The sequence below is a fragment of the Rhodococcus sp. SJ-2 genome (assembly GCF_053750035.1).
Genome location: NZ_CM132340.1, coordinates 2,404,507 through 2,462,177 on the forward strand (window position 1 = coordinate 2,404,507; position 57,671 = coordinate 2,462,177).

Annotated in this window: 44 protein-coding genes (2 of these 44 only partly in view); 24 read left to right on the forward strand and 20 right to left on the reverse strand. The window is 66.1% G+C overall.

All coding sequences use genetic code 11. The features are described from left to right. A protein-coding gene (locus tag ACSYG9_RS11265) for a septum formation family protein (RefSeq protein WP_440127230.1) crosses the window boundary here: on the reverse strand, nt 1-361 show its 5' end (the start). Its footprint begins 689 nt before the window's first position; the window shows 361 of its 1,050 coding nt (coding positions 1-361); the start codon lies at nt 359-361; its stop codon lies beyond the left edge, outside the window. A gap of 47 nt (nt 362-408) precedes the next feature. Here ACSYG9_RS11265 and ACSYG9_RS11270 point away from each other — a divergent pair, with 47 nt between their 5' ends. Together ACSYG9_RS11270 and serS are read left to right on the forward strand one after the other, a co-directional pair. Further along, entirely contained in the window at nt 409-801 is a 393-nt protein-coding gene (locus ACSYG9_RS11270; protein ID WP_440127231.1) for an ankyrin repeat domain-containing protein, read from the forward strand. An 11-nt stretch (nt 802-812) separates the two neighbouring features. Further along, nucleotides 813-2,075: a serine--tRNA ligase gene (serS, locus tag ACSYG9_RS11275; RefSeq protein ID WP_440127232.1), complete on the forward strand. Its 1,263-nt coding sequence runs from the start codon at nt 813-815 to the stop codon at nt 2,073-2,075. A gap of 4 nt (nt 2,076-2,079) precedes the next feature. Here the strand turns inward: serS and ACSYG9_RS11280 are convergent, their stop codons facing one another. Continuing rightward, nucleotides 2,080-2,577, reverse strand: a complete 498-nt coding sequence (locus ACSYG9_RS11280) for a hotdog fold thioesterase (RefSeq protein WP_440127233.1) — start codon at nt 2,575-2,577, stop codon at nt 2,080-2,082. Nucleotides 2,578-2,723: 146 nt separating this feature from the next. Between ACSYG9_RS11280 and ACSYG9_RS11285 the strand changes: the two genes are divergently transcribed. Next, the gene (locus ACSYG9_RS11285; protein ID WP_454842498.1) at nt 2,724-3,896 is read left to right on the forward strand and encodes an MFS transporter; all 1,173 of its coding nucleotides are present in this window, start codon (nt 2,724-2,726) and stop codon (nt 3,894-3,896) included. A 24-nt stretch (nt 3,897-3,920) separates the two neighbouring features. Beyond that, nucleotides 3,921-4,883 carry a hypothetical protein gene (locus ACSYG9_RS11290; protein WP_440127235.1) on the forward strand — a complete coding sequence of 321 codons (963 nt, stop codon included), beginning with the start codon at nt 3,921-3,923 and terminating at the stop codon, nt 4,881-4,883. On the opposite strand, the gene ACSYG9_RS11295 is transcribed toward ACSYG9_RS11290, so the two are convergent. From ACSYG9_RS11295 to ACSYG9_RS11305, 3 genes are all read right to left on the reverse strand, one after another. After that, nucleotides 4,852-5,868, reverse strand: coding sequence for an alpha/beta hydrolase-fold protein (locus ACSYG9_RS11295; protein WP_440127236.1), 1,017 nt, complete (start codon nt 5,866-5,868; stop codon nt 4,852-4,854). The two genes, ACSYG9_RS11290 and ACSYG9_RS11295, sit on opposite strands and share 32 nt — an antisense overlap. A gap of 120 nt (nt 5,869-5,988) precedes the next feature. Further along, the gene (locus tag ACSYG9_RS11300; RefSeq protein WP_454842501.1) at nt 5,989-6,975 is read right to left on the reverse strand and encodes an ABC transporter substrate-binding protein; all 987 of its coding nucleotides are present in this window, start codon (nt 6,973-6,975) and stop codon (nt 5,989-5,991) included. Nucleotides 6,976-7,074: 99 nt separating this feature from the next. Then, a complete protein-coding gene (locus tag ACSYG9_RS11305) occupies nt 7,075-8,670 on the reverse strand; it encodes a Rieske 2Fe-2S domain-containing protein (protein WP_454842937.1) in 1,596 nt (531 codons plus the stop codon). 288 nt (nt 8,671-8,958) lie between these two features. On the opposite strand from ACSYG9_RS11305, the gene ACSYG9_RS11310 reads away from it, so the two are divergent. Together ACSYG9_RS11310 and ACSYG9_RS11315 are read left to right on the forward strand one after the other, a co-directional pair. Further along, nucleotides 8,959-9,774, forward strand: a complete 816-nt coding sequence (locus ACSYG9_RS11310; protein ID WP_454842503.1) for a lysophospholipid acyltransferase family protein — start codon at nt 8,959-8,961, stop codon at nt 9,772-9,774. 4 nt (nt 9,775-9,778) lie between these two features. Further along, entirely contained in the window at nt 9,779-10,600 is an 822-nt protein-coding gene (locus ACSYG9_RS11315) for a Cof-type HAD-IIB family hydrolase (RefSeq protein ID WP_440127239.1), read from the forward strand. Nucleotides 10,601-10,624: 24 nt separating this feature from the next. On the opposite strand, the gene ACSYG9_RS11320 is transcribed toward ACSYG9_RS11315, so the two are convergent. Continuing rightward, complete coding sequence (locus ACSYG9_RS11320) at nt 10,625-12,703, reverse strand: N-acetylmuramoyl-L-alanine amidase (protein WP_440127240.1); 2,079 nt, start codon at nt 12,701-12,703, stop codon at nt 10,625-10,627. Nucleotides 12,704-13,007: 304 nt separating this feature from the next. Here ACSYG9_RS11320 and ACSYG9_RS11325 point away from each other — a divergent pair, with 304 nt between their 5' ends. The 14 genes from ACSYG9_RS11325 to ACSYG9_RS11390 all read left to right on the forward strand — a co-directional run bounded on the left by ACSYG9_RS11325 (nt 13,008) and on the right by ACSYG9_RS11390 (nt 36,317). Then, complete coding sequence (locus tag ACSYG9_RS11325) at nt 13,008-14,564, forward strand: SpoIID/LytB domain-containing protein (protein WP_440127241.1); 1,557 nt, start codon at nt 13,008-13,010, stop codon at nt 14,562-14,564. Nucleotides 14,565-14,681: 117 nt separating this feature from the next. Next, entirely contained in the window at nt 14,682-15,437 is a 756-nt protein-coding gene (locus ACSYG9_RS11330) for a TipAS antibiotic-recognition domain-containing protein (RefSeq protein ID WP_440127242.1), read from the forward strand. Between the two features lie 74 nt (nt 15,438-15,511). Then, nucleotides 15,512-16,732 carry a UDP-galactopyranose mutase gene (glf, locus tag ACSYG9_RS11335; protein ID WP_454842507.1) on the forward strand — a complete coding sequence of 407 codons (1,221 nt, stop codon included), beginning with the start codon at nt 15,512-15,514 and terminating at the stop codon, nt 16,730-16,732. Next, the gene (locus ACSYG9_RS11340; protein ID WP_454842510.1) at nt 16,729-18,651 is read left to right on the forward strand and encodes a glycosyltransferase; all 1,923 of its coding nucleotides are present in this window, start codon (nt 16,729-16,731) and stop codon (nt 18,649-18,651) included. Before glf ends, ACSYG9_RS11340 begins: the two co-directional genes overlap by 4 nt. Nucleotides 18,652-18,724: 73 nt before the next feature. Next, nucleotides 18,725-19,216, forward strand: coding sequence for a phosphatase PAP2 family protein (locus tag ACSYG9_RS11345; protein ID WP_454842938.1), 492 nt, complete (start codon nt 18,725-18,727; stop codon nt 19,214-19,216). Then, nucleotides 19,213-20,118 carry a decaprenyl-phosphate phosphoribosyltransferase gene (locus ACSYG9_RS11350; protein WP_440127245.1) on the forward strand — a complete coding sequence of 302 codons (906 nt, stop codon included), beginning with the start codon at nt 19,213-19,215 and terminating at the stop codon, nt 20,116-20,118. The genes ACSYG9_RS11345 and ACSYG9_RS11350 overlap by 4 nt, the downstream gene beginning before the upstream one ends. A gap of 4 nt (nt 20,119-20,122) precedes the next feature. After that, a complete protein-coding gene (gene zomB, locus ACSYG9_RS11355) occupies nt 20,123-22,063 on the forward strand; it encodes a flagellar motor control protein ZomB (protein ID WP_454842939.1) in 1,941 nt (646 codons plus the stop codon). 345 nt (nt 22,064-22,408) lie between these two features. After that, complete coding sequence (locus ACSYG9_RS11360; RefSeq protein ID WP_440127247.1) at nt 22,409-23,419, forward strand: alpha/beta hydrolase-fold protein; 1,011 nt, start codon at nt 22,409-22,411, stop codon at nt 23,417-23,419. Nucleotides 23,420-23,669: 250 nt separating this feature from the next. Next, nucleotides 23,670-25,565, forward strand: coding sequence for an alpha/beta hydrolase-fold protein (locus ACSYG9_RS11365; RefSeq protein WP_440127248.1), 1,896 nt, complete (start codon nt 23,670-23,672; stop codon nt 25,563-25,565). 156 nt (nt 25,566-25,721) lie between these two features. Continuing rightward, nucleotides 25,722-26,285, forward strand: coding sequence for a DUF732 domain-containing protein (locus ACSYG9_RS11370; RefSeq protein ID WP_440127249.1), 564 nt, complete (start codon nt 25,722-25,724; stop codon nt 26,283-26,285). A gap of 31 nt (nt 26,286-26,316) precedes the next feature. After that, complete coding sequence (locus ACSYG9_RS11375; RefSeq protein WP_440127250.1) at nt 26,317-27,273, forward strand: cutinase family protein; 957 nt, start codon at nt 26,317-26,319, stop codon at nt 27,271-27,273. 650 nt (nt 27,274-27,923) lie between these two features. Next, a complete protein-coding gene (gene fadD32 / locus ACSYG9_RS11380) occupies nt 27,924-29,813 on the forward strand; it encodes a long-chain-fatty-acid--AMP ligase FadD32 (protein WP_454842940.1) in 1,890 nt (629 codons plus the stop codon). A gap of 50 nt (nt 29,814-29,863) precedes the next feature. Beyond that, on the forward strand, nt 29,864-34,768 hold the full coding sequence (gene pks13 / locus ACSYG9_RS11385) for a polyketide synthase Pks13 (RefSeq protein ID WP_440127628.1): 4,905 nt from the start codon (nt 29,864-29,866) through the stop codon (nt 34,766-34,768). A 7-nt stretch (nt 34,769-34,775) separates the two neighbouring features. Then, nucleotides 34,776-36,317: a carboxyl transferase domain-containing protein gene (locus ACSYG9_RS11390; protein ID WP_440127251.1), complete on the forward strand. Its 1,542-nt coding sequence runs from the start codon at nt 34,776-34,778 to the stop codon at nt 36,315-36,317. Between the two features lie 61 nt (nt 36,318-36,378). On the opposite strand, the gene ACSYG9_RS11395 is transcribed toward ACSYG9_RS11390, so the two are convergent. Then, the gene (locus tag ACSYG9_RS11395) at nt 36,379-36,789 is read right to left on the reverse strand and encodes a RidA family protein (RefSeq protein WP_440127252.1); all 411 of its coding nucleotides are present in this window, start codon (nt 36,787-36,789) and stop codon (nt 36,379-36,381) included. Between the two features lie 77 nt (nt 36,790-36,866). On the opposite strand from ACSYG9_RS11395, the gene ACSYG9_RS11400 reads away from it, so the two are divergent. After that, on the forward strand, nt 36,867-37,493 hold the full coding sequence (locus ACSYG9_RS11400; protein ID WP_440127253.1) for a WHG domain-containing protein: 627 nt from the start codon (nt 36,867-36,869) through the stop codon (nt 37,491-37,493). Here the strand turns inward: ACSYG9_RS11400 and ACSYG9_RS11405 are convergent, their stop codons facing one another. The 4 genes from ACSYG9_RS11405 to ACSYG9_RS11420 form a co-directional block, all read right to left on the reverse strand. Then, complete coding sequence (locus ACSYG9_RS11405; protein WP_440127254.1) at nt 37,494-38,141, reverse strand: TetR family transcriptional regulator; 648 nt, start codon at nt 38,139-38,141, stop codon at nt 37,494-37,496. A gap of 60 nt (nt 38,142-38,201) precedes the next feature. After that, on the reverse strand, nt 38,202-39,188 hold the full coding sequence (locus ACSYG9_RS11410) for a hypothetical protein (RefSeq protein ID WP_454842515.1): 987 nt from the start codon (nt 39,186-39,188) through the stop codon (nt 38,202-38,204). Between the two features lie 179 nt (nt 39,189-39,367). Beyond that, nucleotides 39,368-42,679: an arabinosyltransferase domain-containing protein gene (locus tag ACSYG9_RS11415; protein ID WP_440127256.1), complete on the reverse strand. Its 3,312-nt coding sequence runs from the start codon at nt 42,677-42,679 to the stop codon at nt 39,368-39,370. Nucleotides 42,680-42,723: 44 nt separating this feature from the next. Next, nucleotides 42,724-45,981 (reverse strand): arabinosyltransferase domain-containing protein, encoded by a 3,258-nt coding sequence (locus tag ACSYG9_RS11420; protein WP_454842517.1) that lies wholly within the window; start codon nt 45,979-45,981, stop codon nt 42,724-42,726. 82 nt (nt 45,982-46,063) lie between these two features. Here ACSYG9_RS11420 and ACSYG9_RS11425 point away from each other — a divergent pair, with 82 nt between their 5' ends. Then, complete coding sequence (locus ACSYG9_RS11425) at nt 46,064-48,841, forward strand: FAD-linked oxidase C-terminal domain-containing protein (RefSeq protein WP_440127258.1); 2,778 nt, start codon at nt 46,064-46,066, stop codon at nt 48,839-48,841. Here the strand turns inward: ACSYG9_RS11425 and ACSYG9_RS11430 are convergent. Further along, on the reverse strand, nt 48,786-49,352 hold the full coding sequence (locus ACSYG9_RS11430; RefSeq protein ID WP_440127259.1) for a helix-turn-helix domain-containing protein: 567 nt from the start codon (nt 49,350-49,352) through the stop codon (nt 48,786-48,788). The two genes, ACSYG9_RS11425 and ACSYG9_RS11430, sit on opposite strands and share 56 nt — an antisense overlap. Nucleotides 49,353-49,683: 331 nt before the next feature. Here ACSYG9_RS11430 and ACSYG9_RS11435 point away from each other — a divergent pair, with 331 nt between their 5' ends. Further along, the gene (locus ACSYG9_RS11435) at nt 49,684-50,103 is read left to right on the forward strand and encodes a hypothetical protein (protein ID WP_440127260.1); all 420 of its coding nucleotides are present in this window, start codon (nt 49,684-49,686) and stop codon (nt 50,101-50,103) included. On the opposite strand, the gene ACSYG9_RS11440 is transcribed toward ACSYG9_RS11435, so the two are convergent. The 5 genes from ACSYG9_RS11440 to ACSYG9_RS11460 form a co-directional block, all read right to left on the reverse strand. Then, nucleotides 50,079-50,816 (reverse strand): hypothetical protein, encoded by a 738-nt coding sequence (locus tag ACSYG9_RS11440; RefSeq protein ID WP_454842520.1) that lies wholly within the window; start codon nt 50,814-50,816, stop codon nt 50,079-50,081. The two genes, ACSYG9_RS11435 and ACSYG9_RS11440, sit on opposite strands and share 25 nt — an antisense overlap. Next, complete coding sequence (locus ACSYG9_RS11445; RefSeq protein ID WP_440127262.1) at nt 50,810-51,190, reverse strand: hypothetical protein; 381 nt, start codon at nt 51,188-51,190, stop codon at nt 50,810-50,812. The genes ACSYG9_RS11440 and ACSYG9_RS11445 overlap by 7 nt, the downstream gene beginning before the upstream one ends. A 287-nt stretch (nt 51,191-51,477) precedes the next feature. After that, nucleotides 51,478-52,638 (reverse strand): hypothetical protein, encoded by a 1,161-nt coding sequence (locus ACSYG9_RS11450; protein WP_454842523.1) that lies wholly within the window; start codon nt 52,636-52,638, stop codon nt 51,478-51,480. Then, a complete protein-coding gene (locus ACSYG9_RS11455) occupies nt 52,635-52,910 on the reverse strand; it encodes a hypothetical protein (RefSeq protein ID WP_454842525.1) in 276 nt (91 codons plus the stop codon). Before ACSYG9_RS11455 ends, ACSYG9_RS11450 begins: the two co-directional genes overlap by 4 nt. Next, nucleotides 52,907-53,218: an SAV_915 family protein gene (locus tag ACSYG9_RS11460; protein ID WP_440127265.1), complete on the reverse strand. Its 312-nt coding sequence runs from the start codon at nt 53,216-53,218 to the stop codon at nt 52,907-52,909. The genes ACSYG9_RS11455 and ACSYG9_RS11460 overlap by 4 nt, the downstream gene beginning before the upstream one ends. Nucleotides 53,219-53,343: 125 nt before the next feature. On the opposite strand from ACSYG9_RS11460, the gene ACSYG9_RS11465 reads away from it, so the two are divergent. Further along, nucleotides 53,344-53,778: a DoxX family protein gene (locus ACSYG9_RS11465; protein WP_440127266.1), complete on the forward strand. Its 435-nt coding sequence runs from the start codon at nt 53,344-53,346 to the stop codon at nt 53,776-53,778. Here the strand turns inward: ACSYG9_RS11465 and ACSYG9_RS11470 are convergent. The 3 genes from ACSYG9_RS11470 to ACSYG9_RS11480 all read right to left on the reverse strand — a co-directional run. Next, complete coding sequence (locus ACSYG9_RS11470; RefSeq protein ID WP_440127629.1) at nt 53,756-55,636, reverse strand: galactan 5-O-arabinofuranosyltransferase; 1,881 nt, start codon at nt 55,634-55,636, stop codon at nt 53,756-53,758. The genes ACSYG9_RS11465 and ACSYG9_RS11470 overlap by 23 nt on opposite strands. 122 nt (nt 55,637-55,758) lie before the next feature. Further along, on the reverse strand, nt 55,759-56,520 hold the full coding sequence (locus tag ACSYG9_RS11475) for a decaprenylphospho-beta-D-erythro-pentofuranosid-2-ulose 2-reductase (protein WP_440127267.1): 762 nt from the start codon (nt 56,518-56,520) through the stop codon (nt 55,759-55,761). Beyond that, nucleotides 56,520-57,671: the 3' portion of an FAD-binding protein gene (locus tag ACSYG9_RS11480; RefSeq protein ID WP_454842528.1), read on the reverse strand. 273 nt of this gene lie beyond the right edge of the window; only the last 1,152 of its 1,425 coding nucleotides appear in the window; its start codon lies off the right edge, out of view; its stop codon occupies nt 56,520-56,522. Before ACSYG9_RS11480 ends, ACSYG9_RS11475 begins: the two co-directional genes overlap by 1 nt.

The following is a 57,671-nucleotide window of genomic DNA, read 5'->3' on the forward strand; positions in this document are numbered from 1 at the left end:
GGAAACGTGAACCCGGTCCCCATTCCGCCCCGGGGAAGATGCTCAGGTCGATGTCCTGGACCACCTCGAACAGGTGGGTCTGCTCGCAATCGACCTTCGTGAGGTCGCTCGCATCGAGCGCCGTCCAGCTCAGGCAGTCTCCGCTGGTAGAGGTGCCGAACGCGTCACCGGCGACGGCGCCGGTCGACGGGGACGCACCGCTGTTGTTTCCGTCGACGGTATCGGTGCCCTCGAAACCCGCGACGACGAACGTCGCGATCGCGGCGAGGACCGCGCCCGCAGCTACGAATACCAACGCGCGCCGCGTCAGCTGGGCTGACGGCGGACGCCGTACCGGCTTCTTCTTCTTGTCTTCGGCCATCACCTCCCATCATGCCCTGGTACCGCCCGCCCGGGTAACGTCGGTTCATGGCCGACGACCAGATCGATCCCCGCATCCAGGAGATTGCGCAGCGTTGCTTCGATGCTGCGCGCGCAGGCGAGAGCGAGACCTTGGCGACGTATATCGAGGCAGGTGTCCCCGCGAACCTGACGAACGGAGCCGGTGACACGCTCGTCATGCTCGCCTCCTACCGCGGGAACGCCGCTGCGGTGCGCGTTCTCATCGACCACGGCGCGGATGTGAACCGGGCGAACGACCGCGGTCAGACTCCGCTCGCAGGCGCGGTGTTCAAGGGCGAGGAAGAGGTCGTGCGGATCCTCACCGAGGCGGGCGCTGATCCGATGGGCGGGCAGCCCACCGCGGTGGATGCGGCGAAGATGTTCGGGCGCGAAGACTACCTGCAGCTCTGGCAAAGGTAGGCTTCACCTTCGTGATCGACCTCAAGTTCCTCCGCGAGAATCCCGACACCGTTCGCGCCTCGCAGCGCACCCGAGGCGAGGATCCCGGCCTCGTCGATGCGCTGCTCGATGCGGATGCCTCCCGTCGCGCCGCTGTGCTGGCGGGTGACAACGCCCGCGCCGAGCAGAAGGCGCTCGGTAAGAAGGTCGGCAAGGCGTCCCCGGAGGAGCGGCCCGCACTGCTCGACGGCGCGAAGGAACTCGCGGCCCAGGTGAAGACGCTCGAAGCCGAGCAGAACGCCGCGCAGGAGGCGCTCGAGCGGGCGCACATGGCGATCTCCAACGTCGTCCAGGAGGGTGCTCCGGCCGGCGGAGAGGACGATTTCGTCACCCTGGAGACGGTAGGGGAGCTGCCGACGTTCGACTTCGAGCCGAAGGATCACCTCACGCTCGGTGAGTCGCTGGGCCTGATCGACATGGAACGCGGTGCCAAGGTCTCCGGTGCGCGCTTCTACTTCCTCACCGGCTACGGTGCGCTCCTGCAGCTCGGTCTGCTCCAGCTCGCTGCGCAGAAGGCCACGGCCAACGGTTTCACCATGATGATCCCGCCGGTGCTGGTGCGCCCCGAGATCATGCGGGGCACCGGCTTCCTCGGGCAGCACGCCGACGAGGTGTACCACCTCGAGGACGACGACCTGTACCTGGTCGGTACCTCCGAGGTGCCGCTCGCCGGCTACCACTCGGGCGAGATCCTCGACCTGTCCGGCGGCCCGAAGCGATACGCGGGCTGGTCGTCGTGCTTCCGCCGCGAGGCAGGCAGCTACGGCAAGGACACCCGCGGCATCATCCGCGTGCATCAGTTCGACAAGGTCGAGATGTTCGTCTACTGCAAGCCCGAGGACGCGACGGAAGAGCACCAGAGGCTGCTGACGTGGGAGCGCGAGATGCTCGCCGCGATCGACGTGCCGTACCGGGTCATCGACGTCGCAGGCGGCGACCTCGGATCCTCGGCTGCCCGGAAGTTCGACTGCGAGGCATGGGTTCCCACTCAGGAGCGGTACCGCGAACTGACGTCGACGTCGAACTGCACCACATTCCAGGCCCGTCGCCTCGGTGTTCGCTATCGCGACGAGAACGGCAAACCGCAGACCGCCGCGACGCTCAACGGAACGCTGGCCACGACACGCTGGCTCGTCGCGCTCCTCGAGAACCATCAGCAGGCCGACGGCACCGTCAAGGTTCCGCCTGCGTTGGTTCCGTTCGTCGGACGAGAGGTCCTGGAGCCCGTCCGATAGCGGGTCAGCTCAGGATCAGGCACGAGGTGGAGCCGGTCGCCACCAGCCGTCCCTGTTCGTCGCGCGCTTCGCCGCGCGCGGTCGCAGTGCGGCGCCCTGCGTGTTCGCAGAATCCGTGCACGCGAAGGACATGGCCGGGCTGTACTCCTCGCAGGTAGCGCACCTGCAGATCGAGGGTCGTATATCCGACGCCCGCATCGAGAGTGCTCGACACCGCGAAGCCCATCGCCGTGTCGAAGAGGGTCGCGAGGACTCCGCCGTGCACGCTGCCCACGGCGTTCGCGTGGAATTCCTGCACCTCGAGGGTGATCTCGACGAACCCCTCCCGCGCGTCGGTGACGGTGAAGCCGAGTGTCCGAGATGTCGGGTGATGGGGAATGCTGCCGTCGATGAGACCGCGCAGGAAGTCGAGTCCCTGCATGTCGCGGTTGGCGGCCGACGTGGGCGCCGGATCGTCCCAGGTGTAGGTGCGTTGCCGGTTCTGTTCGTTGTCCTTGCTCACAACTGACGACGGTATCGGACAGTCATCTCGCTCGTGACACCCGCGAGATCCGGTGTCATGCTGGATCCATGCGCCGACGATGTTGATTCGACCGTTCGACTTCCCTGTCCGTCCGGGCGGTCGCCTACGCGGCCACTCGCGAACTCGTGCCGCTCTACGGGCTCTACGCGCTGCTTTTCGAAGACCACGGCCTGAGCACCGGCAGTATTTCGTTGTTGTTCGTCCTGTGGTCCGTTGTTGCGTTCGTTTCGGAGGTTCCGTCGGGCGCGTGGGCCGATACGGTGTCGCGCCGTGGTCTGCTGCTCGGCAGTGGCGTCCTGTTCACCGCGACCTTCACGATCTGGATGGTCTGGCCCACGGTGTGGGGGTTCGCGGCAGGGTTCGTGTTGTGGGGTGTCAGTGAATCCCTGAAATCGGGCACGTTCGAGGCGCTCGTCTACGACGAACTCACGGCGTGCAGCGCTGAACCCGGTGACGTCGAACCCGGTCACGTCGAACATAGATACGCCGCGGTGATGGGGTATGCGAACGCAGGCGAGATGGTGTGCGTGTTCGTCGCGATCCTGTCAGCGTCCCCGCTGTTCGAGCTCGGAGGCTATGCGCTGGTCGGGTGGGTGTCGATCGGGGTCATTGTCGCGAACACGCTGCTTGTGCTCACGTTGCCGTGTGCGCCCCGTTCGATGGAGGCAGACGATCTCGACAGCACCGGCGACACGCTGCTCGTCCGCTACATTTCGGCGCTGCGGGACGGCACGAGCGAAGTGCGCACCGACAAGGTGGTACGCCGCGCGGTGATCCTGGCTGCGGCACTGCTCGCGTGTCTTGCGTTCGACGAGTACTTCGGCCTGCTCGCGCGGGAAGGTGGTGCGCCCATCGAGCAGGTACCTGTTCTGGTGGCGCTGACGGTGGCCGGTCAGGTGCTCGGTGCTGCGGCCGCGGGCAGGACCGCCTCGATGAGCGGACGGGTGATGGGTGTGCTCGTGATCGCGGGGGCGCTGCTCCTGGCGGCCGGCGCGATGGTGGGCGGCGTCGGCGGGTTCATCGCGATCGGACTCGGGTACGGCGCTCTGCACAACACCGCCATCGTCGCCGAGGCCCGTCTGCAGGCCACGATGTCGGGTCGCACCCGCGCCACGGTGACCTCGGTGATGGGGCTGACGAGCGAGGTGATGTCGGTTGCTGTGTTCGCGTGGTTCGCGGTGGGCTCGGCCTGGATTCCGCTGTCTGCGCTCGTGGTGTCGACGGTGTTGCCGCTGCTCGTGGTAGGTATCACTGCCGTCCGATGGCTACCCGATCGGGGCTCCTCAGCAGCTTCTTAACCGGAGGCTCTAGCCTCGACGCACATGCGTGCACGTCTGCTCACCATGATCACCGCAGTTTCCGGGGCGGCCCTTGTCGGCGCCGGCTCGATCTTCGCCTATCTCGATTCGCCGGAGGCCACCGTCACCGTTGCCGAACAGGAGACGGCCGGCACCGGAGTCGACGACGCCCGCAGTACGTTGCAACAGGCGAGTCTCCCGCTGTCGATCCTCGATGGTGGCGTCGGCCAGCTCACCGACGGCAGCCGCCAACTCGACGACGGCGCGCAGCAACTCGCCGACGGACTCGGTCAGGCCAGGGCGGGAGGAGAGCAGCTCGCGGGCGGACTCGACCAGCTGGAGGGCGGCGTGGGTCTGCTCGGCGACGGAGCCTCCCAGATCAGCGGGGGCGTCGACGAGGTGGTCACCCGGCTCACCGGATTCGGTGAGATGCAGGGCAGTGTCACCACGCAGCTCACGAGCGTCGCCGACACACTCGATCTGTCCGGCGACCCCGTGTCGAGCTCGGCGTCGGCGGAGATCAGAGGGCTGGTCGACATGCTGAACACCCAGGGTCTGGGACCCGAGACCATGGACCAGCTCGGGCAGCTGCGCAGCGGCGCGCAGCAACTCGCCTACGAACTGACCGATCCGAACGCACAGTTCGTCGCCGGTATGACACAGGCCGCAGACGGGTCGCGGCAGTTGCGCGACGGCCTGATCCTGCTGGACGACGGTGGCAGGCAACTGACCGACGGCACCGGCCAGCTCGTGGCGGGTGTCGGACCGGTGAGCAATGTCGTGCAGAGCATCTCGGGCAATGTCCGGGACGCGACGCAGGCGCTGCCGAAGTCCGGTGACGCGCAGGCCGCCGAACCCACCGTGGAGGCCGGGGACCGTCAGTGGTGGCCGTTCGCGCTGATCGCAGGCGGCGCGGTGCTGTTGCTCGTGCCGGCGTTCGCACCGCGCCCTGCGGTCACACCGATTCCGAGCGTCCCGACTGTGTGACCCGCAGTTCTGTGATCAGGGCGGGCAGCCGCTCGCGCCACTGAACCCAGTCGTGACCACCCGCGAAGGTCCCCGAACGAATCGGGTGGCCGGCTGCGGCCAGTCGATCGGTGGCGTCGGCGACCTCGTCGAGCATCATCCACTCGAGTGAACCCACCTCGCTGAGGATGGGCACGTCGCCGCCGTTGTCGGCCTTCGCGAGTGTCGGAACATCGTGCCCCTGTTCGTCGTGCCACCACATCGACGGTGACAGGCAGGCTGCGCCGCGCACGGCATCGGGCCGGGTCAACGCGAAGAACATCGACGCGAGTCCGCCGTACGAGCAGCCACCCACCGTCACGGGCTCGCCCGCGTATGCGAGTAGCTCGTCGCGGAAGCGCGGGTTGGCGGTCAGGTCCGATGCCCGCACATTGCGTTCCTGACCGTCGGCGCTCACGTGGTCGACGACGAGCACCCGCGCGGGGGCGTTCTCGGGATCGTCGAACGCGGCGAGCACCCGGTGGCGGCGGACCTCGTCGCCGTCGAACAACACGACGGTGCCGTGACCGGGCACGGGCGGCACGTAGGTGCCGACGCGACGCGGGGTGCCGTCGAGCTCCACTGTTTCTGTCGTGAGGATGCCTTCCGGGAGTGCGCCCGTCCGGAGTCGCTGTGGCTCGGCGTCGGGGGCAGCTCCTTCGAACGATCCGATGGCGCCCCGGCGGAAGTCGATCCACCACTGACGCTGGTTCACGTCGCCTTCCGGAACCGTCAGTGGTGCGTTCGACGGAATGAATGTGTACGCGCCACGCCAGCCGGCCGGAACCCGAACGGACAGGATCCACAACCGTGAGTCCGTGTCGCGGAACATGCTTCCTGCGGGAATCCGGCTCCGGTCGGTGACGCAGTTGACGTCGAGGAAGACTGCGGTCGTCGAGGGTGGCAATGCGGCGTCACCCACTGCGAACGTCGCTATCCAGTCGGGGCCGTCGGAGGTGAAGACCACGGTTCGGTCACCCTGCAGGGCATCGCGGACGGCAGTCGGAGTGGGGACGGAACGATCGGGGGCCGGTCGTCGCTTCCTCGGCGAGGGCGCGGGAACGGTGGTGTTCTCGGACAAGTCCGGTCAGCCCTCTCCGCGGATCGCGGCTGCGATCTTGTCGGGTAGTTCCTGGCCGAGCCATGCCATGCTCAGCAGGCTGGTCGAGCGGAAACCACGCCATTCTTCGTCGGTCGGCTGGTAGTGATGGCCGCCTTCGACCACGTTCAGCGAATTGAACACCGGCATCGCGTAGTACGTGTCGCGCAGACCGGTGTCGGGGAAGTAACCGATGAGCACATCCGCCTCGAGGAGGCGGAGGTTCTCGGGGCTGAGCTGGTTGTCCTTGCCCTCCTCGACGTACTTCTCGGTCTCCGGCGCGGGGACGAGACCGAGGCTGCCGAGCAGCTGACTCGTGGCGGAGTCCGGTCCGGTGAGCAGACCTGCCTGATCGGCGGAGTGCAGCAGGGACACGACGTAGGTGGCGCCGTTCAGTTCCGGATTGCGTTCGGCAGCGGCCTCTAGTTCGGATTCGGTGGCCTCGATCTGGGCGTCGATGTCCTCGCGAGTACCGAACAGCTCGGAGACGCGTTGGGACTGCTCGGCCCACGTGTCGGCCTGCTCGGCTTCGGCGCGGGCCAGGGTGGGAGCGATGGCTGCGAGCTGCTCGTAGACGGTGTCGGTGAGCTCGAGGCCGGTCGCGAGGATCAGATCGGGCTCGTAGGACGCGACTTCCTCGACCGGGACCTCGGTCCCGAAGTCGAGCAGCGGCGGGATCTCGCTGCCGAGCTCCGTGATCGCTTCCTCGGTCCACGGCATGACCGGCTTGACCACCGACTGCGCCATCGCGACCGGAACGACACCGGACGCGAGGGCTGCGTCGTTGTCGGACACCGACAGGGTGACCACTCGCTCGGGTGTGCCCTCGACCGTGGTCTCGCCGAACAGATGGCTCACCGTGACCGCCGCTGCGTCATCGGCCGACGACGCAGCGTCCGACGAACCCGACGAACATGCCGCGACGAACAGCAGCGGAACTGCGGCGAGTGAGACGGCAATCCGACCGAATCTCATGTAGACCTCCTCGATGACCAGCAAACGGGAGGTAAGCCTAACCTGAGCAGATGGGGTGTGGTTCCGGTAGCCGGAACTACCGGAACCACACGACCGGCATCAGAGTTTGCTGCTGCGCAGTTCGTGACCCTTGGACGTCTTGCAGCGACCCGAGTCGAGATCCCACTGCCAGCCGTGGAGATTGCAGGTGAGGGTGGTGCCGTCGACCACGCCGAACTTCGACAGATCGGCCTTCAGGTGCGGGCAGCGACGCTGAATCTCGTAGCCGCCCAGCTCGATCGACGCCGTGTCGTCGTGCGCCTCGGCGAACCAGCCGTCCGCGTAGGCGATTCGCTCATCGGTGAGGCACTTGAAGAACGTGTACAGGAACTCGTTGTACCCGCCGATGCGCCACGCCGTGAAACGGGTGGACAGGAAGATCGTGTTGACCCAGTCGGGTTCGTCGTCGCGCAGAACCGTCCGCACCAGCTCCGGTGCGATGCGGAACCCGTAGCGGTACTTGCCTTCTCCCTCGATGGGCTCCCGCACCACCCGCTTCGGGAAATCCAGCACGACGGTCTCGGCGTCGTCGCCCGAGCCCAACACCAGACCCACGGGGTAACCGATACCGTCGCAGATCAGATCGGACTGCGCCATGATCGGCTCGAACTTCGCCTTCAACGCGGGCAGCAACGGCTCACCTTCGGCGGGAGCCCACGTGGCCTTCTCCGCCGCGATGATCGGCGCGAACCGCTTCGCCATGTCCTCGATGTAGGCGGCCTTGTCGGTGAAGATCGCATCGACCTGCTCGTCCGGGATCGGATGCGTGAGGGTCATCTGATCCTTGCCGACCAGATCCACCGTCGACCCCGGGATCATGAGCAGGCCGCCGTCGCGCCCGTGGATGCGCAGCTGTTCGAGGAACACGTGCTGGTCGGGGAAGATGTTCCCCTCGTCGCCGTGGTCGTCGTTGAGGTCGCGCAGATCGTCGTCGAGGAACACCGGCGGCCCTGCGGACGGCACGATCCAGGTGGCTCCGACCTGCTCGATGTAACTGCGGCAACGGTCCATGCCACGCTGACGCTTCTGCTTGCCGAAATTGGCCTTGGTCTTCTTCGGGATGTCGTAGACCATCGGATACCAGATGGCACCCGAATACTGCAGCAGATGGATGTCGATGTGGCCGAACGCCTCGTGCATCGGATCCATGTCGATCGGGCGCGCGTCGTTCATGTTGAACACGGTGGTCGAGCCGTCTGAGACGACCAGACCCGAGTCACCGATCGGCCCATCGGCGGGTGCGCGCAACGCGATGATCATGATGTCGAGCTCGCCCGGTCCGACCGCGGCCTGCGGAGCGGCCTCGATACCCGCAGCGGAGATCCGATGCTTCACGGAGTCGGTGGTCTCGAAGAATTTGGTGAAGCCCAGTGCCTCGAGTTCACGCCGCAGATCCGGCACCGGGTAGTCCGGCAGCAGCACCGTCGCGTCCTTGTCGACGTACTTGCTCAGCGTGCCCGGATCGAAGTGATCCTTGTGCAGGTGCGACACGTACAGGTAGTCGACGTTGCCGAGCTCTTCCCAATCGAGCCCGGTGTTGTCGGGAAACGGCACCCACGATGCGAAGTACGCGGGGTTGATCCAGGGGTCGCACAGGATGGACCCGGCCTCTGTCCGAATGTGGAAACCTGCGTGTCCGACACTGGTGATCTGCACTTCGTTGCCTCCTGACGTGCTGACCGACGTGACCACCAGGGTAGGGGGCGCCGATCGGTCCACTGCGTCCAGGCAGTACCCGTCCGACGCGATTGTGACGTAGACAACCAGGTCACGAGCCATTCCTGCCCCGACGACGGGGATCGTCACACTCCCGTAGGCGTCGTCGGCAGGTGAGAACGTCGCCGGGCACGTCACCGACCGTGACCGCGGATGTTTCGGGTTCGCTCTCGCCTCTGACGTCGATCGCGGTCGGTCCGATGCGGTGGACCCGGCTACGCTGGCGACGTGGAACCCTTCTACCGGACCATCATCGGCGTGGCACGCACACTGTTCGCAGCGCAAGGCCTGAAATTCACGATCTCCGGGGCGGAGCACATCCCGGCGTCCGGGGGTGCGGTCATCGCGATGAATCACACGGGCTACATGGACTTCACCTACGCGGGCATTCCCGCGCGTGAAACCAAGCGGTACATCCGGTTCATGGCGAAGAAGGAAGTCTTCGACAACAAGATCTCCGGGCCGATGATGCGCGCCATGAAGCACATCCCCGTCGACCGCGGTGATGCAGGCGATTCGTATCGGCTGGCGGTCGAGGCGCTTCGCAGGGGTGATCTCGTCGGTGTGTTCCCCGAGGAGACCATCAGCCGCAGCTTCGAGCTCAAGGAGTTCAGGTCGGGCGCGGCACGGATGGCACTCGAAGCCGGTGTGCCCGTCGTACCGATGGTGCTGTGGGGGTCACAGCGGGTGTGGACCAAGGGACATCCCAAGCGACTCGGCCGGACGAACACCCCCATCACCATCGTCGTCGGGGCTCCGATCGAACCGTTCGAGCCCGCCGCCGAGATGACCGCCGAGCTGCGCGCCACCATGGACCGGATGCTGAAGCAAGCGCAGCAGGACTATCGCCACGAGCCGGGTGCCTACTGGGTGCCCGAGCGGCTCGGTGGATCGGCTCCGACGCCGGAGGAAGCGAACGCCGACGACGCGCGTGTCGCGGCGGAACGTCGTGCCCGCAAGGAAGCGGAGCGCGCCCGGCGCGAGGGCCGCGACGGCAGTGGGGGAGAGCCGGGCGCGAGCGGAAACCCGCCTTCGGCACAATGACGGAGTGAGCCCTCAGCGTCCGAGTCTTGTCGCGTCCGATGTCGACGGAACCCTGATCGACGACACGGAACGGATTTCCGACCGCACCCGTGCGGCGGTCCACGCCGTGGTCGATTCCGGAACACCGTTCGTTCTTGCGACCGGACGCCCGCCGCGGTGGATCGCACCGGTGGTCGACCAGCTTCGGTACGCACCGCTCGCGGTGTGCGCCAACGGTGCTGTCCTCTACGACAGTGCGACCGACCAGGTGCTCAGTGCCGCGGTGCTCACCACCGACGAATTGGGTTGGCTCGCCGAGGTCGCGGAGACGGTTCTTCCGGGTAGCGGTTTGGCGGCGGAAAGAGTGGGGGCCAGCGCGCACGACGCTGCGACACCCCAGTTCGTGAGCTCGCCGGGTTACGAGCATGCGTGGCTGAATCCGGACAACACCGAACTCGCCGAGCACGACGTGATCGCGGCGCCCGCCATCAAACTGCTGATCCGGCTGCCCGGTGCCAGCAGCGCCGCGATGGCCGAGGCGCTCCTGCCGAAACTGCACGGGCTCGTCGACCTGACGTTCTCGACGGACAACGGTCTCATCGAGATCTCCGCTGCGGGGGTGACGAAGGCGTCGGGGTTGCAGGAGGCCGCTCGCCACCTGGGGGTGTCCTTCGATCATCTCGTCGCATTCGGTGACATGCCCAACGACATTCCGATGCTGTCGATCGCGCGCCACGGTGTTGCGATGGAAAACGCACATCCCGAGGCCAAATCGGTCGCAGACGAAGTCACTGCCACCAACGTCGAGGACGGGGTTGCCCGCATCCTCGAACGCTGGTGGCAGTGACCTGACTCTGCCGGTGATCGAAGGTCAGCCTGCAGGCACCGGTTCAGGTGCCTGCGGGGCTTCCGGTGCCGGCGCAGGTTCCGGCGCGACCGGAGCGGCCGCGGGTTCCCGCATCGACTCCTCGTAGGCGTCGTTGTAAGCGCGGAGCACCTTGGTGACGACACCGGTGACCTCGTTGAAGATCAGCGAACCGAACTCGAAGTCCGATCGCCAACCGTCCGGCACCCGGTACTCGTCGCTGGTGGGCAACCCCAGCTCACCAGCGTCGAGCCCGGACTTCTGCCACGCCTTGTAGATCTCGCCGAGCACCGTCCACACCCCGCCGTTGGGCGAGGAGTAGATGGCACCGTTGACGAACTGGGCGCTCTCGAATCCACCCTTCGCGGGGAGGACCGATGTCATGGCCGTACCCAGACGTCCGGTCTCGCCGCCTTCGGCGATCCACTTCTGGGCCAGCGGGTGATTGTCGGCGAGACGGATCAGTTCCTGCACGAGGTTCTGGACGTTCTCGGCCGATCCGGTTGCCGGCACGCCGGCATCGGTGTCGGGTACAGCACCACGCGCGGGCGGTGGGCCGTCCGTTGCCAGATCGGTGCTCGGGCTCGTGCCCTTTGCGGCGCTCGCGGCGATGTCGCGGATCTTGTCCATCTGGGCGTATCCGCCGTCGCCGGGGCAACTGGTGTTGCCGACATCGCGGTGCGCGAAGATGATCGGCAGGTCCACGGCCGCGCCCCGCGGGTACGGAGTGAACGAGGTGCCCTCGGAGTACATCGTGGTGTGACCCTTGGGATCGAGCCCGGCCTTCGCGAGCCGCCAGCCGAGGAACTTGCCCACGGCGTTGAGGGTCGCATCGGGCGGTGTTGCAGATGAGAAGTCGCCCATCATGGCGATACCCATCGTGTTCTCGTTGAAGCCGCCCGCGTGGGCGCCCTGCACGTTGCGGTCGAGCCCTCCTGCACGACCTTCGAAAACCTGGCCGTACTTGTCGACCAGCACGTTGTAGCCCACGTCGCACCAGCCGAGCGTCTGCGCGTGGTACGCGTAGATCGCGCGCACGATCTCGGCGGATTCCGCCTTGGAGTAGTCGTTGCTTCCTGCGGTGTGGTGCACGGTGGCACCGCCGAGAGAGTCGTCGTAGGTGGGTTCGTCGCACCGGATCGATTCGTCGGCGCCCCACTGGGAGCGGGTGATGACCTTGAGGCCGGAGTCGCCCACTGGGCCCGCGATGTCTTCGAGGGTGGCGTCGGCGGGGCTGGTACCCGGATCGATGAGCACAGCGCTGACGCTGTCGGCGAGGGCCTGGGCCGGGTCCTGGCTGTGCAGCGGGCGAGACGACGAGGCAGGCACGTAACCGAGTTCGGGTGTGCCCTCTGCGGGTGCCGCGTCGGGAACCGGTGCTTCCGCCGGTGCAGGTGGCTCTGCCGGTGCGGGTGCCTCTGCGGGTGCCTCTGCCGGCGCGGGAGCTTCAGGGGGAGCGGGCGCCTCGGGGGCCGGCGGCGCAGGCGCTTCCTCCGGCGGCGCTTCGGCACCGGCGAGGTTCGGCTCCGGACCCGGTCGGGGCGTCAGCAGGACCTGAACGGCATTGGTCGCACCGACGAAGATCGGCTCGGTGCCTCTGCGCGCGTCGCCTGCGGTGTCGTTGCGAGAGGACTCGAGGGGCTCGGTCGCAGCCCACGGACCCCACGTGCCGTCCTCGTTCTGCGCGCGGATCATCGCGTCCGTGTCGGCGATGTCGCTTGCGGTGAGTGCGACGAGGCTGAACGGGGTGTCCTGGGTGAGCTCTTTTACGACCGCCCCCACCTGACCGACCGGCCCGCCTGCCGGATCGGGTGCAGTAGTGATCTCGGGGAGGCCTTGGACGATCTCTTTCAGGCTCATGTCGGGCAGGTTGAGCCCGGTCAGCTCTTCGAGTGGAATCACGAGATCGGGGACCGATGCGAGTACGACCTCAGCGATCGTGGGCGCAACCGCTTCGACGGAATCACTGGTCCGACGGATCTCGGTCTGGTCATTGGTGAAGCCGGACACCGCGAAAGGTGTTGCGACGGCCAGGGCGGCGACGGCACCCAGGACGATCGACGGCTTCGGGCGGCGATGCGGCACTGTTTGCTACTCCCTGTTGCTGTGCGCGGTTCGGACGGTCGATATCACTCGTCGGAATCCAACATCCTCGAGCCCGCTTCGTGCTGGAAGAGGCCGCTGATGAAGGCAACTTGTGATGCCATTGTTGCTGTTGTGACATTTGTTGCGATACCTCGTCACTCTTGTCACACTAGACACAGCCAACCATAACCCTCAACCTGAGCTTGAGCATCGGTCTCGGGATGTCCGATCCGTGAGAGCGGGCGATGACGCGGACAGTCGTCCGCGTGATCAGCGGAAATGCGAGAACAAGGGAGCGCAGCGCATGGCACGACAGTCGATTCGTCGCAAAGGAAAAATTCGTAGACGGCGTGTCGTCCTCGGCCGGCCGCTGCGCAACGGATGGCGCCCGATCGCGACACGTGCCGCTGTGGTCGGTATCGCGCCTGCCTTGCTCGCAGGCGCGGCCGTCGGCGTTCTCGTCAGCAGCGGCTCGGACGGTCCCGAGGTCCGGCAGGCCGTCTCCGCCGACACACCCTTCACTTTCAGCGGTCAGGGCCACGGCCACGGTCGCGGCATGGGCCAGTGGGGCGCCTACGGTTACGCGCAGGACGGCTGGACGGCCGAGCGCATCGTCGGCCACTACTACGGCGGTACCACGCTGGGCACCGTCGAAGACTCCATGATCGCCGTGCGTCTCTCTGGACTCGACGACCACAGCCTCGACGTCTACTCCGACGCAGGCCTCACCGTCGCGGGCAGGCAGGTCGGCCCAGGGGAGGCCGCCCACCTCACCCCGAACGCAGACGGGGGTGCGAACGTCGTGGTGACCGCCGGTTGCAGCGGCGACGTGCTGTGGCAGGGCGCCACAGATATGCCATGGGTCGACCCGGTGGATCTCGGCGAGGATCGTCCCAGGGAGGAACACCTCAAGCTCTGCTCAGGCGACACCGCCTACCGCGGCGCGATCGGTGTGGCGCTCGAAGGAGACGCCGCACGCACCGTCAATCGTCTGAACGTCGAGGACTACCTCCGCAGTGTCGTTCCCGCCGAGGCCCTGCCCGGTTGGGCCGACACGGGCGGGGCTGAAGCGCTACGTGCACAGGCCATCGCGGCTCGCTCGTACGCCCTCGCAGAAAAGCGCAATGAGAAGTGGCAGACCTGCGACACGACGAGCTGCCAGGTGTACGGCGGTTCCGGCACGGAGGATCCCCGGACCGATGACGCCATTCGCACCACCCGTGGACAGGCGCTGATGAAGGACGGCGCGGTGGTCCGCAGCGAATTCTCGGCATCGACCGGCGGGTACAGCGCGGGCGGAACCTTTCCTCCGGTCGAGGACCTCGGCGACAGGGTCGCACCCAACCGGCAGTGGGCCAAGACGGTCACCGCCGGCGAGATCGGCACGGCATTCGGCGTCGGGGAACTCCAGAACATCGAGGTCATCGCCCGCAACAACCTCGGCGACGCGGGAGGTCGCGCTACCCAGGTGCGCGTGATCGGCTCCGACCGGACGATCGAGACCACCGGTGCCGAGGCACGTGCCAAACTCGGTCTGCGGTCCGACTGGTTCAGCGTGCAGGAAGGCGCCGAAGCAGCGGTGCCTCCGCCGACGCCTGCGCCGGAGATCGACACCGAGGTGGGGGCCCTCCGGTTCGAGACCGGTGACAGTTCGGAGATCCAGTCGAAGTACCTCGAACTCGGCGGGGTCGAGGGCCTTCTCGGCTCGCCCGTCGGACCCGAACTGATGCTTCCGGACGAACGCGGCAAGTTCCGCATCTTCACCGGCGGCGCGATCGTCTGGACCCCCGATCTCGGCGCCCAGGTCATCGAGTCGAGCTTCCTGCGTGACTGGTTCCCGAGCACCGGAAGCGCCGAATAGCGCAGGCCGAAGCGCAGCGCCGGAAGGTCGGCTGCTCGTCCCGGAAATGTCGGCTGCTTGACATTGACGCAGCGTCAAGATGCACGCTGGGTATCGAGCAGAACCGAAGGGGCGAACATGGGGCGCGAATGGTCGATCCAGGAGCTATCCCGGGAGGCCGGAGTCACCAGCCGAACCCTGCGGCACTACCACGACGTCGGGTTGCTCCCGCCGAGTCGCACGGGACGCAGCGGGATGCGCTTCTACGACTCGGATGCCTTGGTTCGGCTGCAGCGGATCCTGCTGCTGCGCGACCTCGGTCTCGGACTACCCGCGATCCGCGACGCCCTCGCCGACCGCCGGGATACGGCGGGTGCGCTGCGTACTCATCTGGAGATGCTCCAACACGAGCGAACCCAACTCGAACGCCGAATCCGGGCGGTTCGCGCGACCCTCGAGAAAACAGAGAAAGGAGAAGAACTCATGGCGACCGAAGTATTCGACGGGTTCGATCACACGCAATACCGCGAAGAGGTGACCGAACGCTGGGGCGCGCGGGCGTACGCCACCGGCGACCGGTGGTGGCGCGGGCTGAGCGAGCACGAACGGCGCGACTGGCAGTCGCACGTCGCCCGGCTGAGCGCAGACTGGGCGGCCGCGGCTCAGGCGGGTCTCGACCCGCACGGAGAGCAGGCCCAGGACCTCGTACGCCGTCACATCGAATGGTTGTCGTCCGTTCCGGGCACGCCCGCTCACGGCGCGGACCAGTCCGGCCTGCGTGACTATGTGCTCGGCCTCGCCGATATGTACGTCGAGGACGACCGGTTCGCGGCGAACTACGGCGGCACCGCTGGCGCCGAGTTCGTACGCGCCTCCCTGCAGTATTACCTCTGATCACCCGGCCCTTTCGGGACCCGCCGACGGACCGAAAGGGCACCGGGGTGACAAGGTCGTTACCCTGGTTCTCCGTGACTGCTGCATCAGCGCCCCAGCCCTCTCCCGGTGAGTACGACCTGATCGTCGTCGGCTCCGGATTCTTCGGACTGACGATTGCCGAGCGCGCGGCCACGCAGCTCGGGAAGCGGGTCCTCGTGGTCGAACGCCGCCACCATCTCGGTGGCAACGCGTACTCCGAACCCGAACCGGAGACCGGAATCGAGGTCCACAAGTACGGTGCCCACCTGTTCCACACGTCGAACAAGCGGGTCTGGGATTACGTCACCCAGTTCACCGACTTCACCGGCTACCAGCATCGCGTATTCGCGAAGCATGGCGGTCAGGCCTACCAGTTCCCCATGGGCCTCGGCCTGATCTCCCAGTTCTTCGGGCGCTACTACAGCCCTGACGAAGCGCGGGCACTGATCAAGGAACAGTCCGCCGAGATCTCGACCGCCGACGCCCAGAACCTCGAGGAGAAGGCGATCTCCCTGATCGGCCGTCCCCTCTATGAGGCATTCATCCGCGATTACACCGCCAAGCAGTGGCAGACCGATCCCAAGGAACTGCCCGCAGGCAACATCACCCGCCTGCCCGTGCGGTACACGTTCGACAACCGCTACTTCAACGACACCTACGAGGGTCTGCCCGTCGACGGCTACACCGCGTGGCTCGAGAACATGGCGAAGGATCCGAAGATCGAGATCAGTCTGAACACCGACTGGTTCGAGGTACGCGACGACATCCGCGGCGCGAGCCCCGACGCACCCGTCGTCTACACCGGTCCGCTCGACCGCTACTTCGACTACGCCGAAGGCAAGCTCGGCTGGCGAACCCTGGACTTCGAGACCGAGGTCCTGCCCACCGGTGACTTCCAGGGAACTCCGGTGATGAACTACAACGACGCCGACGTGCCCTTCACCCGCATCCACGAGTTCCGGCACTTCCACCCCGAACGCGACACGTATCCGGCGGACAAGACCGTCATCATGCGTGAGTTCTCGCGTTTCGCGGAGGACGAGGACGAGCCGTACTACCCGATCAACACGTCCGACGACCGCGCGAAGGTCGCCGCCTACCGTGAGCTCGCCAAGAAGGAAGCTGCGGCGAACAAGGTGCTGTTCGGTGGCCGTCTCGGCACCTACCAGTACCTCGATATGCACATGGCGATCGCGAGCGCGTTGACGATGTTCGACAACACTGTGGCGCCGCACTTCGAATCGGGTGCGCCGATCGCGGGGGATGCCTCATGAGCCGATCGACCACCACCGTCGCGCCGGCGCCCGACGCATCGGACAGCGACTCGCTCGGTAAAGCGCTGCTCCAGCGGATCATCCTGCCTCGACCGGGTGAACCTCTGGATGTGCGGACCCTCTACATCGAGGAATCGTCCACCAACGCGCGACGGGCACACGCGTCGAGCCGAACCGAGCTGAACATCGGTGCCGAGTCCGAGGTGTCGCTGTGCACCTATTTCAATGCGTTCCCCGCGAGCTACTGGCGTCGGTGGAGCACGCTGAACTCGGTGGTGCTGCGACTCGAGCTCACTGGTCACGGTCGAATCGACATCTATCGCAGTAAGGCAGATTCGAGCCGCATCCACGTGCAGGGCCGTGAGTTCGAGGGCACCGGCGTCGTCCTCGAACTCGAGACCGATCTCGGCCCGTTCGAGGACGGCGGATGGATCTGGTTCGACGTCACCACCGACACCGACGTCACCGTCCACGCAGCAGGCTGGTTCGCGCCGGTCGAGGCACCCGGCAAAGCCTCGGTCGCGGTGGGTATCCCCACGTTCAACCGTCCGGCCGATTGTGTCGCGGCGCTGCGCGCGCTGGCGTCCGATTCGCTGGTGATGGATGTCATCGACGCAATGATCATCCCGGACCAGGGCACCAAGAAGGTTCGTGACCAGGACGGTTTCGCCGAGGCGGCAGCGCCGTTCGGCGACCGGCTGGTCATCCACGACCAGGCCAACCTCGGTGGGTCCGGTGGCTACAGCCGCATCATGTACGAGGCGCTGAAGACCACCTCCGCCCCCTACATCCTGTTCATGGACGACGACATCGAGATCGAACCCGACTCGATCCTGCGCGCACTCGCGTTCTCACGGTTCGCCAAGTCCCCGACGCTGGTCGGCGGGCAGATGCTCAACCTGCAGGAGCGCAGCCACCTCCACACGATGGGTGAGGTCGTCGACCGGTCGGTCTTCATGTGGACGGCGGCCCCGAACGTCGAATACGACCACGACTTCTCCGCGTATCCGCTGCGCGACCGCGAGAACTCGAAACTGCTGCATCGCCGCATCGACGTCGATTTCAACGGCTGGTGGATGTGCATGATCCCGCGCGTCGTCGCGGAGGAGATCGGGCAGCCGCTACCGCTGTTCATCAAGTGGGACGACACCGAATACGGGCTGCGTGCCCGCGCCGCCGGCTACTCCACGGTGACGATGCCCGGCGCCGCGATCTGGCACATGGCGTGGAGCGACAAGGACGACGCCATCGACTGGCAGGCGTACTTCCACCTGCGCAACCGCCTCGTCGTCGCCGCCCTGCACATGCCGGGCGACGGCAAGGGCATGGTCCTCGACACGGTCAAGGCCACCATCAAGCACCTGGTGTGCCTCGAGTACTCGACCGTCGCGATCCAGAACAAGGCCATCGAGGACTTCCTCGCCGGCCCCGAGAACCTCTTCGAGCTACTTCCCAAGGCACTCGGTGACGTGCACGCGCTGCGGAAGAACTTCTCCGACGCTCGCGTGCTGCCTTCGTCGACCGAACTGCCGCTGCCGTCGGGCGCGGAAGTCGGGGCCGTCGGGCTGCCCGAGGGCACACTCGCGAAGATCTCACGACTCGCGAAGGGCGTGCTGCACAGCGTGCGCTCCGAGAACCCGGAGCATCACACCCGGCCGCAGCTCAACGTGCCCACGATCGACGCACGGTGGTTCCTGCTGTCGCAGGTCGACGGCGTGACGGTGACCACCGCGGACGGCCGGGGCGTCGTCTACCGTAAGCGCGACCGCGCGCAGGCACAGGCGCTGCTGACCGAAGCGCTGCGGTTGCGGCGCGAACTTGCACGACGTTTCCCGGAGCTCAAGAGGCGCTACCGGGAGGCGGTTCCCGCCCTGACCAGCAAGAAGGAGTGGGAACATGTCTTCGGTATCGAGGGATGACGTCACTGTCCCGTCCGGTGACGGCACCGCCACCGTGACGATCGACCGCGAGCGCGCGCCGCTCGAAGTGCGTATGTTGCAGACGGTCCAGGGCACCGTCGGCACTCTGCCCGGAGCAACCTCGATCGCCCGCGGCATGTCGCACTTCGGCGAGCATGCGCTCGGCTGGATCGCGATCGGCGCGGCGGGAGCACTGGTGGATCCGAAGCGGCGCACCCGGTGGGCAGGAGTCGCGGTCGGGGCGGTCGGAGCGCACGCAGCGTCGATCGTCATCAAGCGTGTCGTTCGCCGTAAACGTCCGGACCATCCGTCCTTGCAGGTCAACGTGTCGACGCCGAGTCGGCTGAGTTTCCCGTCGTCGCACGCGACGTCCACGACGGCAGCGGCCGTGCTGATGGCGCGCGCCACCGGGCTACCCTTTCCGGCGATGCTCGTGCCGCCGATGCTGTTGTCGCGTCTCGTTCTCGGTGTGCACTATCCGACGGACGTCCTGGCCGGTGCTGCGCTCGGGGCGGCGTCCGCTGCTGTGGTGGCGCGGGCAGAGAAGAAGTTTGGAGAGCGATGAGCGAGGAACCGACACCCGTCTCGGAGGCCCCCAAGAGCCTTCCAGCGGCAATCGTCAAGGCGGTGCGCCCACGACAGTGGGTCAAGAACGTGCTGGTGCTCGCGGCGCCGATGGCGGCGGGGTCCGTCACGGAATCTTCCGTGTTGTTGCCGGTCGCGCTTGCGTTCGTGGTGTTCTGCATGGCGGCGTCAGGGATCTACCTCGTCAACGACGCGTTGGACGTCGAAGCCGACCGGGAACACCCGACCAAGCGGTTCCGGCCGATCGCGGCGGGCGTGCTTCCGCTGCGGCTCGCGTACATCCTGGCCGTCGTGCTGCTCGTCGCCTCGATCGCACTGTCGTTCCTTGCGAACTGGCAGCTCGCGGTGGTGATGGCCGTCTATATCGGCATCCAGCTCGCGTACTGCTTCGGTCTCAAGCATCAGGCCGTCCTCGACATCTGCATCGTCTCGTCGGGCTTCTTGATCCGTGCGATCGCAGGCGGTGTGGCCGCCGAGATCCCGCTGTCGCAGTGGTTCCTGCTGATCATGGCGTTCGGATCGCTGTTCATGGCCGCGGGTAAGCGATACGCGGAACTGCGGCTCGCGACGCGGACGGGTGCGAAGATCCGGAAGTCGCTCGAGTACTACACCGAGACGTACCTGCGGTTCGTGTGGACGCTTGCCGCCACAGCCGTGGTGATCTGCTACGGCCTGTGGGCGTTCGAGCAGGACAACGTCGCCGACTCCAACTGGTACGCGATCTCGATGGTCCCGTTCGTCGTCGCGATCCTGCGATACGCCGTGGATGTCGACGGTGGAGATGCCGGTGAGCCCGAGGAGATTGCACTGGGCGACCGCGTGTTGCAGTTCCTTGCGGTGGTGTGGATCGTGGTGGTCGGCGGTGCTGTCTACCTCTTCTGACGTCGTGGACGGCGTCGACGACAGCGTGGCGGGCAGACCGAGCACCGATCTGCCCGCCCGGTCGGGTCGCCTCGCGACGGGGGTTTTCGCCGGCGGTGTCGTGATCGCGGCACTGCTGATGTTCTGGGGGGCGTGGGAACGCCGCTGGATCGCCGACGACGGCCTGATCGTGTTGCGCACCGTGCGCAACCTGATGGCGGGCAACGGCCCGGTGTTCAACAGTGGTGAGCGGGTCGAGGCCAATACGTCGACCATCTGGACGTACCTCGTCTACGCGGCAGGAGAGCTGAGCGGAATCCGGCTCGAATACGTGGTGCTCACGATCGCCCTCGTGTTGTCGACGGGTGCGATCGTGCTGGCCATGTTCGCCGCCGCGCGGATGTACCGGTGGCGCCTACGGAGCGCCACGGGGACGGTTCTCCTGCTGCCTGCGGGAGTACTCGTCTACATCGCAGTGCCACCCGCGCGTGACTTCGCGACATCGGGGCTCGAGACCTGCCTGGTGATCTGCTGGATCGCGTTGCTGTGGCTGCTACTCGTGAGGTGGGCGACACCCGACTCGACACAGAAGGACCTGCCCGGCACCACCCAGATCCTCGTCACCGCCTTCATCGCGGGTCTCGGTCCGCTCGTGCGCCCGGAACTTGCCATTCTCGCCGCCGGGGCACTGGCCATGTTGTTCCTCGCGCAGGGACTGACATGGCGGGTGCGGGTCGCGATGGTTGCGGTCGCGGGACTGGTGCCTCTGACGTACCAGGTCTGGCGGATGGGTTATTACGGTCTGCCGTACCCGAACACGGCCGTGTCCAAGGACGCGGGCGGAGCCAAGTGGTCGCAGGGGTTCGAGTACCTCGGCAATCTCGTCAGTCCGTACCTGCTGTGGTTGCCGGTGCTGTTCCTGGCAGTCGTCGCCGCGGTGGTGTTGTGGACCACGCGGGCCCCGGCCGGTGGCGGTGCCGTGTCGCCGGAATCGGGGACAGACCTTCGGGCGTGGGTATTGCGTGGTCAGCGGGCGCTGCGAACTCCGACGACCGTCGTGTTCTTCGCCCTTGGTGCCGGTCTGCTGCTGATGCTCTACTCGATGCGCGTCGGCGGCGACTTCATGCACGGTCGTGTGTTGTTGCCCCCGCTGTTCTGCTTCCTGCTTCCCGTTGCGGTCGTGCCGCTGCGGGTGCCGGATCGGTCGGAGATCGGAAACAATCGCGGCACCCGCATGGCCGGTGGGATGGCGCTGCTGTGGCTCGGGACGGTGATCTGGGCATTCTTCGCGTCCAACACCACGGGTATGCCCGAGGGCGCGGTCGTGGGCAGGTCGGGGATCGTCGACGAGCGCGCGTTCTACGTGCTCAACACCGGGCATTCGCATCCGATCCTCGCGAGCGATTACCTCGACTATCCCCGCATGCGCGCAATGGTCGAGGCGATCGAGAACACCCCGGACGGCGGGTTGCTGCTGTCGACGGCCTCGTACGACGTGTGGGACGTTGTTCCGCCACCGCTGCCGATCCCACCGGGCGGTGCCGGGCACACGGTGTACTTCCTGAACCTCGGTATGACGAGCATGAACGTCGGCCTGGATGTGCGGGTCGTGGACCAGATGGGCCTCGCCTATCCGCTCGCGGCCCACACCGAGCGACTCGAGGACGGACGGATCGGGCACGACAAGATCCTGTATCCCGATTGGGTGATCGCGGACTCGGGCATGGTGGACGTCCACCCGTGGATGCCCGCCTATCTCGACGAGGACTGGGTTGCCATGGCCCATGTGGCGCTGACGTGCCCGGAAACGCAGGAGTTGCTCGCGTCGTCGAGCGCAGAGCTCACTTGGCCTCTGTTCAAGCGGAATCTTCGTAACGCGTTCGAATATTCCGGCTATCGCATCGAGCGAGTGCCCAAGTATGAGATTCAGCGCTGCGGTCTGGAAATGCCGGTGCCGCGAGGCTAAGATCCCGCCAGTTTTCGGAGGAATGTCGTATTCGTTCAGTTGACCTGGAGGGATGCGACATTCTGCGTTGCACGGCCGTTCGGTCGACCCGGCGCGCGGCCTTCGGGCAGGTCTCGCTAAGATCACGCCGGATAACGGAGATGTAACGTTCGTACCCTCGGCGAGCGACGAAGTAGTCAAGGCAAGCTCAAGACCTTGGGAATCGGGGTTTGTCAGAGATCACGCTGTCCTTTACAGTCTTGACCGCAGTGTGACTTGAAGGCGACCTTCACCCGGTCGCCGCCGCCGAAATCCGTCGGGGGACGCAGACGCGGACGCCGCAGATCGAGAAAGTGAGCATTGTTCATGCGTTTTGTCCCTAGGTTGTCGCAGGGCCTTCGCAGGCGCCTGCTCGGCACCGCCGCCGCAGCGCTCGTGCTTCCTGTTGCTGCAGGTGTTGCCGGAACGACCGCGGCAGTTGCCGCACCGGCCCAGGCCGCGCCGGTTTCGCATCGCGCGCCTGCCGGAGGTTTCGAAGAGGTCTTCGTCGATTCGGACATGGGTCCGATCAAGGTTCAGATCCAGTGGGCCGCACGCGGTGGCGACGCGGCGCTCTACATGCTCGACGGACTGCGTGCCCGCGACGACGCGAACGCATGGACCTTCGAGACCAACGCCCTGCAGCAGTTCTCGCAGGACAACGTCAGCCTCATCATGCCGGTCGGCGGCCAGGCGAGTTTCTACACCGACTGGTACTCACCGAGTAATTTCAACGGCCAGGACATCACCTACAAGTGGGAGACGTTCCTCACCGAGCAGCTTCCGGCATACCTCGAAACCCGCGGTGTCTCGCGTAGCAACAACGGCATCCTGGGTCTGTCGATGGGCGGTTCCGCTGCCCTGACCCTGGCCGCGTACCACCGCGACCAGTTCCAGTTCGCGTCGTCGCTGTCGGGTTACCTGAACCTGTCGGCCCCCGGTATGCGTGAGGCCATCCGCATCGCGATGCTCGACGCCGGCCGCTTCAACGTCGACTCGATGTGGGGCCCGCCGTGGAACCCCGCGTGGCTGCGCAACGACCCGTTCGTGTTCGCGCCCAAGCTCGAGGGCCTGTCCATGTACATTTCGGCGGCCAGCGGTCTGCCCGGTCAGCACGACAACCCGAAGGGCCTGGTCGGCTTCTACAACACGGCCAACGCCATGGGCCTCGAGGCGCTGTCCCTCGTCCAGACCCGCGCATTCCAGGTCAAGCTCGCGACCCTGGGCATCCCGGCCACGTTCGACTTCCCGTCACGCGGAACCCACGCGTGGAAGTACTGGGAGGACGAGCTGTGGAAGGCACGCCCGCAGATCCTGGACGCACTCAACGCGCACTGATCTGACTGCCAGGCCAAGCACACTGCTTCGACGTCGCCGCCCGATTGCTCCTCACGGAGCGGTCGGGCGGTTTCGTGCATTCGATAACAATTTTCTCACCTGTCACAGCGCGGCTCCCTCACATCACCTTGCTCGACGTGTAGAAACAGGATTCGGGCGTGGCCGATCCGATCGAGGGCCGGCTCCCGCGATACCGAGTCCGCTCTGCGGACGATCTGCAACACCGCAATGCAGGAAGTGAGCGAAGTCGATGCGAACTGTGCATGGTGGCCATCGGGGGAGGCCGAACCAGGGGACGGCCGGGGCGACGGCGAAGCGACGTCTGCTCGGGCTCGTCGCTGCGGCGCTCGTGGCGCCGGTCGGGGCAGGATTGACGACAGTTGCGGTGGCGACGGCGCAGCCGTCGGTCGCCGAGTCCGGCCCGGCTGCGACGCAGGACTCGTCCGGTGCGACGGTACGCAAGGTCGACTGGCTAACCGACCGACGCGTCGCACTCTGGATCGATTCGCCCTCGATGGGCACGCCGATCCAGGTGCAGCTTCTGCTCGCGCGAGATTGGAACCTCACGCCCGAGGCCAGGTTCCCATCGGTGTTCATGCTCGACGGTCTCCGCGCTCGCGACGATGAGAACGGCTGGACGCTCGAGACGGACGCCGAGCAGTTCTTCGCAGACAAGAACGTCAACGTGGTGCTTCCGGTAGGTGGCCAGTCGAGTTTCTACGCCGACTGGCTCGATCAGAACAACGGTCAGACCTACAAGTGGGAGACCTTCCTGACCGAGGAACTGCCGCCCATCCTCGAAAAGGACTGGCGTACCACCGACAAGCGCGGGGTGGTCGGCCTGTCGATGGGTGGCACCGCCGCGATGTTCCTCGCTGCCCGCAACGAGGGCTTCTTCCAATTCGCGGGGTCGCTGTCGGGGATTCTCACCACCACGACACTCGGGATGCCCGAGGCGATTCGTTACGCCATGCAGGACGCGGGCGGATTCGACGTCGACGCGATGTGGGGCGAACCCGGCAGCGAAGGATGGGAGTCCCACGACCCGTATCTGCTCGCCGAGAAACTCCGCGGTGTGAGCATGTATGTCTCGAGTGGCAGCGGCAGCACGGGTCCGTACGATCAACCGACCGCGGTTCCCGGCGTGAGCACCAACTATGCCGGCATGGGGCTCGAGATCCTGTCTCGCCTGACCTCTCAGGCGTTCGCGACGAAGCTCAACAAACTCGGTATCCCCGCGCAGATCGTGTACCGGCCGTCCGGCACGCACTCGTGGCCGTACTGGGAGTTCGAGCTGCACCAGTTGTGGCCGCAGCTCGCCAATACGCTCGGTGTCGAGACCCAGAAACCCGAGTGCGCCCCGCTCGGCGCATTCGGCGATGTCGCGGCCGCGAATCCTTGGCTCGGCGACTGCCTGACGCGCGAGTATCCCGTCGCGGGTGGCTCAGTGCAGGACTTCCGGCATGGCCGGGTGTTCTCGTCCGGCAGCACCGCGGTTCCTGTCGCGGGTGCTATCGGCGGCAAGTACCAGAGCGTGGGCGGTCCTGCCGGACGGCTCGGATACCCGACGACAGAAGAACGCGGCACGGCCGATGGCAGGGGTCGCTTCAATCACTTCCAGAACGGAGCCATCTACTGGACTCCCGAGCACGGAGCCCGCGCGGTGCAAGGCGCGATCTTCGAAGAATGGAAGAAGCAGGGCTGGGAAGCCGGTCCGCTCGGATATCCGGTGCTCGACGAGGTCGGTACCCCGGATCAGCGCGGCAGCGTTCAGGGATTCGAGATCGGCGCGATGTACTGGACCGAAGCGACCGGCGCCAACGCTGTGTTGGGGAAGATTCTGGGCAAATACGGCGAACTCGGCTACGAGACGGGGGTGCTCGGCTATCCGAAGTCGAGCGAGCACGTGATCAAGGATGACGGGCGGTTCTCCGAGTTCGAGCACGGCAACATCTACTGGACCCATCAGAGCGGCGCATGGCCGGTGCGTGGCCGCGTGTTCGAGGCCTGGGTGGCCGAGGGAGCCGAGAACGGTCGGCTCGGCTATCCGATCGGTGACGAGACGCCGATCGAAGGTGGAATCGAGCAGAAGTTCCAGCACGGCTCGGTCTCCGTCGTCGGTGACGTACCCACGGTCCATCCGTGATTCTGTACAGCCCCTCCGTGATTCCCAACATCGGGTGACGTCGTAGGACGCACGGTGCCGGTCGGAGCAGGCGCTCCGGCCGGCACCGTGTGCGCTCTGTAGCCTGGACCGAGCCCAGTTCAGATCACTCGAATTCCGGATGTGAGGACACCCCAGATGCCTGCACGGACCCGCTCCCGCTCGACCCGCGTCCTCGGAGCGATCGCCGCGGCCCTGACTTCCGCGGCTGTGCTGGCCGCGTGCGGTAGCGACGATTCGACGGCCACGAATACTCCTTCGACCACGACGACCACCGCTTCGGCGACGACCTCTGCCGAGGCGACCGCCTCGGAAGATGCGGACGGCACCCCCACTCCGGACGCCTCCGATGCCGAGGGCACAGACCCCGAGGGCACCGCCGCTGCCCCGACGAGCCCGGGCGAAGCAGCGACAGCGCCGCCGGCAGGGTCCCAGCCTGCCCCGAGCGAGAGCGGGGAAGCGTTCCTCGCCGCGCTGCGCGAGGAGGGCGTCGAGCCCTCCGACGAGGCGAGCGCGATCGCAATCGCGGACTACGTCTGCGGGGCCGAGGCCCAGGGCGGTAATCCCGACGAGATCAAGACGATGGTGACAGCTCTCGTCGGTAGCGGATCCGTCGCTGCCGGTGAGGAGATCACCGAGGAGGACGCGTCCGCGACCGCCGACACGTACATTTCGGTCGCCCACGACACATACTGCAGCTGACAGGCACTGCAGATAGAGGGAGAAGCACTTGATGGCCAGAACGAAGCGGCGTCGCGGGCGCAGTATCGTCGTACTCGGGGCGTTGCTGCTTCTGGTCCTGGTGCTGGCTCTCTGGTACATGCTCGCGGGGCGCTTGGATGTTCCCGGGCCGGTAGTGCCGCCCGGACAGGAGGAACCGCAGTCGCAGCCTGCGTCCTGCCCCGACGTCCAGGTGGTTGCGGTGCCCGGTACGTGGGAGTCCGCGGTCGGTGACGACCCGTACAACCCGACGGCCAACCCTGCGTCGCTGATGTTGAACGTGACGCGACCGCTGCAGGAACAGTTCGACCCCCAGCGCGCCGACGTCTACACGGTCCCGTACGTCGCTCAGTTCTCGAATCCGGTTGCGCTCCCGCCCGACGGCCAGCAGTCCTACAACAACAGCCGTAGTGCCGGAACCGCCGCGACGAACGAATTCCTCGCGGGCCGGTCTGCGGAGTGCCCGCTCACCACTTACGTCTTGACCGGGTTCTCCCAGGGCGCGGTCATCACCGGGGACGTCGCGGCCCAGATCGGCGCGGGCAACGGACCGGTCCCCGCCGACCGTGTTCTCGGTGTCGCGTTGATCGCGGACGGTCGTCGTGACGGGGTTTCCGGCATCGATATCGGCCCGCCGGTCGCGGGAGTCGGCGCCGAACTCTCGCTCGCAGGTCTGAGGCTTCCGGGCATCACGATGACCGGTGAGCGCCCTGGCGGATTCGGTGCACTCGACGATCGCACCTTCCAGATCTGTGCACCGTCCGACAGCATCTGCGATGCTCCGCCGGATGCGCTCAACCCGACCAACTGGATGACCGCTGCGCCTCGCGTTCTCGAGTACGTCAACAACCCGATCCACGCGCTGTACAACACGTTCGTTGTGGATGAATCGGGCACGACTGCGACCCAGTGGATCACCGGATGGGCTGCCGAGAAGATCGAATCCGCACCACATCCGCCGGAAGAGTGACCCCCTCGGTTACCAGCGGGTAGTGTCCCGGGTCACGTACCCGGTACAATCGACCGATGGCCGCTGCGTGCCCAGGCACGAGCGGCGCTCGTGAGGCCGGGGGAGGCCGCGGGCAATACCGTGAGGGACCGGAGGGGATGAATGTTGTGCCGTCACCGGCTGAGAGCTTGGGAAACGGTGGGCAGATCGGAATGATCCTCGTCACGAAAAGTCGTGTCGAGCGGGAGGCACACCGAGAACCGGCCCACGCTTCCGAAGGGAAGGCCGGGCTGTGTGCACTGCCGATGCGGCGACGGCATGCGCTGCCGATGCAGCGGCACCGGCGGCGAATCTGTATATCTCGCAACCGGTGTGTCCGAACAGACCGCCGAACGAGACCGCATTTCGCGAATGGGAGACCGGGTGTCGTATCTTTGGTGCTTCCCATCTCGGACGGAAGGGTTCGCGCCACACGATCCGCTGCTCGCGGGGGGAGCGAGCTGAGCCGATCTGTAACATATTCGTGATCTCGGATCGATGGACAGTACTGGCAGGTTGACTGCCGGAGGCTGTGAGTGCTGTGCAGGCACGACGATCCGGTAGCGCGGACAACGTAAATGGGGCGCAACCATGTCGAGTGGTTGTGGGATCGCTTCGACAGGGAGAAGGAATTGAGCGTCGGGTTCGAAGAGTTCATCGATGAGTACGGGCAGATCAAACTGCCGGACGGCAGCACGTTGCTCGATCACCTCGAGCAGCACACTGCCTCGAACGGTGACGAGCTGGCCTACCGGTACATCGATTACTCGAGCAACCGTGATGGCGATGTGGACGAGCTCACCTGGGCGCAGTTCGGTGTGCGGCTCCGTGCGATCGCTGCTCGGCTGCAGCAGGTCACCAGTCCCGGCGACCGCGTCGCGATCCTTGCGCCCCAGGGCCTCGATTACGTGGTGTCGTTCTTCGCAGCGATCTATGCGGGTGTCATCGCCGTGCCGCTCTTCGATCCGGACGAGCCGGGGCACACCGACCGCCTGCACGCTGTCCTCGGCGACTGCACGCCCAGCGCCATCCTCACTGCCACCTCGTCCGCTGCGGGTGTGCGCCAGTTCTTCCGACCCCTCCCCGCTGCACAGCGCCCCCGCGTGATTGCCGTCGACGCGATTCCCGACACCGTCGCCGACTCATGGAAGCGCCCTGAGGCGACCAGCGACGACATTGCATACCTCCAGTACACGTCCGGATCGACGCGAGTGCCCGCCGGCGTGGAGATCACCCACCGGTCTGTGCTCACCAACGTGATCCAGATGGCCGACTCGATGGAGCTCAACGAGAACTCTCGGGGTGTCACCTGGCTGCCGCTGTTCCATGACATGGGCCTGCTCACCGTCATCCTCCCGGCGATCGGTGGCAAATACATCACGATCATGAGTCCCCGCGCCTTCGTTCAGCGGCCCGGCCGCTGGATCCGTGAACTCGCAGCGGTCTCCGACGGAGCAGGGACGTTCGCGGCCGCACCGAATTTCGCGTTCGAGCACGCGGCAGCGCGCGGCGTCCCGAAGGACGGCGAGGCCCTCGACCTGAGCAACGTGATCGGGCTGATCAACGGCAGCGAGCCGGTGACGACGTCGTCCATGCGCAAGTTCAACGAGGCGTTTGCGCCTTACGGACTGCCGAAGACCGCGATCAAGCCGTCGTACGGCATGGCCGAGGCCACGCTGTTCGTGTCCTCGACGAAGAACTCCGAAGAAGCCAAGGTCCTCTACGTGGACCGCAACGAGCTCAACGCCGGCCGGGTCGTACTTGTCGACCGCGATGCGCCTGGCGCGATCCCGCAGGTCTCGTGTGGTTATGTCGCCCGTAGTCAGTGGGCCGCGATCGTCGACGCCGAGACCGGCGCAGAGGCTCCGGAAGGTCACGTCGGAGAGATCTGGCTGCACGGCGACAACATCGGAATCGGTTATTGGGGTCGGAAGGACGAGACCACCGAAACCTTCCACAACAGGATCACGAAGCGGGTCGCAGAGAAGAGCCAGGCCGAAGGCACGGCCGAAGACGCCAACTGGCTGCGCACGGGTGACTACGGCGTCTACGTCGACGGTGAGCTGTACATCACCGGGCGCGTCAAGGACCTCGTGATCGTCGACGGCCGCAATCACTACCCGCAGGATCTCGAGTTCTCCGCTCAGGAAGCGAGCTCCGCGCTGCGCCCGGGCTTCGTCGCCGCGTTCGCGGTGCCTGCGAACCAGCTGCCCAAGGTCGTGTTCGACAACTCGGCCTCCGGCCTGCAGTTCGACACCGACGACTCGTCCGAGCAACTCGTCATTGTTGCCGAGCGCGCCCCTGGCGCTGGCAAGGCAGACCCGCAGCCGATCGCCGACGCCGTACGTGCCGCGATCTCCGCGCGACACGGCGTGACCGCGCGTGATGTGCTTCTCGTACCGGCCGGATCCATTCCGCGCACGTCGAGTGGGAAGATTGCGCGGCGGGCATGCAAGGCCGCCTACATCGAGGGAACGCTGCGTGGTGGATACCAGCAGCAGGCGTTCCCCGACAGCGTGTAAGAAATTGTCCTCTGTCCGGGTAGCGTGGTGGGTTGATGGCTGACACTGAAATGACCGTTGCGCAGCTGCGCGAATGGCTGCGGAACTGGATTGCCGACGCAACCGGCCAGCCGGTCTCCCAGATCTCGGACGACCGTCCGATGGAGGAGTTCGGGCTGGCGTCGCGCGACGCTGTGGCGCTCAGCGGTGACATCGAGGATCTCCTCGGTGTCACGCTGACCGCGACGGTCGCGTACCAGCACCCCACGATCGCGTCGCTGGCGACTCGCATCATCGAGGGCGAACCGGAGGTGCCGGAAGGTACCGACGACGCGTTCTATGTCGCCGGTGGCGGCCTCGGTTCGAAGGACATCGCGATCGTCGGTATGTCGACGCGTCTTCCGGGGCACATCGACACCCCGGCCCAGATGTGGGACCTGCTGGCATCGGGGCGCGACGGCATCACCGATCTGCCCGAAGGCCGCTGGTCGGAGTTCTACGGCGATCCGCTCGTCTCCGAGGCGATCGCGAATGCGAACACGCGCGGCGGCTACCTCGACGACGTCAAGGGCTTCGACGCCGAGTTCTTCGCCATGTCGCCGCGCGAGGTCAAGATGGTCGACCCACAGCAGCGTCTCGCGCTGGAGCTGACGTGGGAGGCGCTCGAGCACGCGCACATCCCGGCGAGCGACCTCAAAGGCGGCTCGGTAGGCGTGTTCATCGGCTCGTCCGCGAACGACTACATGCTCATCGCGGCGTCCGATCCGACGGCCGCCGACCCGTATGCGATCACCGGTACGTCCACGTCGATCGTCTCCAACCGCGTCTCGTACTTCTTCGACTTCCGCGGCCCGTCGATCAGCATCGACACCGCGTGCTCGTCGTCGCTCGTCGCGGTCCACCAGGCGGTGCGTGCACTGCGCGGTGGTGAAGCGAACGTCGCGATCGCCGGCGGCGTCAACATGCTTCTCGCCCCCGCGGGGACGATCGGCTTCGACGAAACCGGCATGCTCACCGCCGACGGCAAGATCAAGGCGTTCTCGGCCGACGCCAACGGCATCGTGCGCGCAGAGGGCGGCGGCCTCGTCGTCCTCAAGCGACTCGAAGACGCCGAACGCGACGGCGACAACATCCTCGCTGTGATCGCCGGATCGGCCGTCAACCAGGACGGACGTTCCAACGGTTTGGTCGCGCCCAACCCGGACGCGCAGGCGGACGTGCTGCGCCGCGCCTACCGCGACGCTCAGATCCTGCCGTCGGGTGTCGACTACATCGAGGCGCACGGCACCGGCACAGTGCTCGGCGACCCGATCGAAGCCGACGCCCTCGGCCGTGTCATCGGCCGTGGCCGCGACACCGACAAGCCGGCACTGCTCGGCTCCGCGAAGACGAACTTCGGGCACCTAGAGGCCGCCGCGGGCGCCGCAGGCCTGATCAAGGTCGTTCTCGCGATGCAGGAGAACGCGCTCCCGGCCACGCTCAACTACACCGCGCCCAACCCGTACATCGCCTTCGACAAGGCCAATCTCCGCGTGATCCCTGAGGGGGCCGAGTGGCCGCGCTATTCCGGTCGCGCTGTCGCGGGCATCTCCGGCTTCGGATTCGGTGGCACCAACGCGCACGTGGTGGTGCACGAGTACACCGGGCCGGAAGGTCAGATCGACGCCGAGGCCGAGGTCGAGGTGCTGCCCGACAGCGCCGAGGCCGCGCAGCATGCCGTTGCGTCGGAGCCCGCACGCGAATTGCCCGTCGTGCTCGCGGTGTCCGCACCGATGCCGTCGCGTCGTCGCCGCGCTGCGGCGGATCTCGCCGACTGGCTCGAAACCTCGGTGGGTAGCACCACTGCGCTGGCCGACGTGGCCCGCACACTGTCGCGTCGCAACCACGGCCGGTCCCGTGCGGTCGTCATCGCCGCCGACCGCGCCGAGGCGATCGCCGGTCTGCGTGCTGTCGCCGCGGGAAAGCCCGCGCCGAACGTCTTCACCGCGGACAGCCCGGCCGCGAACGGCCCGGTGTGGGTCTTGTCCGGCTTCGGTGCGCAGCACCGCAAAATGGCCAAGCAGCTGTACCTCGAGAACCCCGTGTTCGCCGCTGCGGTCGACGAGGTCGACGAGTTCATCCTCGACGAGTCCGGCTACTCCATGAAGGAGAAGTTCCTCGACGACGCGCAGGACTACGACGTCGAGACCGCGCAGGTCGGTATCTTCACCATCCAGGTCGGTCTCGCTGCGGTGCTGCGCCACCACGGCGCCGATCCTGCCGCCATCGTCGGCCACTCGATGGGTGAGGCGGCCGGCGCGTACATCTCGGGCGGCCTGTCGCTGGAGGAAGCCGTGCGCGTGATCTGCGCCCGGTCGCGCCTGATGGGTGAGGCCGAGGGCCAGCTCGAGGGCGACGACATTCGCCTGATGGCGCTCGTCGAGTACAGCTCCGATGAGATCACCTCGGTTCTCCCCGACTTCCCGCAGCTCGAGGTGTGTGTCTATGCGGCGCCCACTCACACTGTGATCGGCGGACCGCAGGAGCAGGTCAACGCCATCGTCGCGCGCGCCGAGGCAGAGGAGAAGTTCGCCCGGGTCCTCCAGACCAAGGGCGCGAGCCACACATCGCAGGTCGATCCGATCCTGGGCGAGCTCGCTGCCGAACTCGCGGGCATGGAGCCGCAGCGCCTGAAGGTGGACGTGTATTCGTCCGTCGATCAGGAAACGCTGTACCGCGCCGGTCACGCGGGCATCCACCCGGTCGAGTACTGGACGAAGGGCATGCGGCACAGCGTGTACTTCACCCAGGCGATCCGGAAGGCGCTCACCGACGGCTACACGACGTTCGTCGAGCTCAACGCGAATCCCGCGACGCTGATGTCGGTCGCCGCCACCGCGTTCGACGCCGGTGTGCAGGACGGCGTCTTCATCCAGACGCTCAAACGCAAGGAAGACGAGTCGCTCGGCGTGCTCACCGCGCTCGCGCAGCTCTACGTCCACGGGCATGCGGTGGATCTGCACAGTCTGTTGCCCGAGGGCGACTATGCCGACATTCCGCGTACCGCGTTCCTGCGTAAGCCGTACTGGGTCGACGCCCGCATCGGCGGCGGCGGTGGCCACGGTCGTGTCCCCGGCGCCCACGTCGCGTTGCCCGACGGTCGCCACGTGTGGGAGGTGCAGGCGGGGGCGGTCACCGATCCCGCCGAGCTCGTCACCACCGCCGCGTCGCAGGTTCTGGCCGATGTCGCGCTCACCGCGTCCATACGGCATGCCGAGCTGCCTGATGCAGCCACGGTGACCACGACACTCACTCCGCATCCGGGTGGCGCGTCGGTGCAGGTCCACGCTCGTACGGAGGGCGGCTTCACCCTCGTGCACGAGGGCGTCGTCACTTCGGGTGAGGCGCTGGCTGCCCCGGTGATCGCCGCCCCGGCTCGTCCGTCCGACGACGTCGAGGAACTGTCCGAGGACGCTCCGGCATTCGGCGACAAGTGGGACCCCGAAGGGTCCCAGACTCTGGAGGATCGCCTGACGCTGATCGTCGCCGAATCCATGGGTTACGCACCCGAGGATCTGCCCGCCGAGATCCCGCTCATGGAGCTGGGCCTCGACTCGCTGATGGCGGTGCGCATCAAGAACCGCGTCGAGTACGAATTCGACATCCCGCAGCTGCAGCTGGCGGCGGTCAAGGACGCGTCCCTGCGCGACGTCGCGAAGTACCTGCACTATGCGGTGGAGAATCGCGAAGAGGTCGCGCAGCTCGCCGAGCAGCAGGCAGCGGAGAAGGCCGCGACCGAGGTGCCGCTGGAGCAGATCGAGGACACCACCGTCCTGGGTGAGGCCGAGCAGATCCTGACGGAGGCTGTCGCCCCGGAAGAGCCAGCCGCGCAGGAAGAACCTGCAACTGAATCGTCCGGGCCGGACGTTCCTCCCCGCGACGCCGCGGAACGCCTGACCTTCGCATCGTGGGCCGTGGTCACAGGGAAGTCCGCCAAGGGCATCTTCAACCCGTTGCCGACTCTCGAAGGGTCTGCGGCCGAGCGTCTCGCCACGCGGCTCACCGAGCGTTCCGGCGGGGAGATCACCGTCGACGATGTCCGCGAGGCGTCGACGATCGAGCAGCTCTCGGAAACGGTTCGGCAGTATCTCGAATCCTCCGACAAGATCGACGGACTCGTGCGCGCGCTGCGGCCGCGGCCCGAGGGATCGGCGTCGGTGCCGGTGTTCGTGTTCCATCCGGCGGGGGGCTCGACCGTCGCGTACGAGCCACTGCTGCGCCGCCTGCCCGCGGATACCCCGATGTACGGGTTCGAACGCACCGAGGGGCCGATCGACGAGCGCGCCAAGGTCTACCTGCCGCTGATCAAGGAGATCCAGGGCGACGGCCCGTACGTGCTGTACGGCTGGTCGCTCGGTGGGGTTCTTGCCTATGCCGTCGGCCGGTTGCTGCGCGCCGAAGGCAAGGACGTGCGGATCATCGGTCTTCTCGACACGGTCATGGCAGGCGAGCAGATCGAGGACACTCCGGAGGAGATCCGGAAACGCTGGCAGCGCTACTCGGCCTTTGCGAAGAAGACCTACGGTGTCGAGGCGCCGCTTCCGTACGACCTGCTTGCCGACGCGGGCAGCGACGAAGAGCAGATCAAGATTCTCATGGGTCTGCTCGAGATGAGCGGTGTCGAGATCCCCGGCGGCATCATCGAGCATCAGCGCACGTCGTGGCTCGACAACCGTGCCATTCAGACGGCGAAGCTCGAGCGGTATGACGGCGACGTCGTGCTGTACATGGCCGACAAGTACCAGGACGACGCGATCGATCTCGAGCCGGCGTTCGCGACACGGGCGCCTGACGGGGGTTGGGGCGACGTGGTCGAGAATCTGGAGATCATCCACATCGGTGGCGATCACATCCAGATCGTCGACGAGCCGTACATCGGCAAGGTGGGGGCCGACCTGACCCGCAAGCTGGCCGACATCGAGGCCTCGAGGAGCTGAACGAGTAGTGACCACCACGGCAGAAAAGCTGGCCGAGCTGCGCGCAAAACTGGAGATCGCGAACGAACCCGCAGGGGAAGCCGCGATCGCCAAACGTGCTCAGAAGGGCATTCCCAGCGCTCGGGAGCGCATCGACATGCTCCTCGACAAGGGCACCTTCGTCGAGATCGGCGCGCTGATGAAGACGCCCGGCAACCCGAACGCGTTCTACGGCGACGCGGTCGTCGTCGGACACGGCCTGGTCGACGGCCGGCCCGTCGCGGTGTTCTCACACGATCAGACCGTTCTCGGTGGCAGTGTCGGTGAGATGTTCGGCCGCAAGGTGTCTGCCGTTCTGGAACACGCATTGAAGATCGGTTGCCCGGTCGTCGGTATCAACGATTCCGGCGGAGCCCGCGTCCAGGACGCCGTGACCTCGCTCGCTTGGTACGGCGAGATCGGTAAACGCACCGAACCGCTGTCCGGACTGGTGCCGCAGATCTCGGTCATCGTCGGCAAGTGCGCCGGTGGTGCGGTCTACGCGCCGATCAACACCGACGTCGTCGTGGCGACCGAAGAGGCGTACATGTTCGTCACCGGCCCCGACGTCATCAAGGCGGTCACCGGTGAGGATGTCAGTCTCGAGGAGCTCGGCAGCGCTCGTAAGCAGGCCGAGTACGGCAACGTGCACCATGTCGCGCCCGACGAGAAGGCCGCGTTCGACTGGGTGCGCCAGTATCTGAGCTACATGCCGTCGAATGCGCAGGAGAAGCCTCCCGTGATCAACCCGGGTCTCGAACCCGAGATCACGACCGACGACATCGAGCTCGATTCGTTCATGCCCGACGCCGACAACTCCGGCTACGACATGCACGACATCCTGCTCAAGATCTTCGACGACGGCGACTTCTTCGAGGTCCGCTCGCAGACCGCCCCGAACATCATCACCGGCTACGCGCGCGTCGACGGGTGCCCCGTCGGTGTGGTCGCGAACCAGCCGCTGTACCTGTCGGGTGCACTCGATGCGGCTGCCGCCGACAAGGCCGCGCACTTCGTGCGAGTGTGCGACGCATACGACATCCCGCTGGTGTTCGTCGTCGACACGCCGGGTTTCCTGCCGGGTGTCGACCAGGAGAAGATCGGCGTCATCAAGCGTGGCGGACGGTTCTTGTTCGCGTACGTGGAAGCTTCGGTACCGAAGGTGACCGTCGTGGTGCGCAAGTCGTACGGCGGTGGCTACGCGGTGATGGGTTCGAAGCAGCTCGGTGCCGACATCAACTTCGCGTGGCCCACCGCGCGTATCGCGGTGATGGGTGCGGAGTCTGCGGTCGCGGTGATCGGCCGGAAGCAGATCGCCGAGGCTGGCGAGAACGCTCCGGTGGTGCGTCAGCAGCTCATCAACTTCTACAACGAGCATGTCGCGACGCCGTACATCGCGGCCGAGCGCGGTTATATCGATGCGGTGATCGAGCCGAAGACCACGCGTCTCGAGATCCGGAAGGCATTGACGCTTCTCCGCGACAAGAAGGTGTTCAAGAACCCGCGCAAGCACCACCTGCTTCCGCTCTGAGAGTGTGATCGAGAAGTCCCACCGGCCGTCGATGTGGCTGTGCCGGTGGGACTTTCGCATATCAGTCGAGGATGGCGGTGGCTTCGATCTCCACCAGGAGGTCGGGTTCGGCGAGTGCTGAGACACCGATGCCGGTCAGGGGCGCCAGTGGTCCCTCGATGCCCAATGTGGCGGCTGCTCGGCCGCCGCCTTCTACGAGCTGGGCCATCTTCTCGGGAGTCCAGTCGACGATGTAGGCGGTCAGTTTCGCGATGTCGTCCCAGCCTGCACCGACCTCGGCCAGGGCGGTGGCGATGTTGAGATAGCACTGCTCGGTCTGTGTGGCGAGGTCGCCTTCGCCGATTCTGTTGCCGTCGGCGTCGCGCGCGACCTGCCCGGCGATGAACACCATTTTCGATCCGGTGGCGACCGATACCTGCTTGTAGAGGTCGGTCTGCGGAAGTCCTGCAGGATTGACGAGCGTGACGGCCATGGAGGTCTCCTGGGGGTGGTCGAAGTCTGAAGCGAACCTCCAAACTATAACAGTGCAATGCTATGTAAAGTAGCGTCATGGTGAGAGCGAAGGATCCAGCGGTGCGCACCCTCCTCGTCGAGCGCGCAGCGCAGATGCTGCGAGCCCGCGAACCCCTCACCCTGCGCTCGCTGGTGACAGGGACAGGAGTGTCGACCATGGCCGTCTACACCTACTTCGGTGGTATGGACGGTCTGTGGAAAGCCCTTCGGCAGGAAGGATTCACGCGGCTCGGGTCCGGATTCCGAACGGTGGAGACATCGGGGGACGGGGTCAGAGACCTGGCGGCGTTGTCCGCGTCCTACATCGACAACGCCCTCGATCATCCCGACCTGTACCGCGTCATGTTCGATGCAAGCGTCGAACTGGAAGATCTCGAGGCGGCAGACGCCACCCTGGAGTTCCTGGTCCAGGCTGCGCGACGAGCGCGGAACGAGGGACGCTTCCGCGCCGACGTCGACCCGCTCGAACTGGCGATCCAGAGTTGGGCCATCGACCACGGACTCGTGTCGCTCGTGGCGAACGGACCGCTACCGCACACCACCGTCGACCATTGCGTAGTCATGCTCACCGCACTGTTCGTCCAGGCGGGAGACGAACCCGACAGGTGCCGCGCATCTGTCGAGGAGGGGTGGAAGCAGCGGGCCGGCCGCGAACGTAGATGATCAGCCGGTGTGCAGGGCACTGAGGATGTAGCTGAGGATGTGCTCGACCTCAGTGCCCGGATCGAAGTCCGTCGTGTCTTTCCACAGCAGATGTTCCATCTGCGCCAGCAACAGAATCGCGGTCGTTGTCGAATCCCGCTCCGGGTCGGTGGAGCCGAGATCGGTGATCGGACCGACGAGGACGCGAGCGAGAGTCAGCTCGAGCTCCTCCCGCACCTTCGGGGCATGCGATCGGCCACCAGCGCCCCCGCCTACAACGTTGCGCGTCGCGGCAGCGATCTCGGGGTCGACGCCCTGCTTCAAGATCACAGTCGCGCCCGCACGCAACGCCGCTTCCGGCGTCTCGGCTGCATCGATCTTCCTGCGCAGATGGTTGACGAGGCGGTGTCCGCCCTCCTCGACCACTGCGTCGACGAAGTCGCTCTTGCTGCGGAAATAGCGGTAGAACGCATCGTTCGACAGTCCGGCGGCCGCCACGATATCGGCGACACGCGCAGGCGATCCGGCGGTCAGCAGATCTCGTCCGGCCTTGATCAAGCGATCGACGTCGCGACTCGCGGCTTCCTGCCGCGGAGTGAGGCTTCGCTGTACCGCTTCGGTGGCGCGGGCCGACATGGCGCTGGTGCCGGTGATGTCTTCGGTGGTCACCCTCGCCATTCTAGAGAATCGGAACGCAGTTCTGTGCGCTCCCCCGGGTATGGCCGAACGTCACCTTTGGCTACTCGAAGTGGATGAAGGTGACATTCGGCCAAGTCGGACTGGAGGGCGCGGGCGTCGGCAGGCTTGCTCGTAGGCTGCACGTAGATCCGCGAGAACTATCGCGGGCGAGTTACGGATCTGGCTCGGCAGGTGCGCGACGACGATGAGTCCGTGCCGCTGCATGCGGGCTCGCCGCTGCAGCGTCTTCTCGTGGTCCGCAGGGCTGAAATGGTGCGCGAGTGAATCGATCTCCCACGCTACGGCGACGTCGTCCATCCAACCGTCGGGACGAGCGATCCAGGCGCCGTCGTCGGTGAAGACATCAACATTGTGCATCATCGCAGGTAGATCGCTCGTCGCATAGAGCTTCTGCGCCCACACCTCGGCGACGGAATGCGCGTCGTCGGAGAGCTCGCGGATGACGCCCCGCGGCACCGCAGTTCCTCGTCTGCTTCCCTCGGCCAGTTCCTGTGCGAGCTCGTCGACGGAGACGTCGCCGCGTTGTAGCGCTGATGTCAGCCGAGCCCGGCATCGGTCTGTTCGCGACATACGGCGGGCAGCGTCGAGCAGGCACCGGGCTACAGGCGCGACGCGCAGCTTTCCTTTGCAGACGGGATCGGGGAGGCGCGACGATCGTTCGACGTCCACGAACGAGAACTTCCGTCGGTGTTGTTCATGCGGGATGAGTAGGAGAACGTCACTCATCGTGGCGGAATGCTGGTAGCCGTGAAGCGTCAAACCGGCATGTCCTGAGAGTACTGCGTCGGCGCCTCCGTAGAGCTGCGCTGCCGTGTGCCGGTCGGTCGTACTGAGCCGACCGTTGTGTAGGCCGATGACGCCGGGCAGGATCCGCTGCCACGGACCACCTTTACGGCAGCGTCCGCTGATCGCGCCCGACGTGACACCGTAGTCGAGCAGTGTCGCCGTCCGGATGATCCCATTGACGCTCAGTGCGTGCAGTGCTGAAGGGTCGTCGCCCCATGCTCCCCGTTTCATGGCGACCATGATGCCGATGGCAACGGACGGAACAGGGCCGTTACGCGTGTTGATGGGCGAACCTGTGGATGTACCACCCGCCTGTGGATAACCCGGTGCGCCAGTCGGTTTAGCCGAACGTCACCTTTGGCTACTTGGAATGCATGAAGGTGACGTTCGGCCATGGGGGCGCGGCCAGCCTACTGTTCGTAGACCCTCAGCGTGCCAGGGTTCCACAGACCCGAGCGCGTTGACTGCTCGGTCACGACGTCGGCCGGTTCGGCATCGGGGTAGTACCGCACATACCGCTCGAGCGAACCCCAGTCGCGCGCCCAGTCGCCGTCGAGATACGTCGGGATCGCTTCGGGACGGGCGAGGACCTCGGTGAACCCCAGCGGCCCACCGAATTCGGCTGCCTGCCAGGTGTCGGTGGACGACACGGCGAGCGGGCGGTCGGGGAGGATGCGATAGTTTGGCATCTCCGCCACCCCATATGCGTGGTCGAACGGACGCTGGCACGGGAACTGCAGGCCCACGGCCCAATCCAGCAGCACCGGCTGCTCGGAGCCGATCACCGAGTCGAGAGTGTCGAGCTGCGGAACACGCGGAGGGGTGAACGCGAGCCATTGGTCACCGGTGAGATTGGGGTCGTTCGCGACGATGCGGACGACATCGGCATCTTCGGGCAGGTCCGCAATCGGTATCCGCAGATTCCGCCACGACGGCGCGGGTCCGATATCGCGCGGCAGGTAGCTGCCCTTGACCTCGAATGTTCCGTCAGGGTTGCGGGTACCGTACTCGAGCAGCAACGACTGCCCGTAGGTCAGCGCGCCGGTGTCGTCGTACGACCAGATGCGACCGGCCGCGGAAATGACGATCAGCGGAGCGTCGTCGCTGCGTTCGGGTAGCCGGAACCAGCTCGACGTGAGCATCGCGGGTTCCTGGACACCGTCCTGGTAGCTGCCGAGGACCGGAGTGACCGCTGGGTCGAGACCGAACGGCAACTTCACGGTGCTGCCGTTGATCGTCTCCGCGCCCGAACCGCCGGTGGTACCGCCGCCGGCCCCGGTCTCGAAGGTCACGCCGATGCTCTGGGTATCGGTGTTGCCCTGCCCGGGCTTGACCTCGACGTAGTCGGCTGTCAGATCGCTCGGGACGCCGTTGGGGGAGAACCCGACCGGTCCGGCTCCTGCGAGAGCGTCACCGCCGGCGGGCGGGTTGGCAGGATCGAGGAGCGGTTCGAGACGTCCGGAGTTGGGATCGCTCTCCACCAGCACATCGTTGGCGAGGCCACAGGAGGAGCCGGTCAGGGCGTCGACGTTCGAACGTGCCAACGAATACGCCGGATACTGCGACACGGCGCCCTTGAGCAGCGACAGGACTTCGAACAACACCATCACCGCCGCGACGACGGTCAGTGGCGCGGCCGCGAACGTACGGATCCGCCGCCCCTTCTCCGACGTGGGTTTCTCCGGTGGCGGCGCATAGCCTTCGCGGAGGTACTGCCAGGCGACGAGGACGAGGGCGAGACCGAACAGAACCAGGAACAAACTGCTCGACTGGTACCCCGACAGCGACACGGTCTTGTCGAACCACGGCACGCCGTAGCTCGACACATACCACCAGCCGTTGATACCCGCGAACGAGATGGCGAGGACGAACAGCAGTCCTGCGAGGAAGATCGTGCGGTTGCGGCGTGACCGCAGCGCTTGCGCCGACACGACCACCGCGGTCAACGCGGCCAGGGATCCTGCGATGCCCGCATACGCCCCGAAGTGATGGGTCCACTTCGTGGGGTTGAACATCATGAAGAAGATCGTTCCGAACACGATGCCGATCAGGCGCCACGACGGGCTCACCGCGATACCGGGAATGCGACGACGACGCAGGAGCACGAGCAGCGTCGTGAACAGGCACAGGACCATGACCAGGAACGCGAAGCGGCGGGGCAGCGAACCGTCGACGGTCTGCACCATCAGGTAGTAGTAGCGGAGGAAGTCGTTCCACCACTCCTCGTTGGGACCGATGATCGTGCGCACCCGGGTGGCTTCGAGGACCGCGGAGAGAGTCTGGTCGGAGAAGACGACGACGAGAACGAGCAGTCCGGCGGCGCCGATCGGGGCGAGCAGCGGCAATGTGCCGACCTCGCGATGCTTGCGGACGATGATGCGCGTCATGGGCCGGATACCGGCGATCAACGCAGCGATACACATCAGGCCCGTCGGAGCAGCAGCGAGCGTGAACGCGCCGACGACCACGGCCGTGGCAGCAGGAAGCAACCGTCCGGTGGCGATCGCGCGTTCGATGGAGCACCACGTGAGTAGAGCGCCGACGGCGACGATCGGCTCGGGCCGCAGACCGTTGTTGTACGGCAGCCAGAACGCGAGGAACACGAGGCCGCCTGTCCACAGGGCGATCTGATTGTGCCGGACCGCACGACCGAGGCGCGGCACTACCTCGCGGCTGATCACCATCCAGCACAGAATCCCGGCGAGCAACGCGGGCAGACGCATCCACGGGCTTGCCGTCGAGATCTTCGCGAACAGGGCCAGCACGTCGTAGTACCAGCCGAACGGGGCTTCGGGGACACCGAACCACCGGAAGTAGTTGGCCATGTATCCGGCGTGATCGGACACCCGCGCCATGGTGAGCAGATAGCCGTCGTCGGAGGTGTTCGCGCCGAAGAAATGCCAGCCGATCAGTGTGCCGACCACCACGAAGTCGACGCCGCGGAACTTCCACCAATGTGACGGGAAGAAACGTCGGTGCCCGCGGCCGTCGGTGCCGTCGAGTTTCGCCAGCGCCGCCAGTGCCAGCGCCGTCGCCAGCACCGCGAGAATCATCGCGAGAGACTTCGCGAGCGTGGGCGTAGACGAGAACCGCGAGTCCACATCGATCTGCACGTCGAGACCGGGGACATCGGTGGACAGGTCGCTGAACACGCCGACGACGAGGGGCCGCAGGTCGCCGGTCAGTTCACCCGCGCGGGGATTGCCGTTGTCGTCGGTGAGGCCGACGAACTCGGCGGTGGTGCGCTCGATATCCGAGAAGATTCTGATCTCGGTGCATGCGGGGGAGGTGACCTCGGCGCGCGGCGCAGTCGCGACCACGACATTGCGATCGAGAACGTCGACGTTCTCCGGCCCGACCCGGACGAACATCGCGTTGAGTGCGGCGTCCTGCCCGCGAGAAGGCGCGGTAGCGAGGACCATGCCGCCACTATCGGGAAGCTGTGCGATCGCGGCACACGGCACGGTCGCCGTCAGCTGCAGGGGCACCTGCGACATGAGCGGCGCCTCGACGTCCGTCATCGAGCCGTTCTGCGGCCACGACACCGTCGCCTCGGTGACCTTGACGGGCAGGAACGGTGTCGCGAGGGCGAGCACCATCCCGATGATTCCGGCGACGACCGCGATGAGCCGCGCGGTGCGGTACTGCGAACGCAGGTCCTCACCGACCGGTCGTGTGGCGGTCACCGCTGGGGAGGAGTCGTTCGTCGTGGCGTCGGGCACGGGAGTCGATGGTATCGGGCAGTGACCAGCGCGGTCACGCGCCCTCATTCGAGCAGATCGGGCACTCCGTCACGGATCGCTCCCGGACTCCACAGACCGGAGCGGGTGATCTCGTCGACCGCGATGGTCGCTGTGCGTGCGTCCGGGTCGATCCGTCGGTACCGCTCCAGCGACCCCCAGTCGCGATCCCAGTCGTGGTTCAGATAGGTGGGCACGGTCTCCGCGGTGAGCAACAGCGGGATCCATCCGAGGGGTCCGCCGCCGATGGAGTCCTGCCATCCGTTGGTTGCATCGGCGCCCACCCGGTCCGGAAGGATGCGGTACTCGGGAACCTCGGCGACACCGTAGCGGTGGCCGAACGGGCGCTGGCACGGGAAGGCGAGCCCGACCGACCAGTCGAGGAGACCGGGCGCCTCGGAACCGACGACCGTCTGCAACGTGTCGAGCTGCGGCATCCGCGGCGGCGTCACCGCGACCCACTGGTCCGGCGACAGGTCGCCGTCTTCGACGACGAGCCGCACCGCGTCGGCGTCCGCGGGAATCGCGTCGCTCGGCACCCGCAGATTGCGCCAGGACGGCGCCGGTCCCACGTCGATCGGTGCGATCCGCCCGATCGCGTCGACGTTCTCACCCGAGGAGACACCGAACTCGAAGAGCACGTCCTGACCGGGGGTGATGACACCATCCGGGTCGACGTACTGCACACGACCCGCCGCGGTGACGACGAGCAGCGGTGTATCAGCGGTGCGTTCGGGCAGCGCGTACCACCCGGATTCGAGCTCGGCCGCGTGCTGTGTGCCGCTCCGGTAGCTGCCGAGCACCGGGGTGCGTGCGGGGTCGAGCCCGAACGGTAGCCGCACCGTGCTCTCGTTGATCCCGGCGTCACTACGGCGCCCGCCGCCGGTGCCCGCCGTCGTCGAGGTGGTGGTGCCGCCTTCGTCGGCCTCGAGGGAGTTCGCGCCGCCGGTGGTGGTGATCTCGGCGTCCGCAGTCAGATCCAGCGCGACGCCGTCGGGAGTGAACCCGTCGGCGCGGCCGGCGCCGAGAGCGTCTGCTGCGAAGCCACTCAGCGGAGCGAGCATGGTGGAGTTCGGGTCGGCTTCGACGAGAACGTGATCGGCGAGACCGCACCCGCCCGAGAATGCGGCGGCGTTCGAGCGCGCGATCGAGTAGGCCGGGTACTGCGATACGGCGCCCTTGACGAGGGAGAGCACCTCGAATAGCACGACGCCCGCTGCGACGACGGTCAGCGGTGCCGACGCAAGTGCCCGAGCTCGACCGTTCCGTGCAGGCTTCGGCTTTGCGAACGGCTCGCGCAGATGGAACCATGCCGCCACGATGAGCGCGAGCACCGTCAGAGCGAGCAGCACCGTCGAGAACCCGTACCCCGAGATGGACGGCGGCTTGTCCCACCACGGGACGCCGTAGCTCGAGACGTACCACCAGCCGTTGGACCCCGTGAACGACATCGTGAGCACGAACAGCACACCCGCGGTGAACAACGCACGGTTGCGGGCCGACCGTATCCCCGCTGCACCCACCCCTACCGCGGCGAGAGCGGCGACGGCCGCTGCCAGACCCGCATAGACACCGAAGTGGTGGGTCCACTTCGTGGGCGTGAGCATCATCAACAGCAACGATGCGAAAACGATCCCGAGGATGCGCCTCGACGGGCCGATCGCGGTACCCGGGACGCGACCCTTCCTGAGGATGAGCATCACGCACACGACAAGGCACAGCAGCATGACGAACACTCCGAAGCGGCGAGCGACCGAACCGTCGGGTGCCACAGTGAGCAGCGCGTCCCATCGCAGTCGTTCGTCGAACCACGGCACGTTCGGACCCACCGCGGACCGCACCCGGGTGGCCTCGAGCACCGAGGCCAGAGTCTGATCGGCGAACACGGCGATCATCACGACGGTGCCCGACGCGAGGATCGGGGCGAGTTGCGGAAGCACCCCGACCAGCGACCGCCGCGCAACGATGAGCTTCGTGAGCGGACGGATGCCCGCGATGAGCGCGGCCACACAGATCAGCCCGGTGGGGCCTGCTGCGAGCGAGAAGGCGGCGATGAGCACGCCGACCGCGGCGGGCAGCATGCGGCCGGTCGCAATGGCACGCTCGATCGAACACCACGTGAGCAGGGCTCCGACAGCGATGATCGGTTCGGGCCGCAGGCCATTGTTGTACGGCAGCCAGAACGCGAGGAACACCAGACCGGCGGTCCACAACGCGACAGTGCTGTGACGCACGGCCACACCGAGACGCGGAATCACCTCGCGACTGATGATCATCCAGCACACGATTGCTGCGATGAGCGTGGGCAGCCGCATCCACATGCTGGCGGTCGATACCTCCGACATCAGGACCAGCACGTCGTAGAACCAGCCGAACGGGGCCTCCGGCACCCCGAACCAGCGGAAATAGTTCGCCATGTACCCGGCCTCGCCGGACACGCGGGCCATGTTGAGGATGTAGCCGTCGTCGGAGGTGTTCGCTCCGATGACGTGCCACAGAAGAAGGACTCCGATCACCACGGCGTCGGCCGGCGTGAACCGCCACCAGTGCGACGGCAGGAACCTGCGTGCTCTGCGGCGATCGACCCCGTCGATGCGGTGCAGAGCAACCAACGAGGACAGCGTCGACAGAGCACACAGAATCATCGCGACGAGTTTGATCACCGTGGGCGTGGACGTGAATCGGGAATCCAGTTCCGCCTGCACAAACAGTCGGTCGGCGTCGGCGCCTGTGGTCAACGGAACGGCGGAGTCGTCGAGGTCAGAGAAGACCCCCACCATCTGGGGGCGAACATCGCCTTCGACGGTGACATCGACAGCCGGGTCCGCACCCACGATCTGTGCCGCGGTCCGCTCCGAATCGGACGCTACGGTGACCGCGGTGCACGGCGCGTCGAGTGGCGCGGAGACGAGCACCGAGTTCCGCAGCACCGCCTCGACGGCGCCCGGCGCGCCGTCCTCACCGGGTACGGCACGAATCACAAGCGCGTTGCCCGTGGCCTCGGGTGCACCGGGAGGCACCGTCGACACAAGCGTGCCGCCGTCGTCCCCGAGAGCTGCGGCAGCCGCACACGGAACGCTCACTCGCAACGTGAGCGGTGTGTACGTCACGAGCGGCGCTTCGACACTGGCGAGGCCGTCGTTCTGCGGCCATTGAATGGTCGCGGCTTCCTGCTTCACAGGGAGAAACGGGATGGCCGCTGCCAGGACGACCCCGAGCAGACCTGTGAGGACTGCAATGAGGCGCGCGGTACGGACGCTCGAACCCGGGGAATCGTCTGACACAGGGAACGATGCTAAGCGAATGGAGAATTGTTCTGCTCGACCTGATCCGGCGAGCGACACAACACAGTTAGCATCGGTCAGCATGGAGATCTCGTCGGCGATCGGCACTCGCCTCCGCCAAGCGGGGATCTCCGATGTTCGAGACGACAGCACCACTCGTGCGATGTACTCGTCCGATGCCTCGCTCTATCGGGTGCCGCCGCAGGTCGTCGTCCGGCCTCGCAGTGTCGACGATGTAGCGGCAGCCCTCGACGTGTGCCGCCGTGAAGGAGTGCCGCTCACCTCCCGCGGCGCGGGCACCTCGCTCGCGGGCAACGCCGTCGGAACCGGGGTGGTGCTCGACTTCTCCCGCCACATGGGGCGTGTGCTCGAGATCGACCCTCGGCACCGCATCGCGCGCGTGCAACCAGGAGCAGTTCAAGCCACTGTGCAGCGCGCCGCAGCGCCGCACGGACTACGGTTCGGCCCCGACCCGTCGACCCACAACCGCTGCACGATCGGCGGGATGATCGGCAACAACGCGTGCGGCGCTCGCGCCCTCGGCTACGGCCGCACCTCCGACAACGTCGTCGGCATCGAGGTCCTCACCGGTACCGGGCATCCGCTCTCACTTCCCGGCGGTGCGCCGATGCTCGATCCGTTGCGGGATCTCGTCGACGCGAACCTCGCGACGATCCGCACCGAATTCGGCCGGTTCGGCAGGCAGGTCTCCGGCTACGGACTCGAACACCTACTTCCGGAAAACCACTTCGACGTGCGCAAACTGTTCGTCGGAAGTGAAGGGACCCTCGGTGTGCTCACCGAGGCGACAGTGCAGCTGGTCGCCGATTCGCCGGTGCGCACCATGGTTGCCCTCGGCTACCCCGACATCGTCGCCGCAGGCAACGCCGCCCACACTCTGCTCCGGTTCCGTCCCACGGCGTGTGAAGGCCTCGATTCGCGCATCGTCGACATCGTCCGTACCCGGCGTGGGCCGGGCGCGGTCCCACCACTTCCGCGTGGTGCGGCGTGGCTGTTCGTCGAACTCGTCGGCGACGACTTCGGCGAGGTCCACGACCGTGCGGTATCGATGGTCGAGTTCTCCGGCGCAATCGACGCCCTGCACATCGACGATCCGGCACGCGCCGCGGCACTGTGGCGCATCAGGGAGGACGGCTCCGGGTTGTCCGCGCGCAGCCCGCGGGGATTGCCCGCGCACGCCGGATGGGAAGACGCCGCGGTGCCCCCGGACCGCATCGGTGACTACCTACGCGATTTCGAGCAGCTCACCGACAGTTACGGGATCACCGGCTACCCGTACGGACATTTCGCCGACGGCTGCATCCACATCCGTCTCGACATCCCACTCGAGATGCCCGGGCTGTTCCGCGAGTTCCTCTTTGCTGCAGGACGTTTGGTGGCATCGTACGGAGGTTCGATGTCCGGCGAACACGGCGACGGACGGGCCCGCAGCGAACTGCTCCCGTTGATGTACTCCGACGACGCACTGCGCCTGTTCGGCGCCGTCAAATCCGTCTTCGACCCCGAGAACCTGCTCAACCCCGGCGTCCTCGTCGACCCGAGTCCCGTCGACGCCGACCTCCGCGTGCCTGCGGCGCCCGCCGTCCGCACCGGCCTCGCGTTCCGGTACCGGGAGGACGACGGCAACTTCACCCAGGCCGTGCACCGGTGCACAGGCGTCGGGAAGTGTCGCGCCGATACGACGCCCGTCGGCGGGGTCATGTGCCCGTCGTACCTCGCCACCCGCGAGGAGAAGGATTCGACACGCGGCCGGGCCAGAGCGCTGCAGGAAATGCTCAACGGCTCGCTCGTCTCCGGAGGGTGGGCCTCGCCGGAGGTGCACGAAACCCTCGATCTGTGCTTGTCCTGCAAAGGATGCGCGTCGGATTGCCCCACCGGAGTCGACATGGCCACGTGGAAGTCGGAGGTACTGCACCAGACCTACCGCGGTCGCCGACGTCCGATCAGCCACTACACCCTCGGCCGATTGCCGCAGTGGGCAGCGCTCGCCACTCGAATGCCCAGGGTGATCAACACGATTGCCAAAATTCCAGGTATGGGGTCGGCGGGATTGATGCTCGGGGGCATGGACAGGCGCAGGCACGTACCCGCCTTCGCGCCCCGCAATTTCCGGCGCTGGTTCGCCGAGACCGCGGGACAGCGGTTACGCACAGGTGAGCCCGTGCTGCTGTTCGTCGACACGTTCACCGACTACTTCACTCCCGAGGTCGGAATCGCGGCGGTCGCGGTGCTCGAAGCCGCCGGGTACCGTGTCCGGATCACCGAGAAGCAACAGTGCTGTGCTCTCACGTGGATCACGACCGGCCAGCTCGACGAGGCACGAAAGATTCTGGGCCGCACAGTTACCGAGCTTTTTCGTGCGGGTACGCCGATCGTCGGTATCGAACCGTCGTGCACCGCGGTGCTGAGGTCCGACACCGTCGAACTGCTCGGCTCCGAGCCGGCACGTGTCGTGGCCGAGTCCACCCGCACACTTGCCGAACTGCTCGGCGACTGGGAGCCGCCGTCGCTGTCGGGCACCACCGTCGTCGCACAGCCGCACTGCCACCACCACGCGATCATGGGGTGGGAAGCCGATGCCGCGCTCCTGAAACGTGCCGGCGCGAAGGTAACCAGGCTCGGCGGCTGCTGCGGTCTCGCCGGAAACTTCGGGGTCGAGCGTGGCCACTACGACGTGTCGGTAGCGGTCGCGAACAACCAGCTGGTTCCCGCTGTCGAATCCGCCGCCGCCGACACGGTTGTGCTCGCCGACGGTTACTCGTGTCGCACTCAGCTCAGCGACCTCACCGATCGTCGCGGCACCCATCTGGCGGAGCTGCTCGCGTCGCGGTTGCCGTAGGGGACAGGGCCGCATCGTCGACCACAATGTTCGCGCCCGTCGTAGCGAGTGACGTGGCGGTGAGGCCGAACATCCGCAGGAACGAGTCGCTGAAGTGGGACGGCGACGCGAACCCTGCCGACATGGCGGCGCTCGTGAAATCAGTGCCTTCCGAAATGGATCGGGCAACGTGGAGCATTCTCGCCCACAGGCGATACCGACGGAAACTCGTGCCCGTCTCGCGGCTGAACAGACGGAGGAAGTACGACGGGGAAAGTCCCTCCGCGAGCGCCAGGTGTGCGGCGTTGCGTACGGACGGCGGATCGGTGCGAATGCGTTCGAGAGTCCGCGCGATACGGGGATCCAGGTGACGTCGGGGTGATCCGACGACCACCGCCATGATGGCGGCGCCATCCGGAGCGGCACACCTGCACAGGTCGACCAGAGTTGCCTCGGCCGGGTGATTGATCCCGAGGTGTCCCTCGCGGCGTCCCATTCGGCCCATGTGCTCCGATCCGTCAACATGGTTCACGTCCGAATAACAGAAGAGGATCCGGCTGTCCGGCGGAGAAACGACCTGGTGAACGAGTCGAGGAGGGATCAGCGCGCTTCGCGCGGCAACGTCTGCTTCGCCTACGACCCTTACTGTGAATGGCGAATCGACGCCGACAACGAGACAGTGCACCGAGGTGGAGTGCGGGTCGAGACCGAGTGAGCGACCGAGATACGCGGCCAGGCCGGGCCTTATCCACAGCGTCGCAGCCGGCGGCGGATCCGAGTTGGGTGTAGCGCATGTTTCTGGAAGCGCGGCAGGAGCCATACACGCGAGTCTAGAGACCACTACACACACAAAGGAGCGCGAAATGCTCGGAAGTCGAATCGGTTCGGTCCTGATGGCAGGGGTTGGGGTTGCGCATCTCGTCCCGGCGACGGCGGTGCTGTCACGACGTCGGATCGAAGAACTGTACGGAATCACGGTGGCGGACCCGGACGTCGAACTTCTTCTCCGTCACCGCGCTCTCTTCTTCGGACTCGTTGGCGTGGCGTTGATCGGTAGTGCGGCCCGACCGCGCTATCGGCCCCCAGCGCTTCTGTCGGGTGCGGTGGGGCTGGGGTCGTTCGTTGGTCTCGCGTACAGCATCGACGGCTCGAGCAGTGCGCTCGTGCGCGTCGCACGAGTGGACATCGGACTTCTCGTCGCACTGGCGGCAGCAGCGGCGCTCACGCGACGACAATCGGGTCGGTGTCAGGTGCCACGTCACTCGGTATCCGGAGCGCGGTGACGACCAGTGCGAGGTATGAGATTGGCGGGGCGACCGGTGGTTCGGCGCAGCGGGTCGAGCGTAGCGCGTCCCTTGCGCGGGGCGAACCGCTTGGGTCGTGGCCCGATCTCGAAGGGGATTCTCAGATGTTTCCGGGTGTCGGAGTCGATGTCGCAGTTGCCCGATGCCACCGAATGAAGGATGCCGTTGTAGACGAGGTCCCACAGTGCGGGGTTGGCCTGAATCTGCGCGATTCGCATATGGTCAATCTTGCGGCCGTGTGCATCTCGGAGGAACAACTGCCTGTCGGCCCTGGATACGCGGAGATGTACTTTGGTCAGTTGGTAGGTGTCGACCGATCTCGTGTGCTTCTGCAGCCAGGTCGCTCCGGCAGCGGTCCAGCGATCATTCCCTCGGCGCACCAGCAAGGAAAAGGAGACGATAAGTGCCCAGTTGAACCAATGCTGCACCCACCCGAATCCTCCCCAGATCACCGTCCCGTACAAGGCGAATAGGACAGGGATTGCGATGCTGGCGCCGAACCGATCACCGAAGCGCGGCTGTGCAACCTCGAGTGCCGCGCCGAACTCGATCGGCGGTGGCGCGGGGATACTGTGCGGCAACTGATCGCTGGGGGTGTTCGGTTGACCGCCGAGGATGCGTGGTGCGCGGGGTGGCCGAGGCTCGCCGGTGACCGGGTCGGGGATCGGCGGTAGGTCGGGGGTGTTCACCATCCGCGGCGTCTTCCCTTGCTGCGATTGTTGTTGACCGGGCGTGGTCCGAGTTCGTACGGGATTTTCAGGACGCGGCGGGTTTTGGCGTCGATGTCGCAGTTGCCTGATGCGACGGAGTGGAGGATCCCGTTGTAGACGAGGTCCCACAGATCGGGGTTGTTCTGGAGGTCGTGGATCTTGAAAGAGTGGATTTTGTTGCCGTGGGCGTCTTTCAGTCGTAGGACGCGGGCATAGCCGTCGGCGGAGAAGCGGATGCGAGTGAGTCGGTAGGTATCGACCCAGCTGCTGCGCCATTGCACCCAGGTGGCACCGGCAGCGGCCCAAGAGTTTCCGTAGGCACGGAACATCATCCACGCACCGGTCAAGATGATCACCCAGAACCACCACCATTGAATCCATTCGAATCCGGCTTGCACTGAAACGGGAGCAATGACTAGACCCGCCATTGCGGCTGCGGCCAAGCACTGTTCACGGAGCGTATGTTGGCTCCATTCGAGCATCGGTCCGAAGTCGTCCGGTGGTGGTTCTGGGCGGTTCCGAGGGAGACGGTCCAACGGTGTAGTTTCCGTGCCGTGATGGATGCGCGGTGCGCGGGGCGGCCGGGGTACTCCGGTCGCCGCTTCGGGGATCGGAGGTAGGTCGGTTGCGTACATCGTGCTCCTCAGAACAGGTTGCCGACCCAGCGTGCCGCTGAGCCGGCAGCGCCGGAGATGTCGTCCCAGTGCTCGATTGCCTCACCGACACCGAATGCGACCCCGATCCCGGCGCCGACGGCGAGCAGCGTGACCGGTCCGCCGGCAACACTAGCGAGGATCAATTCGGTTGCAACGGTTCCCGCAACAAAGCCACCGACGTCCTTCGCCACGGCCTGTACGGCGTCGCCGGTGGACTCGGCGTTGTACACGTCGACCCCTGTTTGACCTGCAGTCAAGACCAGCCCGACCACAGGAATCTTGGATCCGAGCGATTTCAGTGCCGACCCGTCTGGCATGAAGTCGCCGACGTTCTTGCCGAGCAGCTGTACGAACTTGTTGTCACCGAGCCCCCCGAGCAGTCGGGAGTTTTCCGCAGCGAATCGTGCAGCATCGTCTGCTCCACCTTGGGACGCTCGAACAGCTCTCGCTGCAGTGGCTTCCGGATACGGATCGCCCAACCGGGCTGCTTCCGCGGCCAGTTCCTGTAGCCGAGCCAGGTTCGCGCCCCGACTTTCGGCGAGCGGCCCCCATTTCGCCAGCTCGGAGAATGCGGTGCCGACGTATCCGGTGACTGTGAACGCGGCCAGCCAACCCCACTGGGCCTCCGCGTCCTTCAGTATCGTCGTCGGCCCGCGCAGTGCTTCCGCGAACGCGCTGTGCGCTGAGGCTTCGATCCCTCGACCTTCTGCGACGAGTCCCGTCGCAGTTTCATAGGCCACAATCTGTTTCGCTCGAAGAATTTGGGGCGCAATATCATACGAGTTGTGGTCGACTTCGATCGGATCGCCGATCCCGGTACCGAACTCCACGTGAATGCCGGCGTCCGACGCTGTCGTCTCGGCCTGCGATATTCGTGCTCGGGCGGTGACGAGTGCATCGGCGAATGCACGCAGGGCAGCGGCAATCACGTCGATCTGGTCCGCGGCCTCGGTGGTTCCGGCGATGATGCGGTCGAGCGTCAACCGGAACTCGTCACCCGCCGTGCTCTTGAACTCGTACTCGGACTCGGTGCGGCCATCGCGTGCCGACTTCAGCTGATCGTTCACACTGGTTGCGAGGGTGGCGAGCGAATCTGCGCACGCGTAGCACGAGGCGGGCTCGCCGAAGACGAACGTGTCGAGGCTCATCGTTCACCGGCCTTCGCGATTTCCTGGGCGCTGTGTTCGACGGTCTCCTGATAGCTGCGCAGGCTGGCCTGCGTGGCGTCCGCTGCGTTGGCCAGCGACCGGACCGCCACGTCCAATGCGGCTGCGATCGACCCGAGTGCGTCCACGAGCAGTGCTGTGGAAACACCGGCGTCGGGTATCTCGGCGGGTTCGGAATCGAGGTTGTTGATTCCGCTCGCTCCGGTTGCGAGACGGCTCGCGACCGCGTTGAGGTCTCCGATGTCGATGCTCACCTGGTTCCTGTCCTCCCGAGCGGATCCTGCAGCCAACTTCGGGGCTGTCGGTATTCGTCGTCGACCGGTGGCGGTGGTTGTCTTGCGTCGAGCAGGGCCACGTCGTATCCGGTGGTGCGGTGGATTTCCTGCAGTCCGCCGCTGTCGACGCCCATCCATGCCTGCCGCGGCCCGGAGCAACGGACCAGTTCCTGCAGTGACGTGTAGGCGGGCAATGCCAGCCGGCCGTCGGGCAGGGTGCGCATCTCCAACCGAACCTGCCCCGACCCGTCGCGGCGCCTGATCGGCACGTACAGAATCTCACTCATCGAATCCCCCGATACGGTCGCACCCCCCGTACGACCCGCCGCGACCTTACCGCAACGGCGATGAGTTTCCGCGCGGAGCCGGGTCGGTATCGGTGACATCAGCGCATCGAATCGAGGAGATCGTCATGACCACCCATTCCGCCACCAACCGCGACGCGCACACCCCCGCCGAGACGCCCGGTCGGGGCGCCCACATCGCCGGCTTGATCGTGAGCGGCCTCGTCGTCCTGTTCCTGCTCTTCGACTCCGTCATTCACCTCATGAACACCTCGCAGGTGCAGGATGCGATGGCCGACCTCGGCTTCGATCCGAGCCTGAACAGGGTGTTCGGGATCGTGTTGCTGATCTGCCTCGTGCTCTACGTCGTGCCGACGACCGCGATCCTCGGCGCCGTACTGCTCACCGGATACCTCGGTGGAGCGGTCGCGACCAACCTGCTCACCGAGCAGCCGATCGTCAGCACCACACTGTTCCCGATCTACACAGGAATCTTCGTGTGGGGAGGATTGTGGCTGCGCGACAACGGAGTTCGAAACATCATGCCACTTCGGCGCGGGTGACCACAGCAAACGGCCCCACCTCGGTGATTGTGAAACGCGGATCGTCGAACAGGGTCTCGGGGAAGGTGACCGTGTATCGGCGGACATTCGGGTCGTTCGGGTAGACGTCCTCGGCCAGCCGAAGTGTGTAGCCCTCGGCGCCCTGTCGGAAGACGATGGCGTCGGGGGCTCGCCACTGCAGCGAATCCCACGCGGAGAGAAGCTCTTCGGACGATCCGAATTCCGACCATTCTTCGATCGCTGCTGCCCGACCCGCGAAGTCTGCGAGGGGATTCGCGTAGTGCGACGTCAGCGCTTGGAAGCCGAAGTACGGGTAGTACGCGAGGAACGCGGTGTCGGCGGTGAGGATCACGTGGTCGTCGCGGTCGCCGCCGAGTTGTGAGCGCAGCGTCTCGTCGATCTCCGCGTAATACGACGCAGCGCCTGCCGGCCGCTGGTCGGCCCGCTCACCGCTGCCGTCGGTGTCGGTGTAGGCGACGGTGATCTCGTTCCCGAGGACTTGCGGAATGTTCTGGGTGAACGCCAGCGCACCGAGCGCGCCCACCGCGACGAGCACACGTCGCACATTCGGGTTGTCGCTCGAGGCGAGGCTGATCCATCGCGAGAATTCGACGAACGCGAATGCACCCGCCGTACCGAGTAGCACCAGCAGGATCACTTCGAGCCGGAACGCGAGCAGCGTGTTGCCCATCGCGGTGAACGCCATCGACGCCAAGAACCACAGGTACACAGAGATGACGCCGAGCCCGAGCGCCTGAGCACGCCGCGATGATGTCGCCCGCCCGATCAGCCACACACTGCCGAGCAGACACAACAATCCGATCAGCGACATGTGGAACATCGGCAGCGGCAGGCTCGCGCCCGTGTCGGGTAGGTAGTGGGTCGCGGAACCCGAGCCGGCGGTCGAACCGCCCCTGAGTACGTCGAGCAGGAACGGTGCCCATACGATCAGCGCGACCACCCCCGCGATCACCGCGATGGAGACGAATCGCACGAGCACCGGCATCACGCTGCGCCACGAACCTTCGGCCCGCTTGGCGAGCACTGCCGCAGTCAGCGCCATCACCGTCACCGCGAACGCGGCCAGGCCCAAGTACAGCGTGTAGAACGTCGCGGCGATCCCGAGGAACAGGCCGGTACCCACCACCGCGCCCCACCCCTGCCGTGCGCGTTTCTGGTAGTCCTCGCTACCAGAAACGCGCACGGGGTTGAGGGCGCCCCAGGCCAGCACCAGCGCCGGTGCGATCAGCAGAGCGATCACCGCGCCGTACGGTTCCGGCGACCCGTACGCCAGGACGATCACCGTCGATGCGGTCGTCACCAACACGGCGAGATCCGACCGGACGAGTTCCGACCACAGCACCAGCGCCACAACGGCCGCGACAGCCAGTGAGGCGATGGCATAGGGCTTGAATGCCTCCCAGCCGTCCATCCCGAGCAGATTCGCGACACGGCCACCGATCCAGAACCAGCCCGCCGGATAGAACGGGGGCATGTCGGCGTAGTTCATGTCGCGCAGGGCCGCGCTGTCGGTCAGTCGCGTGAGGAACTGCGTGCGGAACTCCTGGTCGACGGAGATTCCGTGCAGATACAGCTTCGTCGCGGCCAGCGGCATGCCGAGGGTCGCCGTGACCAGTCCTGACAGCGCCGCCCACGACAGCACGCGCGCGCCCGTCACCCACTTGCGACGACGCAGCAGGTAGATCGAGCATCCGAGCGCAGCCAGCGCGACGAACTGCATCACCGTCGTGACGGCCTGAGTGACGTTCGACGAATTGAACGCCGGCCATTGCACTCGCGCGAACGCGAACAGTCCCACTGCAGAAACGACGATCGCGACGACCACGGCCGCAACCATGCGACCGGCGGTCGTCGCGACCTTCCGAAACGGAGCGATGGGGATGACGGTGGGACTCTCGGCGACTGTCACGGGACCCGAGCCTAGTGAAGCCCGGGTCCCAGACGGTGTAGCCGGTGCCGTCAGATCGGCAGCTTGCGGAAGACTGCGCGCGGGATGTGCCGCAGCACGATCATCACGAACCGGAACGGACCCGGCGCCCACACGATCTCTTTGCCCTTGTCGGACGCGGCCACCGCGAGCGCGGCCACATCTTCCTTGTTCACGGTCAGCGGCGCTTCGTCGACATGCGCGCTGAACTTGGTGCGAACCTGGCCGGGGCGCACCACGGTGACGCGGGGACCGAACGGGCGCAGCGCCTCGCCGAGACCCAGGTAGAAGCCGTCGAGGCCCGCCTTCGACGAGCCGTACATGAAGTTGGCACGCTTGACGCGCTCACCGGCCACCGACGACATCGCGATGATCCGGCCGAAGCCCTGCGCCTTCATCTTCTCGCCGATGAGTACACCGACGGACACCGACGCCGTGTAGTTCACATTCGCGACGCGGACGGCCTTGGCCTGGCTCTGCCACAGTTCCTCGGAGTCACCGTCGAGACCGAATGCGACGACGGCGATATCGACGTCGCCACCTGCCCATGCCTCGTCGATGACTTTCGGGTGGGATTCGGTGTCGAGCGCGTCGAAGTCGATGACGTCGACCTTCGTCGCACCCGCAGCATTCATCTGGGCGACGGATGCGTCGCGCAGCGGGTCGTCCGGCAGCGCCGCGAGGATGACGCGGGCGGGCGACTTGCGCAGGTACTCCTCGACGATGGCCAAGCCGATCTCGGAGGTGCCACCGAGAAGCAGCAGGGTCTGGGGATTGCCGACGGCATTGATCATCAGTGCAGTTCCAACCTTCTGGACATATCGGAGGCGAAGACGTTGGTGGGGTCGACCGTGCGGCGCACCTTGAGCCACTCGTCGATCCGCGGGTACATCGAGTGGAAGGTTTCCGCGTCGGTCCGCGAATCCTTCGCCGTGTAGAGGCGACCACCGAACTCGAGGACGCGCTTGTCGAGTTCGCGCACGAACTCGTTCAGGCCCGCCTTGATCGGGAAGTCGACGCAGATGTTCCAGCCCTTCATGGGGAAACTCAGCGGTGCCTTGTTGCCCTCACCGAACAGCTTGAAGACGTTGAGGAACGAGTAGTGCCCGGAGCGCTGGATGTCGACGATGATCTTCTTGAACTCTTCGACGGCTTCGGTGGGGACCACGAACTGGTACTGCAGGAAACCCTTGGACCCGTAAGCGCGGTTCCACTCGCCGAACAGATCGAGCGGGTGATAGAACGCGGTCAGGTTCTGGATCTGGCCCGTCGCGTTCTTCGTCTTGCGGTAGTACAGCTCGCCGACGATCGAGAAGTCGAACTTGTTCGCAAGACCGTTCGGGAACACGTCGGGAAGGGTGAGCAGCGTCGGCGCGTCGAAGGCCAGCGGATTCTTCTGCAGTTTCTTCGGGAGCTGATCGAGTGTTGCCAGCGAACCCCGTGACACAGCTCCGCGGCCCAGCTTCGGGGGCGCGGAAATCGCGTCGAACCACGTGCTCGAGTAGTCGTACTTGTCCTCGGAGCCGTCGCTGTGCACGGCGATCGTCTCGTCGAGGGATTCGGTGCGCATGCTGTCGGCGATGAAGTACGCAGTCTCGGTGGGCGTCATCTCGATGGTCGCGCGCAGGATGATGCCCGTCAGACCCATGCCGCCGACCGTGGCCCAGAACAGCTTGGAGTTGCGTCCCGTCGGGCCGCAGGTGCGGACCTGTCCGTCTGCGGTGAGCAGGTCGATCGAGCGCACGTGGTTGCCGAAGCTGCCGGCGCTGTGGTGGTTCTTGCCGTGGATGTCGGAGCCGATGGCACCGCCGATCGTCACCTGGCGGGTGCCGGGCAGGACCGGTACCCACAGGCCGAACGGCAGCGCCGCGCGCATCAGCTGGTCGAGCGTCACGCCGCCATCCACCACGACCTTGCTGGATTCGCGGTCGACGCTGTGGATCTT

Bases quoted from the DNA above. Each gene is read 5' to 3' on its own strand.
- ACSYG9_RS11360 (WP_440127247.1), top strand. From the start codon at position 22,409: ATGCGTTTTGTCCCTAGGTTGTCGCAGGGCCTTCGCAGGCGCCTGCTC.
- ACSYG9_RS11475 (WP_440127267.1), bottom strand. From the start codon at position 56,520: ATGATCAATGCCGTCGGCAATCCCCAGACCCTGCTGCTTCTCGGTGGC.
- ACSYG9_RS11350 (WP_440127245.1), top strand. From the start codon at position 19,213: ATGAGCGAGGAACCGACACCCGTCTCGGAGGCCCCCAAGAGCCTTCCA.
- ACSYG9_RS11370 (WP_440127249.1), top strand. From the start codon at position 25,722: ATGCCTGCACGGACCCGCTCCCGCTCGACCCGCGTCCTCGGAGCGATC.
- ACSYG9_RS11460 (WP_440127265.1), bottom strand. From the start codon at position 53,218: ATGAGTGAGATTCTGTACGTGCCGATCAGGCGCCGCGACGGGTCGGGG.
- ACSYG9_RS11330 (WP_440127242.1), top strand. From the start codon at position 14,682: ATGGGGCGCGAATGGTCGATCCAGGAGCTATCCCGGGAGGCCGGAGTC.
- pks13 (WP_440127628.1), top strand. From the start codon at position 29,864: ATGACCGTTGCGCAGCTGCGCGAATGGCTGCGGAACTGGATTGCCGAC.
- ACSYG9_RS11345 (WP_454842938.1), top strand. From the start codon at position 18,725: ATGTTGCAGACGGTCCAGGGCACCGTCGGCACTCTGCCCGGAGCAACC.
- ACSYG9_RS11440 (WP_454842520.1), bottom strand. From the start codon at position 50,816: ATGGTGAACACCCCCGACCTACCGCCGATCCCCGACCCGGTCACCGGC.
- ACSYG9_RS11365 (WP_440127248.1), top strand. From the start codon at position 23,670: ATGCGAACTGTGCATGGTGGCCATCGGGGGAGGCCGAACCAGGGGACG.
- ACSYG9_RS11270 (WP_440127231.1), top strand. From the start codon at position 409: ATGGCCGACGACCAGATCGATCCCCGCATCCAGGAGATTGCGCAGCGT.
- ACSYG9_RS11465 (WP_440127266.1), top strand. From the start codon at position 53,344: ATGACCACCCATTCCGCCACCAACCGCGACGCGCACACCCCCGCCGAG.
- ACSYG9_RS11470 (WP_440127629.1), bottom strand. From the start codon at position 55,636: ATGGTTGCGGCCGTGGTCGTCGCGATCGTCGTTTCTGCAGTGGGACTG.
- ACSYG9_RS11340 (WP_454842510.1), top strand. From the start codon at position 16,729: ATGAGCCGATCGACCACCACCGTCGCGCCGGCGCCCGACGCATCGGAC.
- ACSYG9_RS11325 (WP_440127241.1), top strand. From the start codon at position 13,008: ATGGCACGACAGTCGATTCGTCGCAAAGGAAAAATTCGTAGACGGCGT.
- ACSYG9_RS11300 (WP_454842501.1), bottom strand. From the start codon at position 6,975: ATGAGATTCGGTCGGATTGCCGTCTCACTCGCCGCAGTTCCGCTGCTG.
- ACSYG9_RS11450 (WP_454842523.1), bottom strand. From the start codon at position 52,638: ATGAGCCTCGACACGTTCGTCTTCGGCGAGCCCGCCTCGTGCTACGCG.
- ACSYG9_RS11290 (WP_440127235.1), top strand. From the start codon at position 3,921: ATGCGTGCACGTCTGCTCACCATGATCACCGCAGTTTCCGGGGCGGCC.
- ACSYG9_RS11410 (WP_454842515.1), bottom strand. From the start codon at position 39,188: ATGAAACGGGGAGCATGGGGCGACGACCCTTCAGCACTGCACGCACTG.
- ACSYG9_RS11375 (WP_440127250.1), top strand. From the start codon at position 26,317: ATGGCCAGAACGAAGCGGCGTCGCGGGCGCAGTATCGTCGTACTCGGG.
- ACSYG9_RS11435 (WP_440127260.1), top strand. From the start codon at position 49,684: ATGCTCGGAAGTCGAATCGGTTCGGTCCTGATGGCAGGGGTTGGGGTT.
- ACSYG9_RS11395 (WP_440127252.1), bottom strand. From the start codon at position 36,789: ATGGCCGTCACGCTCGTCAATCCTGCAGGACTTCCGCAGACCGACCTC.
- ACSYG9_RS11425 (WP_440127258.1), top strand. From the start codon at position 46,064: ATGGAGATCTCGTCGGCGATCGGCACTCGCCTCCGCCAAGCGGGGATC.
- ACSYG9_RS11400 (WP_440127253.1), top strand. From the start codon at position 36,867: ATGGTGAGAGCGAAGGATCCAGCGGTGCGCACCCTCCTCGTCGAGCGC.